This is a genomic window from Pseudomonas sp. NBRC 111140, assembly GCF_001320885.1.
Lineage (GTDB): Bacteria > Pseudomonadota > Gammaproteobacteria > Pseudomonadales > Pseudomonadaceae > Aquipseudomonas > Aquipseudomonas putida_P.
In genome coordinates this window covers 1-42,771 of record NZ_BCBQ01000054.1, presented here as the reverse complement: position 1 = coordinate 42,771, position 42,771 = coordinate 1, and the positions used below count along the sequence as shown (strand labels likewise).

Annotated in this window: 35 protein-coding genes and 3 pseudogenes; 8 read left to right on the top strand and 30 right to left on the bottom strand. The window is 61.1% G+C overall.

The genetic code is table 11. The annotated features are described in order from the left end of the window. Both APH42_RS17675 and galE read left to right on the top strand, forming a co-directional pair. Positions 1–2,017: cellulase family glycosylhydrolase (locus tag APH42_RS17675; RefSeq protein ID WP_060493890.1), on the top strand; the 2,017-nt coding region annotated here is incomplete at its 5' end. Between the two features lie 105 nt (positions 2,018–2,122). Beyond that, positions 2,123–3,097 carry a UDP-glucose 4-epimerase GalE gene (galE, locus tag APH42_RS17670; protein ID WP_012272363.1) on the top strand — a complete coding sequence of 325 codons (975 nt, stop codon included), beginning with the start codon at positions 2,123–2,125 and terminating at the stop codon, positions 3,095–3,097. A 132-nt stretch (positions 3,098–3,229) separates the two neighbouring features. On the opposite strand, the gene APH42_RS17665 is transcribed toward galE, so the two are convergent. The 9 genes from APH42_RS17665 to APH42_RS17630 form a co-directional block, all read right to left on the bottom strand. Next, entirely contained in the window at positions 3,230–4,036 is an 807-nt protein-coding gene (locus tag APH42_RS17665; protein WP_012272364.1) for a CpsD/CapB family tyrosine-protein kinase, read from the bottom strand. 11 nt (positions 4,037–4,047) lie between these two features. After that, positions 4,048–5,610: a Wzz/FepE/Etk N-terminal domain-containing protein gene (locus APH42_RS17660; protein ID WP_012272365.1), complete on the bottom strand. Its 1,563-nt coding sequence runs from the start codon at positions 5,608–5,610 to the stop codon at positions 4,048–4,050. A 19-nt stretch (positions 5,611–5,629) separates the two neighbouring features. Continuing rightward, complete coding sequence (locus APH42_RS17655; RefSeq protein WP_012272366.1) at positions 5,630–6,745, bottom strand: hypothetical protein; 1,116 nt, start codon at positions 6,743–6,745, stop codon at positions 5,630–5,632. 25 nt (positions 6,746–6,770) lie between these two features. Then, positions 6,771–7,328 carry a polysaccharide biosynthesis/export family protein gene (locus APH42_RS17650; protein ID WP_012272367.1) on the bottom strand — a complete coding sequence of 186 codons (558 nt, stop codon included), beginning with the start codon at positions 7,326–7,328 and terminating at the stop codon, positions 6,771–6,773. A 261-nt stretch (positions 7,329–7,589) separates the two neighbouring features. Further along, positions 7,590–7,766: an EPS-associated small membrane protein EppA gene (gene eppA, locus APH42_RS30175; protein WP_012272368.1), complete on the bottom strand. Its 177-nt coding sequence runs from the start codon at positions 7,764–7,766 to the stop codon at positions 7,590–7,592. 251 nt (positions 7,767–8,017) lie between these two features. Next, complete coding sequence (locus APH42_RS17645) at positions 8,018–8,560, bottom strand: helix-turn-helix domain-containing protein (RefSeq protein WP_012272369.1); 543 nt, start codon at positions 8,558–8,560, stop codon at positions 8,018–8,020. Positions 8,561–8,639: 79 nt separating this feature from the next. After that, positions 8,640–10,058, bottom strand: a complete 1,419-nt coding sequence (locus APH42_RS17640; RefSeq protein ID WP_012272370.1) for a short-chain fatty acid transporter — start codon at positions 10,056–10,058, stop codon at positions 8,640–8,642. Positions 10,059–10,210: 152 nt separating this feature from the next. Next, positions 10,211–10,867 (bottom strand): CoA transferase subunit B, encoded by a 657-nt coding sequence (locus APH42_RS17635; RefSeq protein WP_012272371.1) that lies wholly within the window; start codon positions 10,865–10,867, stop codon positions 10,211–10,213. A 34-nt stretch (positions 10,868–10,901) separates the two neighbouring features. Beyond that, positions 10,902–11,600 carry a CoA transferase subunit A gene (locus APH42_RS17630; RefSeq protein WP_004374230.1) on the bottom strand — a complete coding sequence of 233 codons (699 nt, stop codon included), beginning with the start codon at positions 11,598–11,600 and terminating at the stop codon, positions 10,902–10,904. Positions 11,601–11,740: 140 nt separating this feature from the next. Here APH42_RS17630 and APH42_RS17625 point away from each other — a divergent pair, with 140 nt between their 5' ends. Both APH42_RS17625 and APH42_RS17620 read left to right on the top strand, forming a co-directional pair. Continuing rightward, on the top strand, positions 11,741–12,646 hold the full coding sequence (locus APH42_RS17625) for a LysR family transcriptional regulator (RefSeq protein WP_060493889.1): 906 nt from the start codon (positions 11,741–11,743) through the stop codon (positions 12,644–12,646). Next, on the top strand, positions 12,634–13,455 hold the full coding sequence (locus tag APH42_RS17620; protein ID WP_012272373.1) for an aldo/keto reductase: 822 nt from the start codon (positions 12,634–12,636) through the stop codon (positions 13,453–13,455). The genes APH42_RS17625 and APH42_RS17620 overlap by 13 nt, the downstream gene beginning before the upstream one ends. 58 nt (positions 13,456–13,513) lie before the next feature. Here APH42_RS17620 and APH42_RS17615 read toward each other — a convergent pair whose 3' ends face one another. The 4 genes from APH42_RS17615 to lexA are packed head-to-tail and all read right to left on the bottom strand — an operon-like array spanning position 13,514 to position 19,253. Then, a complete protein-coding gene (locus APH42_RS17615; protein WP_060493888.1) occupies positions 13,514–16,594 on the bottom strand; it encodes an error-prone DNA polymerase in 3,081 nt (1,026 codons plus the stop codon). Continuing rightward, complete coding sequence (locus APH42_RS17610; RefSeq protein WP_060493887.1) at positions 16,591–18,009, bottom strand: DNA polymerase Y family protein; 1,419 nt, start codon at positions 18,007–18,009, stop codon at positions 16,591–16,593. Before APH42_RS17610 ends, APH42_RS17615 begins: the two co-directional genes overlap by 4 nt. A 6-nt stretch (positions 18,010–18,015) precedes the next feature. Further along, positions 18,016–18,636, bottom strand: coding sequence for a translesion DNA synthesis-associated protein ImuA (gene imuA / locus APH42_RS17605; RefSeq protein WP_012272376.1), 621 nt, complete (start codon positions 18,634–18,636; stop codon positions 18,016–18,018). Beyond that, positions 18,636–19,253, bottom strand: coding sequence for a transcriptional repressor LexA (gene lexA / locus APH42_RS17600; protein WP_012272377.1), 618 nt, complete (start codon positions 19,251–19,253; stop codon positions 18,636–18,638). The genes imuA and lexA overlap by 1 nt, the downstream gene beginning before the upstream one ends. A gap of 92 nt (positions 19,254–19,345) precedes the next feature. On the opposite strand from lexA, the gene APH42_RS17595 reads away from it, so the two are divergent. Together APH42_RS17595 and APH42_RS17590 are read left to right on the top strand one after the other, a co-directional pair. Continuing rightward, entirely contained in the window at positions 19,346–20,002 is a 657-nt protein-coding gene (locus APH42_RS17595) for an HAD family phosphatase (RefSeq protein WP_012272378.1), read from the top strand. Positions 20,003–20,017: 15 nt separating this feature from the next. Then, positions 20,018–20,929: a LysR substrate-binding domain-containing protein gene (locus APH42_RS17590; protein WP_012272379.1), complete on the top strand. Its 912-nt coding sequence runs from the start codon at positions 20,018–20,020 to the stop codon at positions 20,927–20,929. A 36-nt stretch (positions 20,930–20,965) separates the two neighbouring features. On the opposite strand, the gene APH42_RS17585 is transcribed toward APH42_RS17590, so the two are convergent. The 5 genes from APH42_RS17585 to APH42_RS17565 form a co-directional block, all read right to left on the bottom strand. After that, complete coding sequence (locus APH42_RS17585; protein ID WP_370739302.1) at positions 20,966–21,175, bottom strand: hypothetical protein; 210 nt, start codon at positions 21,173–21,175, stop codon at positions 20,966–20,968. Between the two features lie 123 nt (positions 21,176–21,298). Next, entirely contained in the window at positions 21,299–22,648 is a 1,350-nt protein-coding gene (locus tag APH42_RS17580; protein ID WP_060493885.1) for an aromatic acid/H+ symport family MFS transporter, read from the bottom strand. Positions 22,649–22,682: 34 nt separating this feature from the next. Continuing rightward, a complete protein-coding gene (locus APH42_RS17575) occupies positions 22,683–23,006 on the bottom strand; it encodes an NIPSNAP family protein (protein WP_012272382.1) in 324 nt (107 codons plus the stop codon). Continuing rightward, complete coding sequence (locus APH42_RS17570; protein WP_060493884.1) at positions 23,006–24,724, bottom strand: FAD-dependent oxidoreductase; 1,719 nt, start codon at positions 24,722–24,724, stop codon at positions 23,006–23,008. The genes APH42_RS17575 and APH42_RS17570 overlap by 1 nt, the downstream gene beginning before the upstream one ends. Next, positions 24,721–25,548, bottom strand: coding sequence for an SDR family NAD(P)-dependent oxidoreductase (locus APH42_RS17565; RefSeq protein WP_060493883.1), 828 nt, complete (start codon positions 25,546–25,548; stop codon positions 24,721–24,723). Before APH42_RS17565 ends, APH42_RS17570 begins: the two co-directional genes overlap by 4 nt. 177 nt (positions 25,549–25,725) lie before the next feature. On the opposite strand from APH42_RS17565, the gene APH42_RS17560 reads away from it, so the two are divergent. Further along, entirely contained in the window at positions 25,726–26,598 is an 873-nt protein-coding gene (locus tag APH42_RS17560) for a helix-turn-helix domain-containing protein (RefSeq protein WP_060493882.1), read from the top strand. A gap of 26 nt (positions 26,599–26,624) precedes the next feature. Here the strand turns inward: APH42_RS17560 and APH42_RS17555 are convergent, their stop codons facing one another. The 12 genes and pseudogenes from APH42_RS17555 to tre1 all read right to left on the bottom strand — a co-directional run bounded on the left by APH42_RS17555 (position 26,625) and on the right by tre1 (position 41,432). After that, positions 26,625–27,398, bottom strand: a complete 774-nt coding sequence (locus tag APH42_RS17555) for an IclR family transcriptional regulator (protein ID WP_012272386.1) — start codon at positions 27,396–27,398, stop codon at positions 26,625–26,627. Positions 27,399–27,463: 65 nt separating this feature from the next. Then, a complete protein-coding gene (locus APH42_RS17550) occupies positions 27,464–28,921 on the bottom strand; it encodes an amidase (protein ID WP_060493881.1) in 1,458 nt (485 codons plus the stop codon). Further along, a complete protein-coding gene (locus tag APH42_RS17545; protein ID WP_012272388.1) occupies positions 28,918–30,228 on the bottom strand; it encodes a citrate-proton symporter in 1,311 nt (436 codons plus the stop codon). The genes APH42_RS17550 and APH42_RS17545 overlap by 4 nt, the downstream gene beginning before the upstream one ends. A gap of 83 nt (positions 30,229–30,311) precedes the next feature. Further along, positions 30,312–31,487 (bottom strand): M20 aminoacylase family protein, encoded by a 1,176-nt coding sequence (locus tag APH42_RS17540; protein ID WP_012272389.1) that lies wholly within the window; start codon positions 31,485–31,487, stop codon positions 30,312–30,314. A 197-nt stretch (positions 31,488–31,684) separates the two neighbouring features. Continuing rightward, a pseudogene (locus tag APH42_RS17535) lies at positions 31,685–32,236 on the bottom strand (hypothetical protein); the annotation flags it as partial. Between the two features lie 705 nt (positions 32,237–32,941). Then, positions 32,942–34,061 (bottom strand): annotated as a pseudogene (locus APH42_RS17525) (type IV secretion protein Rhs); the annotation flags it as partial. 174 nt (positions 34,062–34,235) lie between these two features. Next, on the bottom strand, positions 34,236–34,955 hold the full coding sequence (locus APH42_RS17520; protein ID WP_012272390.1) for a hypothetical protein: 720 nt from the start codon (positions 34,953–34,955) through the stop codon (positions 34,236–34,238). Between the two features lie 11 nt (positions 34,956–34,966). Beyond that, a complete protein-coding gene (locus APH42_RS29280; protein ID WP_082421418.1) occupies positions 34,967–36,187 on the bottom strand; it encodes a PAAR domain-containing protein in 1,221 nt (406 codons plus the stop codon). Beyond that, positions 36,184–36,777 (bottom strand): DcrB-related protein, encoded by a 594-nt coding sequence (locus APH42_RS17515; protein ID WP_060493879.1) that lies wholly within the window; start codon positions 36,775–36,777, stop codon positions 36,184–36,186. Before APH42_RS17515 ends, APH42_RS29280 begins: the two co-directional genes overlap by 4 nt. A gap of 21 nt (positions 36,778–36,798) precedes the next feature. After that, positions 36,799–38,640 carry a type VI secretion system tip protein VgrG gene (gene tssI, locus APH42_RS17510; RefSeq protein ID WP_060493878.1) on the bottom strand — a complete coding sequence of 614 codons (1,842 nt, stop codon included), beginning with the start codon at positions 38,638–38,640 and terminating at the stop codon, positions 36,799–36,801. 192 nt (positions 38,641–38,832) lie between these two features. Beyond that, positions 38,833–39,948, bottom strand: coding sequence for an ADP-ribosylarginine hydrolase Tri1 (gene tri1 / locus APH42_RS17505; protein ID WP_060493877.1), 1,116 nt, complete (start codon positions 39,946–39,948; stop codon positions 38,833–38,835). Beyond that, positions 39,945–41,432 (bottom strand): NAD(+)--protein-arginine ADP-ribosyltransferase Tre1, encoded by a 1,488-nt coding sequence (tre1, locus tag APH42_RS17500; RefSeq protein WP_060493876.1) that lies wholly within the window; start codon positions 41,430–41,432, stop codon positions 39,945–39,947. The genes tri1 and tre1 overlap by 4 nt, the downstream gene beginning before the upstream one ends. Positions 41,433–42,339: 907 nt before the next feature. Between tre1 and APH42_RS17495 the strand changes: the two are divergent. Then, positions 42,340–42,771, top strand: a pseudogene (locus APH42_RS17495) (hypothetical protein); the annotation flags it as partial.

The following is a 42,771-nucleotide window of genomic DNA, read 5'->3' as shown; positions in this document are numbered from 1 at the left end:
ACAGCTCAAGGCCGTGCTCAACGTGACCGGCGACATCGACCTGGGCCCCACCCCCAACGAGCGCTTCGGGCTGGCCGACCCTGCCAGCTGGCCCGATGACCAACTGGATTGGCGCACCTCACCGGTGGACCTGGCATTCCTCAACGCCGCAGAAAAGCCCGCCGGCAAGCGCGGCTTCGTCAAGGCGGTCGGTGACCAGTTGATGTTCGCCGACAACACCCCGGTGCGCTTCTGGGGCACCAACTTGTCTGCCTACTCGCTGTTCAAAAGCCCGGACGAAGAAATCCGCCAACAGGCCAAGCGCCTGTCGGCCCTGGGTTTCAACCTGGTGCGCCTGCATCACCACGACTCGCCCTGGGTCAGCCCCAACGTGTTCGGCGACGGCACCCTGGTGCGCGATACCCAGCAGCTCAGCGCCGAATCGTTACGCAAACTAGACCTGTGGATCAAAGCGCTCAAGGACGAAGGCATCTACATCTGGTTGGACATGCATGTGCAGCGTGCATTTACCGCCAACGACAACATTGAAGACTTCAAGGAGTTGCCCGAGAAGGAAGGTCGCGTTGACCTGAAGGGTTACGCCTACGTGAACGACAGTATCCAGAAAGCGATGAAGCGCTTTGCCGAGCAGTACATGACCCATGTGAACGAGTACACTGGGCTGGCGTACAAGGACGACCCGGCCATCGCCGCCGTGCTGATCACCAACGAGAACGACCTCACCCAGCACTACGGCAACGCCCTGTTGCCAGACAAGGATGTACCACGCCACAGCGAACGCTACATGTCGGCCGCCAAGGCCTTCGCCAGGCAACATGACCTGCCCGCCGACCTCACCTGGCGTGCCTGGGAGCATGGCCCGTCCAAGCTGTTTCTCAATGACCTGGAGCAGCGCTTCAATGCCGACATGATCGCCCACTTGCGCGGCCTCGGTGTAAAAGTACCGATCGCGACCACCAGCACCTGGGGCGGCAACGGTTTGAGCGCGTTGCCGGCGCTTACCGCAGGGGATGTCATCGATGCCCATAGCTACGGTGCCAATGGCCAGCTGGAGAAGAACCCACTGACCAGCGACGGCATGATCGACTGGATAGGCGCCGCCCAAGTGGTCGGCAAACCACTTACTGTCACCGAGTGGAACGCTGAACCCTTCCCGCTGCCCGACCGTCACTCACTGCCGCTATACGTGGCCGGTACCGCCAGCCATCAGGGCTGGGACGCGATGATGCAATACGCCTACAGCCAACAGGGGTTCAACCCCGGCTGGCGCACCGCGGACAACTGGCACGCCTACAACGACCCGGCGATGATCGCCACGCTACCCGCCGCCGCCCTGCTCTACCGCCGTGCGGACGTCAAGCCAGCCACCACTCGCTACGTGTTCGCACCAACACCTGCCACCCTCTACGATCAGGAAATCACTCCACGCAATTCAGTGCTGTTGCGCACGGCCATGGAAAAGGGCCAGTTGCAGATCGCGCTGCCACAAACACCGGAACTGCCTTGGCTGAAGCCTGCGGCTATCCCGGCAGGCGCACAGGTACTGCAGGACCCAGGGCAATCGCTGCTGCCCGCCGATGCCACCGAGTCGGTAACCGACACTGGCGAGCTCAAACGCAACTGGCAACAAGGCCTCTACACCATCGACACGCCGTTGACCCAGGCCGCCACCGGCTGGCTGGGCGGCCGCTCGATCAGCCTGGGGGCCATTGAGGTTAATTCGAAAACACCTTATGCCAGCGTCGTGGTGCAGAGCCTGGACGGTAAACCCTTGGGCCAGTCGCGTGAGCTGCTGCTTTCTCTGGGCACCCGTGCCATGCCCAAGGCCGATGACAAGACACCCTTCAATGTCGAACCCCTTGAAGGCAGCCTGACCCTCAAAGCGCCCGCTGGCCTGAAACTGTTCGCCCGCGATGCGCAGGCACAACTGAAGCCACTGCCGGCGGCGTACAAGGATGGGCAATACACCCTTACCTTCGACGGTCACTACATGTCCAACTGGCTGTTCTTGAAATAGAGCATATGGCCATCTACGCTCAGGTCACCTGTCGCTGATCATCCCACCTGCACGTTTCAGGGAGGGTTCGCTGCGTCTGTAAACAGCAGTTTCCAGGAGGTAGGGATGAAATTTCTGGTGGTGGGTGGCGCGGGTTACATTGGCTCGCACATGGTCAAGCACCTGCTTGCTGTGGGCCACGAAGTGGTGGTGGCAGACCTGGTCTGGCCTGGCCCGGGCATCCAGTGGGCCAAGCTCGACATTGCCGACGAGGCCGCACTGGATGTGCTGTTTGGCGTCTGTCGCTTCGATGCGGTGTTCCATTTTGCCTCGTTCATTCAAGTGGGCGAGTCGGTCAGCGCGCCCGGCAAGTACTACCAGAACAACGTCGCAGCCACCCTTGCCCTGCTGCAGGCCATGGTGAATGCCGGCATCAAGCACCTGGTGTTTTCTTCGAGTGCCGCCGTTTATGGCAACCCACAGTACGTGCCGATCGATGAAGCGCACACCAAGGGGCCGATCAACCCTTATGGGCTGAGTAAATGGATGGTCGAGCAGATTCTTGAGGACTTCGACCGTGCCTATGGCTTGAAGTCGGTTTGCCTGCGCTATTTCAATGCCGCAGGCGCTGACCCCGAAGGGCAGCTGGGGGAACGTCACGACCCGGAAACCCACCTGATTCCATTGATCTTGCAGGCGGCATCTGGCCGGCGGGAGGCGGTGACCGTGTTTGGCCGCGACTACGATACGCCGGATGGCACCTGCATACGTGACTACGTGCATGTTGCAGACCTGGCCGCGGCCCATGCGCTGGCAGTGGACTATTTGCTGGCAGGTGGCGAGCGTACCGCGTTCAACCTGGGCAACGGCTTGGGCTTTTCGGTGCAGCAGGTGATCGATACGGCGCGGACGGTGACCGGGCGGCAGATCAATGCCCTCGATGCGCCGCGCCGCGCTGGCGACCCGCCACGGCTGGTGGCTGATGCGAGCAAGGCGATACAGGTACTGGGCTGGCGGCCAGAGTTTGCCTCGCTGGAGCAAATTGTGCGGCATGCCTGGCAGTGGGAGTTGCAGTATCCCTGGACTGTGCAGCAGGGCTGAGGATCTTGGGGGCGCTTTGCGCCCCATCGCGACACAAGGCCGCTCCCACAGGTGCAGCGCAAATGGTCGATTTTTGCGCTGCACCTGTGGGAGCGGCCTTGTGTCGCGATGGGCTGCAAAGCAGCCCGACAATCAGTAATAGGTCCGCGGTTGCTCGTCCGCCTTGTTCAACACCGTCCCAATCAGGTTCACCGTGGCCAGGTGATGCAGGCAATCCTCGATTTCCTTTTTGTTGTTCATCCCGTTGGCCACCACCAGCAACACACAATCGAACTTGGGTATCACGGTGATCGCATCGTCCGAGCTGAGCAGCGGTGGCAAATCGAAAATGCAAATACGCGACTCGTAGCGGTTGCGCAAATCGCTGATCAGGTTGTTCACTTTGGGCGACGACAGCATCTCGGTGGACAGCGGGACTGGCACCCGCGTTGGCAGCACCACAAAGCGCGGCAAGGTCGGGTTGACCAGGCATTCCTGCAACTCGGCCTTGTCCGTCAGGAACTCGTTCAGCGCTTGCTCCATGGGCAGGCCCAGGGTGCTGCCAACCTTGGGCCGGCGCAGGTCGAAGTCCACCAGCAACGCCGTCTTGGTGGTGTGGTGGGCAATACTCATGGCCAGGTTGATCGCCAGCACCGTCTTGCCCGCTTCAGGCGTTGGCGAGGTGATCGCCAGCGTGCGCCAGCCGTTTTCCTCCATGGCCCTGAGCACCTGCGTGCGCAGCAGGTCGATCGGCCCGTTCATGTTGGAGTTCTTGTTGTACGCCACGATGCGGTGGCGCTCCAGGTGGTCCGCACGCAGGGGCACCACCTTGGTATTCACGTAGTCGAACTGCCCCGGCACTTCTGCCAGCGCCGTACCGGGGGCGGGAGACAGTGCCTGGGGTGTGCCTGGGGTAACCTGATGAAGATTATTGCCAACAGCCGGCTTGGTCCTGTCCATCACTGCTTTCCCTATACAAACCGAGACATGACTTTGAACAACAGCACATCCAGTGGCATGTAGAACATGTGCACCAACACTACCATGATAGCCGCCAACGCCAGTGCCGCCAGGATCAGCCGGTTGCGCCAGCGCTTGCGCCTGGCCACGTCGGCCCTGGTATCGATATAGGGCACCGCAACCAAAACCCGTTTACCCAGCAGGTTTTCCAGGGCGCCAACACCGCGCACGCGCTGATTGAGCATTTCCATCAGCATCACCAGCGCACCGCCGCCAGCAGGTGCCAGCACCAGGCCAAGCGCCGCGATTTTCTTGCGGTTTGGCTTGATCGGCTTCTCAGGCAGCAGAGGGGGCTCCAGTAGCACGAAGCGTTCGGCCTTGTTTTCCTGCTCGAGGCTTTCGGTAATCTTCGCGCCCATTTCCTTGGCGCGGATTTCTTCATACTTTTTACGTGCGTTGTCGTGGTCACGCATCAAGGTCACCAACCCGCGCTCGACCTGCGGTGCTTCGAGGATCTCAGCTTCGTAGCCTTCCATCTTCTTGGTCAGCTCACGCTTCTGCTCGGACAGTGAGGCAATCCGCTCCTGGGCAGCGCTCATCTTGGCGCGCACACGGGCCACGTCGAGGCTGACCGTGGACGCTGCCGCCGTACGATCGCCACTGGCTTCGAGCGCCTGGATCTTGCGTTTGATCGCCACCACATCCGGGTGGGCGTCCTTGTAGCGGGTCAGCAGCCGGGCATACTCGGCCTTCAGGCTTGGCAGGTCCTGGGGTTGGTCGGCAGAGGCTGGCCTGGTGCCCTCAGTCGTTTTGGTCGCCAGGCCGGCATTGGCCGCGGACAGTTCCAGCTCCAGGTAGCGCAGCTCTTCCTGGGCAGCCTTGTAGTCACGGTCGACTTCGCGGAACTCCAGCTCCGAACGCGACAGCATGTTCATGCGCAGGGTCTGGTGCTCGGGCAACGCATTGGCATGAGCCTGCTTGAAATCGGCCAGCTGGTTTTCCAGGCTGGCCAGTTCGGCGCCCAGTTTGTTGGCTTCCTGGGTAAGAAACTCGGTGGTTTCGTTGGCCCGCTCGGTGCGCTGCTTGAGGTTTTCGTTGAGGAACAGCGTCACCAACTCGTCGGCGACTTCCTTGGCCACTTGCGCTTGCTTGTGCTCGAACGACACATTGAACGCCACGGTCGCTTCACCACGGCCACGGACAAAGGTGGTGAGGGTTTCGACCACGATGGCGTTGCGCATCTGGTCGATCTTGTCGCTTTCACTGAGGCGCTTGTCGGCGAACAAGTCGTACTTGCCGATGATGCGCAGCAGGTTTTCACGGGTCATCACCCGCTGGCGGATCACCTCGATGCGCTCATCGGCAAAGCTGGTGTTGTTGGTCGACACCAGCTCGGGCGAAATCTGCTGCGACTCCACCAGAATGGTGCCGGTCGATTGGTAGATCGGCGGCACCATCAAGGCGACGGCGACGGTCGCGACAAGAATGACTGCGGCACTCACCCCTAGCACCAGGGCTCTGTCCTTGATAATGGCGATGTAATCTCTGAGGGAGAGCTCGTAGTCAGACTTCATGGGGCCACCTGCCTGCGGTTCAGATGTCGGGGTACCTGTACGTCAACGTCAAACCAACGATCGTTGCGGTCGCATCCGGTACATGGTCCTGTTGCCGTTCCTTGTACATCAGTGACAGGCGCAGGTCCCAGTAAGGCGAAAACTGGCGGCTGGCCCATACGCTGTAAGTCTGCAGCGTGTTGGGCGACTGCCCTTTGCTGTCTTGCCAGGCCGCGTCGGCGCCCACCCGAGTCAGTTCGGCCACCGCGTAGCTCCATACACCACGCACCTGGTCCAGCTCGGCGAAACCGCCTTCGGCGCTGGCCACCGTGCTGCGTTCGGCGGTAAAGCTGGCATCGGCACGCGGGCCGGTGTACAGCAACGCAACCCCACCCTCCCCACGCCGGCCGCCGTCGTCACCAGACACCTGGTTGACGCCAATGTGGGCATCGGCGCTCAAACCTTCGGCAAGCTGGTACTTGACGCCGACTGCAGGGGTGTAGCTGTTGGAGGCGGTCGCGGTAAGGTCCTGCTCAGGCTCATAGCGTCGTGCGCCAAAGCGGGTGTACACATCGGCCCGCTCGCTCCAGGCGTAAGTCCAGGTAAATACGTTCGCCAGCTCCTCGTAGCCCGTCAGCGTACTGATGTCATAACGGGCACGGTTGTAAGTGGTTTCGTTGCTCAAGGTGCTGCGTTCAGTTACCGCCTGGCTCCAGTTGCCCGTCAGGGTGTAGAGCTTTTGCGTACCGTCGGTGGTGATCACCCCGGTGTCCAGCACTGTCCCCGACAGCGTCGAGCTTTCGTTGTAGCGCGCCACCAGGCCGAACCGCCCACGCTCGGTGGTGCGCTGCCAGCCCAGGCTGATATCGGGATCTTCACGGTCATCGACTATATCCGTGTCGGACGAGCGCAACACATGCATGCCCAGCCCCAACCTCAATTCGTCACGGTCGAACGTACCGATCAGGGTGTAATCAGGCGCAATGATCGTGCGCGTTATGCCCTTCTCCCCCGAGGTCAGCAACAAAGGGTTGCTGTCATATTCGACGGATGTCGGTACCGCCACCGTAGACTGCCAATTTGCCGCCAGGACCGCGTCCGTAAACGGCAAGGCCAAGATTGCCGTTGCAATGCTAGTTGTTCTAAGAAGAGGCATTAAATGTTCTTATTAAAAGGCAAGATCAAGGAACGACCAGCGTATCGCCAGCCTGAAGTTGGATGTTGGTGGACATGTCCCGCCCAGACACCAGGTCCTTATATCGCACGGGCAGGATCTTTTGGGAAGCGCCTGCGCCACGGACCACCTTGATTTCGCTTTCGTCAGCAAACTTGTCCAGGCCACCCGACATGCTCAAAGCTTGAAGCACCGCCGTAGGGCCTGCCATTTGCACCGGCCCAGGCTTGATCACTTTGCCTTGTACGTAGACCATGTTGCCGGCGATGCTCTTGACGACAACGCTGACGTTAGGGTCGGGAAGGAACTTTTCGAGTTTGGCAGCCACCTGTTTTTCGACTGCCGTCACATCCAGGCCGGCGACATTGATGCGCCCGGCCAGGGGGAAGGTGATACTGCCATCGGGAAGAACGGTGGCTTCTTGACGCAGGCTGTCTTCCTGCCACACCGAAACCATCACCACATCGCCGGGGCTGAGCAGATAGGCAGCACTGCTCTGGTCGGCGTTACCGGCGCCAGACCACACCGTCAGCAGGCAGAACGCGGCAAACATTGAACGCACCATGAGGGTCCCTCCGGCCAAATGGCCCGACAAAGAGCACTGAATGAGAACAACACACCAACTCTCGCTCCGCTTCGCGACGTACCGCTGCCGCGATGGCCTCGACCTTCCTGGAGGCCCTTGCCTTGACGCTGTAGACGTGGGCTGCAACACCCTGCAGACATGGGCCTATACAGGCTACTGGGAATATAGCAACGGTTGAAGAATTCACAAGCCAGGTCTTGCGCTTGCGGCATGCATCCCTTCACATGCCAGGCATGCGGTTCAGATCTTTCTGCGGTTGGCAACGGCTACAAAGCCGATGACGGCAAAGGCAAAGAACCAGCCGGCAGTTGAAACAGGAATGATACTGTTCTGATTTATATACGAATCTGCCGCGCGCGCAGCGCCACTCAGCATTACCAGCAAAAACATCGATTTGATAATCAGAGTCGTGCGCATACACCCCTCCAGAAAACAGGAAAAATCAAATAGTTATTAGCGCGGTGTGGCGGGAGTTGTTTCTTTGTTGACTTGAGCTTATGGGCACAATGACATTACGTCAATGATCCGACACCATAATAAAATTCAATGGGCGATGGGGGCTTTCGTCAAAATATCGACATGCAATTTATGCAAGGGCGCGCTATCAGGGCGGAGGCTGCGTTTCACGGCTGAGAACGCATAGGGGGCATGCCCTGCCCCCAGAGGTTTCACTCGTCTGCGTGGTGAACCACGACCAGCAACTGCGCCGGCGTGACACCTACCGAGCGTAGCCGGTGCGGCGTCTGGGCGTTGAAATGAAGGGCATCGCCCTGTTCCAGCAGCACCCGTTCGTTCATGAAGTCCACTTCCACCTGGCCAGCATGCACGAACAGGAACTCCTCGCCCTGGTGTTCCTTGAACGTGGGGTCACTGAATTCGGAGGGTGGCTGGATCAGGAACGGCAGCAGGCTGCGTTGGCCGACCTGGCTGGTGAGGGCCGCGTATCCCGGCCCTTGCCCATCGCCTACCAACGCCTGGCGCTGGCCATGGCGCACCAGGCTGTAGCGGCTCTGCCCAGCCTGTTCTTCGGCGAACAGCTCTTCGACATTGACGTTCAGCGCCCGTGCCAGTTTCAGCGCCGCCGCGATCGAGGGCGTGTTGAGGCCGCGCTCGACCTTGGACAGGTAGCTTTTGGTCATGCCGGTCTTTTCGGCGAGCATTTCCAGGGTCATCCCCAGTTTCTTACGCAGCAGTTTCAATCGAATAGACATGTAACGCGTGTTTCCCAGGCTGAGGCAGCCATGATACGCGTCTGAAAGCTGACGCCAAGCCTGCAGGGATGGCCTTCAATCAAGGCATCACTGGCGGTACGTACTGCAACGTCGTACCCAGTGCCCACAGCAACACCAGCACCAACGGCACATGCACCAGCAACTGCACGAACGAGAAGCCGATCAGGTCGCGCGCCTTGAGCCCCAGTACGCCCAGCAGCGGCAGCATGTAGAACGGGTTGATCAGGTTCGGCAAAGCTTCGGCAGCGTTGTAGATCTGCACCGCCCAGCCCAGGTGGTACTGCAGGTCATTCGCCACCAGCATCACGTAGGGGGCCTCGATGATCCACTTGCCACCGCCCGAGGGGATGAAGAAGCCCAGCACCGCCGAATACACCCCCATCAGCACGGCATAGGTGTCATGGGTGGCAATCTGGGTGAAGAACAACGAAATATGGTGGGCCAGGGTCTGTTCGTCGACACCCTTCACCTGGGTGAGGATGGCGGCGATCGAACCGTACAGCGGGAACTGGATCAGCACCCCCGTGGTGGTCGGCACGGCACGCGCCACCGCGTCAAGGAAACTGCGCGGGCGCCAGTGCAGCAAGGCACCGAGCATGATGAACAACAGGTTGTAGGTGTTCAGCCCGGAGATAGCGGTAATCGCCGGCTTGGTGGCGAACTCCTGGTACAGCCAGCCAGCGGCCAGGGCCACCAGCAGCAGAATCAGGATGGGGCTGTGCTCCAGCCACTCACCTGGGCGGGTACGTTGCGGTGCGGGCGGCGCCGTGAAGGTGGGGTCGACACCACAGTCTTCAGCGCTGCGTGCACTGTTCGGGCCCGGGGCGGTGGCGTAGGCGATCACCAGCGAGACCACCACCAGCGCCGCCAACATCACGCCGGACTGCCAGAGGAAAATGGTTTCGGTGAACGGGATCACCCCAGTAATCGACAGGATCGAGGGTGGCAGGCTGGCCGGGTTGGCTTGTAGCTGCGCCGCCGACGATGACAGGCCCAGCGCCCACACCGCGCCCAAGCCCAGGTAGGCAGCCGCACCGGCGGCGCGGTAGTCCATTTTCAGGTCGGTGCGCCGCGCCAGGGCGCGTACCAGCAAACCACCGAACACCAGCGACAGGCCCCAGTTGAGCAAGGAGGCCAGCATCGATATCAGCGCTACCCAGCACACGGCCGAGCGACCGTTGCCGGGGATGCGCGCCAGGCGATCGATCAGACGCGCGGCGGGCGGCGAACTGGCAACCACATAGCCACCAATGACCACGAAGGCCATCTGCATGGTGAACGGGATCAAGCTCCAGAAACCGTCGCCAAACGCTTTGGCGGTGTCGGTCGGCTTGGCCCCCATGGCCAGTGCGCCAATGCACACCAGCAGCACCGCCAAGGCGGCGAACACCCAGGAATCGGGGAACCAGCGTTCGGCCCAGTTGGAGCAGCGCAAGGCAAAGCGCGCGGAACGGCTGTCTTGAATTTCAGCGGCCACAGTTGAATTCCTTTTATTGGTTTTATGAGGTGACACGTGTTGCCAGAAAACACAAAACCCTGTGGGAACGGCCATGCCCGCGAATGCATCGGTAAATTCACCGCAGCATTCGCGGGCACGCCCGCTCCCACAGGGTAGGATCGTGTAATGCCTTAGAAGGTCATTTCCTTCACATCATCCGGCACGATCAGCTTGCCGGCGGTTTTCTCGATGATTTCCTCGACGCTCACCCCCGGCGCAGTCTCGCGCAGGATGAACGCGCCGTCTTCGATTTCCAGGTAGGCCAGGTCGGTAAGCACCTTGCGGATGCAACCGGCACCGGTCAGCGGCAAGCTGCACTGGGGCAATAGCTTGGACTCGCCATCCTTGGAGGCGTGGGTCATGGTGACGATGATGTTGTCGGCGCCAGCCACCAGGTCCATGGCGCCACCCATGCCCTTGACCAGCTTGCCCGGGATCATCCACGAGGCGATGTTGCCCTGCACGTCCACCTCGAAAGCACCCAGCACGGTCAGGTCGACGTGGCCACCACGGATCATGGCGAACGATTGTGCCGAATCGAAGATCGAGGCACCGCGGCGGGCGGTGACGGTTTGCTTGCCGGCATTGATCATGTCGGCATCGATAGTGCTTTCGGTCGGGAATTCGCCCATGCCGAGCAGGCCGTTTTCCGACTGCAGCATCACATCCATATCGGCCGGTACATAGTTGGCCACCAGGGTCGGAATGCCGATGCCCAGGTTGACGTAGTAGCCGTCCTTCAGTTCACGGGCGACGCGTTGTGCCATCTGTTCGCGGGTCAGTGCCATGGTCAGGATCTCTTTGTTGTTCTGGTGATGGCGCTCAGGCCTTGACGGTGCGCTTTTCGATACGCTTTTCGAAGGTGCCGACGATGACACGGTCCACGTAGATGCCCGGGGTGTGGATTTCGCTGGGCAGCAGCACGCCCGGCTCGACGATTTCTTCCACTTCGACCACGGTGATCTTGCCGGCGGTGGCCGCCAGCGGGTTGAAGTTTTGCGCGGTGTTGCGGTACACCACGTTACCGTAGTGGTCGGCCTTCCAGCCCTTGACGATGGCAAAGTCACCGGTGATGGATTCTTCGAGGATGTACTTGCGGCCCTTGAACTCGCGCACTTCCTTGCCGTCGGCTACCGGTGTGCCGTAGCCGGTGGCAGTGTAGAACGCCGGGATGCCGGCCCCTCCCGCGCGCATTTTTTCGGCGAGGGTGCCCTGCGGGGTCAGTTCCACTTCCAGTTCGCCGCTGAGCAGCTGGCGCTCGAACTCGGCGTTTTCGCCCACGTAGGAGGCGATCATCTTGCGGATCTGCCGGTCTTCCAGCAGCACACCCAGGCCGAAGCCGTCGACGCCGCAGTTGTTGGAGACCACCGTCAGGCCCTTGACGCCACGCCGCTTGATTTCGCTGATAAGGTTTTCCGGGATGCCGCACAGGCCAAAGCCACCGGCCAGTACCGTCATGTTGTCGGTCAGGCCTTCGAGGGCCTGTTCATAGGTTGCAACGCGCTTGTCCAGTCCGGCCATGCTGATCCGCCTTTTGTAGTTGTTGAACCGACGAGGCTGTCGGTGAGCGTGTGCAGACATCTTCACCGCAAGCGACTGATTTGTTAATTTTGTTTTCGTCATCGATTGATAACTTTTACAAAACAAACAATAGGCCCGACATGAACGTCAAGCAACTGCGCGCCTTTGTCGCCGTGGCCAAGTACCAGAGCTTCGCCCAGGCCGGTGAACACCTGCATGTTTCGCAACCGGCCTTGAGCCTGACCATCAAGGCCCTGGAAGAAAACCTTGGCGGCGCCCTGCTCAGCCGCACCACGCGCAGCGTCAGCCTGACCGCCGAAGGCGAAGTGCTACTGCCACTGGCACGGCGCCTGCTGGCCGACTGGGACGACACCGAAGAGATGCTGCGCCAGCGCTTCACCCTGCAACTGGGCCGCGTGTCGGTGGCGGCCATGCCGGCCTTCGCCGGCAATTTGCTGCCCCATTCGCTCAAGGTGTTTCGCCAACGCTACCCCAAGGTCAACGTCACCGTGCATGACGTGATCAACGAACAGGTACAGGAACTGGTTCGCCATCGCCGCGTCGAGCTGGGCATCGGCTTCGAGCCGGATAACATCGATAGCCTGGACTTTCACCCGTTGTACATGGACCGCTTCGTTGCAGTGCTGCCCGCCGACTCACCCTTGGCACTGCTGCCCCAGGTCAGCTGGGCACAGCTGATGGCCGAAGATTTCGTGGCCCTGCAACGCCCTTCGGCGGTGCGCCTGCTGATGGAGCAGAATGTGGCGGCCCAACACGGCAAGCTGGCAGTGGCCTTCGAGAGCCACCAGCTGACAACCATTGGCCGCATGGTCGCCAGCGGCCTGGGGGTCAGTGCCGTGCCGGCGCTGTGCATCAACCAGATGCAGGAGCTGGGCGCCCGTTGCGTGACCTTGGTCGAGCCTGTCGTCGAACGGCGCATTGGCGTGATTGCGCTCAGCGAGCACCAGCTTTCCACCGCAGCGCAAGCGCTGCTTGAAGTTCTGCTTTCCAATACCCGCATCCCGGAGGTGACATGCGTTATGTGAAACTGGCAGGTACGCAGGTCCCGGCCATCGGCCAGGGCACTTGGTACATGGGGGAAGACCCTGCGCGCAAGGCTGACGAAGTGGCGGCCCTGCAACAGGGTATCGAGCTGGGCCTGAACCTGATCGACACCGCCGAGATGTATGCCGAAGGGGGGGCGGAAGAAGTCGTTGGCCAGGCCATTGCCGGGCGCCGCGAGCAGGTGTTTCTGGTCAGCAAGGTCTACCCGCACAATGCCGGCCGCCGCAACATGTCGGCCGCCTGCGAACGTAGCCTCACGCGCCTGGGCACCGACTGCATCGATCTTTACCTGTTGCACTGGCGAGGCCAGCACCCGCTGGAGGAAACCGTCGAAGCCTTCGAACGCTTGCGCGAGCAAGGCAAGATCAAGCGCTGGGGCGTGTCCAACTTCGACGTCGATGACCTGCGCGAACTGCACAACCCTGACTGTGCCACCAACCAGGTGCTGTACAACCCGGCCCAACGTGGCATCGAATTCGACTTGCTGCCGTGGTGCGAAAAGCGTGCATTACCGACCATGGCCTACTGCCCGCTGGCCCAAGGCGGGCGCTTGTTGCAACACCCGGTACTGGCAGAAATCGCCGAGCGCCATGGCGCCACACCGGCCCAGGTTAGCCTGGCCTGGGTGACCCGTGATGACGGGGTGGTTGCCATCCCCAAGGCGGTGACGCCCGAGCATGTGCGGCTGAATGCGGCTGCGGGTGCGCTGACCTTGACCCGCGAAGACCTGCGAGCGATTGATCGGGCGTTCCCGGCACCCACGCGCAAGCAGCGGTTAGCGATGGTCTGAGTGGTAGCACTGCTAATTGTATGAGCGGCCTTGGGCCGCTCATACAATTAGCGTACGGTTAATGAAAATCCCGGCTACGCACATCCAGCCCTTGCAACAGCGGGCTCACATCCTCCAGCCGCCGTGCAATCAAGTGCCGCACACCATTCTCCTGCTCCAGCCGCCCACTGACCTTGAGCAGCTGAGACCCCACCAAGGCCCGCCGCTGCCGTTCGGCAATGTCCCGCCACACCACCACGTTGACCATCCCGTGCTCATCCTCCAGGGTAACGAAGGTCACTCCACTCGCGGTCTGGGGCCGTTGGCGGCCTACTACCAGCCCGGCCACGGCAATGGTGTCGCCATGCTCGACACCTTGCAGCTCACTCGAGCTACGACACCCCAGCGCCCTCAGGCGTGAGCGCAGCAGGGCCAGTGGATGCGGGCCAAGCGTAGTACCGAGGGTTTGATAATCGGCTACCAGGTCCTCGTCCACGGTAGGTGCAGGCAAAGCCACCGCCACTTCCGGCAAGGCTTGCACGTCGGCGAACAACGGCAGCTGCGGCTGCACCGCTGCCACCTGCCAGCGTGCCTGATGCCGATCGCTGGCCAAGGCCCGCAGCGCTCCGGCATCGGCCAGGCGGGCTCGGGCCCGTGAGTCGAGCCCGGCACGCAGGCACAGGTCTTCGATGTCGCGCCATGGCCGTTGCGCCCTTGCCTGCTGCAAACGCCTGGCATCGGCTTCGGCCAGGCCACGCACAAGGCGCAAGCCCATGCGAATGGCCAACGTGCCATGCTCATCAGGCTCGAGGGTACAGTCCCATTCACTGTGGCAAACGTCTACGGGCCGCACCTCGATACCCTGGCGGCGAGCCTCCTGCAGCAACTGGTCAGGGCTGTAGAAGCCCATCGGCCAGCTGTTGACCAACGCACACGTGAAGATCGCCGGCTCATGGCACTTCAACCAACTGCTGGCGTAGCACAGCAGGGCAAAACTGGCCGCATGCGATTCAGGGAAGCCATAGCTGCCAAAGCCCTTGATTTGCTCGAAGATGCGCTCGGCAAACGCCAGCTCGTAACCGTTGCGCAGCATGCCCTGTACCAGCCGCTCGCGGTGCGGTTCCAGGCCCCCATGGCGCTTCCAGGCCGCCATGCTGCGGCGCAACTGGTCAGCCTCGCCCGGCGTATAGTCGGCTGCGACCATGGCCAGTTCCATCACCTGCTCCTGGAATAGCGGTACACCCAACGTACGTTCGAAGACTGCCTTGAGTTGCGCGGACGGGTACGTCACCGGCTCCTGTTTCAGGCGCCGGCGCAGGTACGGATGAACCATGTCGCCCTGGATCGGACCGGGGCGGACGATGGCCACTTCGATGACCAGATCGTAGAACGTGGTGGGCCGCAGCCTGGGCAACATGGCCATTTGCGCGCGTGACTCGATCTGGAACACACCCATGGTCTCGGCGCGGCTGATCATGGCGTAGGTGGCTGGGTCTTCGCTGGGGATGGTCGCCAGGGTCAGCTGCCGGCCACGGTGGCGCTGCAGCAGGTCGAAGCAACGGCGCAAGGCACTGAGCATGCCCAGCGCCAGCACGTCGACCTTGAGCAAGCCGACCATGTCCAGGTCGTCCTTGTCCCACTGGATCACCGTACGCTGCGCCATGGCCGCATTCTCCACTGGCACCAACTGGTCGAGCGGTTGCTGGGAGATGACGAAGCCACCTGGGTGTTGCGACAGGTGCCGGGGGAAGCCGATCAGTTCACCAGCAAGTACCAGCACCCGCCGCAGCGAAGGGCTGCCGGCCTCAAAACCGGCCTCGGCCAGGCGCTGCTCATCGGGTATACGGTCGCTCCAGCGGCCACAGCACTTGGCCAATGCATCCACCTGGTCGGCAGGCAGCCCCAGCACCCTCGCCACATCCCGCACAGCTCCGGCGGCATGATAGGTGTTGACCACCGCCGTCAGTGCTGCACGGTGCCGGCCATAGCGGCGGAACACGTACTGGATCACTTCTTCGCGTCGGTCATGCTCGAAATCCACATCGATATCGGGCGGCTCGTTGCGTTCGCGAGACAGAAATCGCTCGAACAGCAGGTGATGCTCCATAGGGTCGAGTTCGGTGATGCCCAGCACGAAACACACTACCGAGTTGGCTGCCGAGCCACGGCCCTGGCACAGAATGCGCTGGCTGCGGGCGAAAGCGACAATGTCGTGCACGGTCAAGAAATAGCTTTCGTAACCAAGCTCTTCGATCAACGCCAGTTCCTTGGCCAGCACATCGCGCACCTTTTCACTTGGCCCGTTTGGCCAGCGCAACGGCAAGCCCTGCTCGCACAGATCACGCAACCAGCTGGCCGGGGTGTGGCCCTCGGGCACCAGTTCGCACGGGTACTGGTATTTCAATTCGCTGAGGTCGAATTGACAGCGCTGGGCAATGGTCAAGGTCTCTGCCAGCAAGTTGGCCGGGTACAGTTCCCCCAGTTGCGCTTGGCTGCGCAGGTGCCGCTCGCCGTTGGCAAACAGAAAGCGCCCGGCCTCGTTTACCTGGCAATGCTGGCGGATGGCAGTCATGCAGTCCTGCAAGGCACGGCGGCCTCGCACATGCATATGTACGTCGCCACAGGCCACGGCGCGCACGCCCACATCAGCCGCCAGTGCCTGCAGGCGCTGCAGGCGCATGGCATCGTCACAGCCCCGGTGCAGGTGCACGGCCAGCCACAGACGCTCGGCGAATACACTGCGCAGCCATTCACCGGTGGCTTTATCAACACTGTCGTCGGCCACCCACAAGGCCAGCAGGCCTTGATGGTGCTGCTGCAGGTCGTCACGAAACAACTGGTACTCACCCTTCTCTGTCCGCCGCCGGGCACGGGTGATCAGTGCGCACAGGTTCTGGTAGCCGGTCAGGTTCTCGACCAACAGCACCAGCTTGGGCCCGTCGTGCAACTGCACCTCGCTGCCGACGATGAGCCGCAGCTGATGCGCCTTGGCGGCCTGCCAGGCGCGCACGATACCGGCCAACGTGCATTCGTCAGTAATCGCCAAGGCCTGGTAGCCTTGTTCGCGCGCGCGCCGGAACAGCTCATCGGCACTCGACGCACCGCGCTGGAAGCTGAAGTTGGACAGGCAATGCAGCTCGGCATAACCCGGCGTGTTCATGCGAACCAACCCTGCAACCACAGTGGGCCGGCCTGGCTCAAGTCGCGGTAGGCCCAGCCGCGCAGGCCGTCACGGGTTTCGATATGGTAGTAATCGCGTCGCACATCGCCGCCATCCCACCAGCCGGATTCGATGCGTTCAGCGTAACCCTGCACCTGATAGCCGGCGCCATCCAGCGCCATCGGTGCCGGCAGCAGCCAGCCTGGGCGACTGCCTGGGGCAACCGGCATGTGGCCTTGAGCGCCCTGCTCTGCCAGTTGCCAGGCGCATTCGGGGCGGTGATCGGCTGCCGCGCTTAGCCCCTTGACGGCCTCATCCCCCAGGCGCGCGCGCAGCCGCTCACGCAATTGCTCCCAGGGTTGCGCCTGTTGCGCCCGAGGGTCGAACAACGCCTGATGCTGTGGCACGAACGGTGGCAAGTCTTCGGCCACCAGCCGCAGGTTGCGCACCGGTGCGGGTATGCGTAGCGGCTCCAGGCGGCCACGGGCCAATTCGAACAACATCGACGCATCGCGTTCGGCCGCCAGCAGGCCAACCTTGAGCACCGTGTCTGGCCCCTCGGCATGCTCCAGATACAGGCAAAAGCGCTGCACCCCGCAGTCGCGCCCGGCCAGAAAGGCAGCAAGGTCGTTGAGCATGCGCCGCAGTGGGAACAACAGCGCCTGGTGCGATTCGACGTCGAAGTTCAGTTCGAGACGGGTTTCAAAGCGGTCCGGTGGCCGATAGAAGTCCAGCCCCAGGTTGCGCAGGCCTAGCAGTTGGTCGAGGTGCAACTGCACCTGGGCAGAAAAGCGTCTGGCCAACGTGTCGCGCGGCAAGGCCACTACCTGGCCCAGCTGGCGCAGGCCCATGCGGGCAAAAGCTTCGGCGGCTTCTGCCGGCAAGCCGACACGTGTGATGGGCATGCTCAACAGCGCTGCACGGGTGGCCTCGGCATCGCTCACGGCCAAGCCATCGTGCCCATTGGCAAGCATGCGAGCCGCCACCGGGTTGCTAGCCAGAACGATGCGTTGGCGCAGGCCCAGTTCTGCCAACTCCTGGCGCAGGCGCGCCTCGAACAAAGGCCAGGGGCCGAACAGTTGCAGGCTGGAGCCTACTTCCAGCAACAGCGCCCGAGGGTAATGCAGGCTGACCTGGGCACTGAAGCGGTAAGCCCAGGCTGCCAGCAGTTGCTGCACCTGGTCGATGCGTTTTGGGTCGACTTCGACGCAGGTGAAGCCATCCGCCAGGGCACGCGCTGCAGTCAGGGGTTGCCCGGCTCGCAGGCCCAGTGCAGCGGCGGCCATGTTGACCGACTGCAACACACGTCGCTGAGTCGGCCCGCCAATGAGTACCAAGGGGGTATCAAGGTCGTCACGCTCACGCAGCACGGTATCCAGCGCAAGCTGGGGGAGCAGAATGCAAGCCCAGAGCATGGCGCATCAGCCCCGCCCTGGGCAGGCAATGGGCAGCGCTGGAGGCATGCCACCACGGCTTTTCAGCACGCGCCATTGTGCCGGCCGAGTGTCGACGGCAATGCGCAGTGCTGCCGGTGAAGGGTTGTGCGCCGCCTGCTGCGGCCTGCAGGCGAATGCCAACGCCTGACCGGTTTCGGCGGCCACCTGCAAGCGCCGCAGGGCGCGGTCATCGGCGCGCTCCGGCCAGCACAGCACCGCCGCACAACTGCCCGAGCGCAGGCACTGCTCGGCGGCCCACAGGGCATCGGCAGGTTCGGCGTCCACTTGTACCAGCCAGCGCAGGTCCACACCAGCTGCCTGCCAGGCCGGTGCGTAAGGAATGAAGGGCGGTGCCACCAGCACTACGCGGTTGGCATCTGCACTCAGCCGGGCCAGGGTTGGCCACAGCAAGTGCAACTCGCCACAGCCGGGGCTGGCCAGCAACAGCTCGCTCAGTGCTGCCGCCGGCCAGCCGCCTTCGGGCAAGCGTGCGTCGAGGGCCGCATGGCCGGTTGGCTGCAACCCGAGTGGCCGCGCCTCGGCCTGCCGACCGCGCCAGATACGGCGCTGGTCGAGCAGCCTGTCGAGGTCGACCACCGCGCCCATCAGTCGCGCCTCAGCAGGCCGCAGAATACGCCTTCGATGAAGAATTCCTGTTCTGGCTGCACATCGATGGGCGCATAGGCCGGGTTACGGGGCAACAGCCGGTAATTGCCACCCTGGCGTTGCAGGCGCTTGATGGTCACTTCGCCGTCCAGGCGCGCCACCACGATCTGCCCGTCACGGGCGTCGGCCTGTTGCAGGATGCCGACCAGGTCACCGTCGAAGATGCCGTCGTCGATCATCGAGTCGCCACGCACTTTAAGCAGGTAGTCAGGGGTGCGGCGGAACATGCTGGGGTCGAGCAGCAACTGTTCGTGGATATCGAGGTCCGGGCCTATGGGGGCGCCTGCCGCTACCTGGCCCAGCACCGGGATTTCGAGAATCTCCGGCCGGCGCAACGGTTCGGCCAGGCGAATGCCCCGCGCCTGGTTAGGCGTGACATCGATGTAACCGGCTTGGCACAGGGCGGTAATGTGCTTGCGGGCGACGCTGCGCGAAGCAAAACCGAAGCGCGTGGCGATATCGGCCAGGCTTGGCGGCTGGCTGTGCTCGGCAATGCGCTCGCGGATGAATTCGAAAATGGCGCGGCGCTTGGGGGTAAGATTGTCCATGGAGCACATTTGTACTCTTTTCGTGGCGCGCTGACCAGCCCCCTTTGTCGCCCACTTTGGTTATGATCCCTTGGCTTGTGTTTTTTTGATCTGGATATCCCATGCTGACCGCCCTGCTGTTCGACCTCGACGGAACCCTTACCGACACCGACACCCTGCACCTGCAGGCCTTTCGCCAACTGCTGCGTGAGCACGACGGCCGTGAGCTGAGCCAGGCGCAGTTCGATGCTCAGGTCAGTGGCCGCGCCAATGGTGAACTGTTCGCCGAGCTGTTCAACGGCGCCAGTGTCGAACAGTGCCAGGCGTTGGCCGACCGCAAGGAGGCATTGTTCCGCGACCTGTCGCCGTCACTTGAACCCATGCCAGGCCTGCTGCGCCTGTTGGAGCACGCCCAGGCCCATGCCATCGGCATGTGTGTGGTGACCAACGCACCGCGACTGAACGCCGAGCACATGCTGAACGCCATGGGCCTTGGCCAGCGCTTTGAACATGTGTTGGTGGCCGAGGAACTGGCGCGGCCCAAGCCAGACCCGCTGCCTTACCTCACCGGGCTGCAGCAGCTGGGTGCCGAGGCCAGGCAGGCGCTGGCTTTCGAGGACTCATTGCCGGGGGTGACCGCTGCCAGTGGCGCGGGGATCTTTACCGTGGGCGTGGCAACGACGCAGACCGCTGAACGTTTGCTGGCGGCGGGTGCACAGCTGGTGATAGATGACTTCAACGACCCTGCACTGTGGGCCCTGATCGAGTCCATGCAGTAAGCATCTGGGGCCCCCATGCTGATCGACGAAGAACTGACCCTTAAAAAGCTGGAAACCTTCCTCGCCTTCATGCGCACCGGCAACCTCGGCCGCGCCGCCGCCGAGCTGTCGACCAGCGCAGTCAGCGTGCACCGCGCCATCCACTCGTTGGAAAGCGCACTGCGCTGCCCGTTGTTCAAGCACGAAGGCCGCCAGCTGATCCCGCTGGAAAGCGCCTACGTGCTGGAAAAGAAAGCCCGGCAACTGATTCAGGACGCCGAGCAGATGGTGCGTCAAACCCGCGAAGCAGCCGGCTTTTACGCCGAGCGCTTCCGCTTGGGCGCACTCTACTCGCTGACCGTGAAAACCGTGCCAAAGCTGGTCATGGGCCTCAAGCTGCGCCGCAGCGAACTGAACATCGACCTGACCCTGGGCTCCAACGTCGATCTGCTGCAGCGCCTGAAGAACCACGAACTGGAGGCCATCCTCGTCTCCCTCGACGAGAGCGCCAGCGACCCGGCCTGCGAGCAACTGCCGCTGTTCTCCGACGACATTTTCCTTGCCGTACCTACTGATTCGCCCTTCGCCGGGCAGGCCGAGGTAGACCTGGCCGACCTCGCCGACTCCACTTTCATTACCCTGACCCAGGGCTTCGCCACACACCGCGATGGCGCCCGGGTGTTCCAGCAGGCCGGGTTCGAGCCGAAGGTGGCCATGCAGGTGAACGATATCTTCACCCTGCTGAGCATGGTCAGTTCAGGCGTGGGCTTCGCCCTGCTGCCTGGGCGCATCGCGGCGGTGTACGAGAACCGCGTCAGGTTGATTGCCTTGAAGCCGCAATATCGCTTGCAGCAACATATTGGCGTGGTGTTTTTGAAAGCACGGGAGCGCGAGCCAAACTTGCTAGCACTGCTGGCAGAATGCCGAATGTATAGCCGGGATAACTGAACCTGCGCCAGCAACGGCCGGTGCAGATTCATGGGCTCAAAGGTCGTAACGCTCGGTATTGAAGTTGACCAGCCAATAATTGTCGCTGCGACGCTCATCGGTGACCTGCCCGGCGTCATCAGACTCATACTCGGATGGCGACGTGCTCTGGTAGTTGCCAGACTGGTTGTACACACCGGGCGTGCGCGCAAACACAACTACCAGGTTGTGGTCTTCCTTCTCACGCAGTTGCTCGTCGGTGATCACGACCACGCTCGACTGGGTCTACTCCAGGGGCGGTTGATCTTTTCCCGGTCACTTTGCCGTATGCCTGCACGTTCCTCCCTGCAGGCGGAGCGGAGTCTGGAGTAAAGGAATGGGAAGTAAATACTACTGGTAATACGTCGCATTTGTGACAGATGAAGCCCTGCTCACATGCCACCCTTGCAGCAATACGGCCAAAGCCGCCAACCCGGCAGGGACCAGTAATGATGCAAACACTTGTGCAAAACTCCAGCCCAACGCCAGCATCTGAGCCCCGGCGAAGGCGCTGAGCACGGCGCCGATGCGCCCAATGCCGCTCATCCAGCTGGCCCCGGTCGCCCGCGCTTGCGTAGGGTAAAAGGCCGCCGCCAATGCATTCATGCCAACACTCGCGCCGTTCAGCCCAAAGCCCACAGCGCAGGCTATGGCGCACAGCCAGGCGAAATCCCCCACCACTTGGCCAATCGTGAAGATAACCGCGCCACTGAACAGAAACGTCAGCATCAACACCCGCTGCGGATTGCAACGGTCCATGGCCCAACCCACTGAAATCGCCCCCACCGGGCCGCCTATCTGGAAACAGGCCGTGACAATGGCCGCTTCCGAGACCGAAAAACCACCGCCCTCCTTCACCAGCGTCGGCAGCCAGCCGCTGAACAGATAGACCAGAAACAGCGCCAACACATAGCCCGCCCAGAGCATGCAGGTACCAAAGCGATAGCGCGGTGAGAGGATGGTGCCGATGGCTCCACCTGCAGCCGGGGCGTTGCCGGGCATGACAAAGGTGGTGTCGGCGTTGACATGCTCAGGTGCCAAGCGGCGGACAATGGCCATAACGCGCTTGCGCTCTGCACCTTTGCTGACCAGGAACGTTACCGATTCCGGCAGGCGCCAATACAGCAGCGGCAGGACCAGCAGCGGCAACACCCCACCCAGCACCAGAACACTGCGCCACCCCAGGTTGGGGATCATCCAGGCGCTGACGAACCCACCCATCGCCGCCCCCAGGGAGAACCCGCAGAACGCCAGGGTAATCAGCAGTGAGCGGCTGCGTGCTGGGGCGTATTCACTGACCAAGGTGCTGGCATTGGGCATGGCCGCCCCCAGGCCCAGGCCCGTGAGAAAGCGCAGCGCAACCAAGGTTTCCAAGTTGGGTGAAAAGGCCGAGGCCAAGGTCCAGATGCCGAACAGCAGCACGCTGTACAGCAGCACCGCCTTGCGCCCGTAGCGGTCCGCCAGGGGCCCGGCAATCAGCGCGCCAAGCGCCAGGCCGATCAGCGCGGCGCTCAAAACCGGGCCCAGGCTTTGCGCACCCAGGTGCCAATCGCTTTTCAGTTGTGGGGCAATGAAGCCGATGATGGCGACGTCCAGGCCGTCCAGCGCAATGATGAGAAAGCCGAGGAACACCACCCATTTCTGGTAGCGGCCGATGGGTTGCTGGTCGATCAGTTGGCGCACGTCGAGCGTGTTGTTCATGGGTATCACCTGTTGTTGTTTTTATGACGGTGTTTCAGCCCAGGCTGGGCAAGCGCACAGGCCTTATGATCCGTGTCTCCTGCGCTACCACAAGGTCGCGGGTGGCATGCAGATAGGCAGCAAAGTCCGGGTCGGCATCCCGCGCCGCGCTGCGCTTTTCAAAATCATCGAGGCTGTCATAGCCCCACAAGTGCACCACCTGGTTCAACGGGCCGATGCTGCTGGTGTAGAACGCCAGGGGTGCGCCGAGGTGGCGCAGCAGGATCGGCATCGCCAACTGGTCGAAGGCTTCGAGAAAGGCCGCCATGCAACGCGGGCGAATGGTGTAGATGCGGTGGTCGACTACAGGCTTGTCCATCACGCCACCTCCCGCGCTTTACCCGCAGCCGCCAGGCCCTGCTCGACACCCGCCAGATGGCGCCCGGTGATGTAGCCAAAGGTCATGATCGGCCCCAGGGTGATGCCGGCACCGGGGTAGTTGCCGCCCATGATGCTGGCTCGGTCGTTACCCACCGCGTACAGGCCGTCGATGGCCTGCCCATCGGCCGCCAATACTTCACCGACCACGCTGGTGCGTAGCCCGTCGAAGGTGCCCAGGTCGCCCATGATCACCTTCACGGCAAAGTACGGCCCTTCGCCCACCGGCGCCACGCACGGGTTGGGCTGTTGCTGCGGGTCGGCCAGGTAGCGGTTGAAGCTGGTGCTGCCGCGACCGAACTGGCGGTCTTCGCCCTGCACCGCGCCAAGGTTGTATTCGCGCACGGTCTGCTGCAGCCCTTGCGCGTCGATACCGGCCTTGCCCGCCAGCTCGGCCAGGGTCTTGCCCTTGAGCAGGTAACCATTACGCAACAAGGGCCCCAACGGCATCGGTGCAGGCTTGGCAAAGCCCAGGCCATACTTGGCCAGGGTGCGGCGGTCGCACACCAGCCACATGGCGGTTTCTGCCTGACCGGCGCAGGCTTCGATCAATGCTGCGCCCACGTCATGGTAAGAATTCGACTCGTTGGTGAAACGCTGCCCCGAACGCAGCACACCGATCACACCTGGCTTGTAGCGGTCGAGCAAATGCGGAAAGGCAATGTGCCGCCCGCCAGCCACTGGCACCTTCGATACCGGCATCCAGGCGGCGGCTGCCTGCTGGCGGATATCGACCTTGGCCCCCAACGCCTCGGCCATACGCGCACCGTCACCGGTATTGCCCGCCGGCACCGGCGAAAAGTGCTCGCCGCCACGCCGCACATGCGGGTAGGCCTGGCGCAGCCGTTGCAAATCATGGGAGAAACCGCCACAAGCCAGTACCACCCCACGCCGGGCCTGAATGCGCTGCTCGCTGTCAGCCTGCCCGACCAATGCCCCTGTCACTCGACCCTCTTCATGCAGCAGTTGCCGCGCCGGTGTACCTGTGAGAATCGGGATGCCCAGGTCCAGTGCCGAGCGTACCAGCCGCGCTGCCAGGGCATTGCCGCTGGTGACCTGGGTGCCACGTCGGTACAGGGCAAGCTCCTTCAAATGGGTTATCAGGCGCTTGGCCACATACACGAACGAAGTCAGCGAGCGGGTGACATTGAAGAAATGCTTGAGGTCGGCATTCGACGAATTGAACATCATGCCAATGAACGTGATGGTCTTCAGCGGCGGGCGCAGGCGCGCCATGTCGGGCCCCAGGCCACGAATGTCGTAAGGAGCGGCCAGTATCGAGCGGCCCACATCGACACCGCCCTCCACCTGTGGGTGGTAATCGGGGTACAGCGTGGGCACGAACTTGACCGCCGTTTCGCGCTCGAAAAACGCCACCATCTGCGGCGCGTAGCGCAAGAAGGCTTCCACCCCCGCCGCATCGAAACAGGCACCGGCTTCGTTGCGCAGGTAGGTCATGGCCGCTGCATGGCTGTCCTCGGCCCCGTGCGGGTTGCCCGGCACCCACAACACGCCACCGGAAAACGCCGTGGTGCCACCAAAGCAGTCGTCCTTTTCAATGACGATGACATCCAGGCCAAGCTTTTTCGCCGTGATGGCTGTCGCCAGGCCGCCAGCCCCCGCACCGATCACCAGTACATCGCAGCTACGCGTATTCATTGGCCAGCCCCCTCGAAGCCCGGGCGCGGGATCAATGCCATAGGCATGCACTCCAGCCCGCCATCCACGGTCAGCTCGGCGCCGTTGATATAGTCGGCGCGGCGGCTGGCCAGAAACAGCACGGCCTCGGCGATATCCAGCGGCTCACCAATGCGACGGTTGGCGGTCATGGCGCTACGCTGGCGTTCCACCTGCGGGTCGGCATAGAACGCCGCCGACAAGGGCGTGCGGATCAAGCCCGGGCACACGGCGTTGCTGCGCACACCCCGCGGCCCCCACTCCACGGCAAGCTGCCGCGACAGCATGCTCACGCCAGCCTTGGCCGCGCTGTAGGCACCGCTGTTGGGTTGCGGGTAATGGGCGGCAATCGAGGCTACATGCACGATGCGGCCCTGGCCGCGAGCCAGCATCGAGCGGCCGAAGGCCTGGGCACACAACAGGTAGCCGCTGAGGTTGACCGCCAGCACCTGGTTCCATTGCTCCAGGCTCAGCGTGTCCAGCGCGCCGGGGCGCAGCACGCTGGCATTGTTGACCAGCACATCGCAGCGCCCATGCAGTGCCTGCACCTGGGCAGCCGCTTGCTCCACGCTGGCCGAGTCGGCAATGTCACAGGCCAGGGCGCTGACTTCGCCCGTGCTGTGCTCACCCAAGGTGGCCGCCAGTTCGCGGCATTTGTCCAGGTCGCGGTCCAGCAGCACCACGTGGGCCTGCTGCTCCACCAAGGCTGCGGCCAGCGCGGCACCAATGCCGCCGGCGGCGCCGGTTACCACGCATACGGCCGAGTCCAGGCCCAGCCACTGAGAGGCAATCTTATTGTTGTTCATGCTGTTCTCCAGAGTGTCGCTTGTTCTGGACAACAGCCTATGGCCGGCAGGCCCATCGGCAGAATGGACAAAACCTGCAACCAGCCCCACATTCCCGTCATTTTTTCCTTTGTGCCCTGAAGCCTGCGTACAGCTGTGGCACAGTGATCAGGTACCGAACAGAACAATTACAACAACATGAACAAAATCCCCAATTACGCCCTGTACGGTGAAACCGCACAGCCGGTGTGGCACGAAGCCCTGCACGTGGAGCAGATTTCCCAGCGCTCTGGCGCGCACAACTGGGAAATCGCCGCACACCGTCACGAAGGCTTGCTGCAACTGCTGTACCTGCAAAGCGGTGGCGGAGAAGTGCTGTTCGACAGTGACCGGTTGCAGGTTCATGCGCCTTGCGTGGTGTATGTGCCGGCGCAAGTGGTGCATGGCTTTCATTGGGCCGGCCAGGTCGAGGGCCAGGTGATCACTGCCGCGCAACACCCGCTGGAGAGCATCGCCCAGGTGCTGGCGCCCAACCTGCTGGTGCAACTTCGCAAACCGCAGGTGGTCGCCCTGCCGCAATGGGCCGCTGATGAAGACCCGTTGCTGCCACTGTGCCGGGCCCTGCGCGAGGAATACCACAACCGCGCCCGCGAGCATGTGGCCAGCAGCATGGCGCTATTGCTGACGCTGATGATCCAGGTGCTGCGCCATGAGCCGCACTTGCCCCAGGGAGAGCAGCGCCCGGTGTCCAGGCGCAGCCAGCAGTTGACCGCTTTTCGCGAGCTGGTGGACATGCACTACCGCGCGCACAGGCCACTGGCAGACTACGCCGCCGAACTGGGCATGACCCTGGCGACGTTGGGGCGGTTATGCCAGGAGCACCTGGGCATGACCCCCATGAACGTGATCAATGCCCGCCAGGTGCTGGAGGCCAAGCGCATGCTTGGGCATTCGAGCCTGAGCGTGAAAGAGATCGCCCACGAACTGGGGTTTGCCGATGTGGGGTATTTCAGCCGGTTCTTTCGCAAGCAGGCTGGGGTGAGCCCGAGTGCTTTCCGTGAAGGCCATTGACACCTGCAGGGCCGGTGCAGGAACGATCAAACAGCCAAGGCCCGCTGCACCTCGCCGACGGTGGTCGCCAGGCTGCTCAAGTGTAAATTCAACACCCGCTCCACCGGCGCCTGGTCCAGCGGCCAGTGCAAGGCAATGCTCCCGGCCAGGCGCCCTTCGGCGTGCACCGGCAAAGCAATGGCACGGATCAGGAACGGCAGGCGCACCGGGTACTCCCAGTGCCCCTCGGTCCGCTGACCAAAGCCCTTGTGGGCTTCTTCTTCGATATCGCGCAGCAACGTGTCGTCACCCAGCCGCGCATGGGCCGCCAGGCGCTGCACTTCGTCCTCCGCCAGCTCACCCAGGCAGGCCCGCCCCATCGCCGAATGGAACAGGCTGGCATGGTGCCCGACGATCTGGCAGGTGTGCGGGTAACGCTTGCGCAACACCTGGGGAATGGCGCTTTCCATCACTTCCAGCCGCTGGCCGTCGAAGCACGACAGGTCCGCTACCAGCCCAGTGCGTTCACTCAGCTCCAGCAGCATGGGCGCGGCGCTTTCCACCAGGCGCCGCTTGAAGCGCAACTGGCGGTCACCGAACAGGCGCCGCGCGCACAGCCGGTAGCGCCGGTCGCTCAGGCCACGGTACACCCAGCCTTGCTCCTGCAGGGTGGCAAGCATGCGCGACACCGTGGCCTTGGGCAGCGCCGTCAGGTAATGCAGTTCTTCCAGGCCCAGTGCCTGGTGTTCGCCCAGCAGGTCGACAATGGCCAGCGCCCGCTCCACCGAACGCACGCCGCCGCTGTCTGCCGTGATACCCATGGGTATGACCTCCTTGTAGCGGGATGGTCAGGATAGCCAGCAAGAACCGCGCCTGCCCAGTGCTTTCATGAACCCTGCAGGCATTGTGGCGGGCAACGCTCCACCCAGCGGGTGAGCTGCTCATGGGCATACGCCAGCTGCAACACGGCATGGTCCGCCTGCGCCGGGCCTATGATCTGCAGGCCCATGGGCAGGCCGCCAGCATTGAACCCGACCGGCACGCTGATGCTCGGCAAGCCGGCCAGGGTTGGCCCGATCACCACCTCCATCCAACGGTGATAGGTGTCCATCGCCCGCCCGCCGACCGCCGTCGGCCATGGCTGGCGTGCATCGAAAGGGAACACCTGGGCCGAGGGCAACAGCAGGAAATCGTAACGTTCGAACAGCTTGGCCAAGGCGCGGTACCAATCGCTGCGGTCCAACGAGGCCTGGTACAGCGCCGCCGCACTCATCTGCAAGCCACCTTCCACCTCCCACTGGGCTTCGGGCTTGAGCAGTGCGCGCTTGGCTGGGTCGGCATAGGCCGCGCCGAGGTTGCCGTGCACCAGGAAGTGGCGATGGCTCAGCCAGCATTGCCACAAGCGTGCCAGGTCGAATGCCGGCTGGCAGGCCTCGACCTGGCAGCCCAGTTCGGTAAAGTCGGCCAGCGCCGACTCGCACAGGCTCATCACCCCGTCATCCATCGGCAGGTAACCGTTGTAGTCGCCCAGCCAGCCGACCCGCACACCTCGGAAGTCGCGCTGCAAGGCGTCGGTGAAATCGCGCCGGCCTTCGCTTAACGACAGCGGCACCCGCGCGTCGACGCCAGCCTGTATCGACAACAACCGCGCCACATCGACCACACTGCGGCCCATCGGCCCCTCGGTGGCCAGCTGCTGCACGAACAACTCCGGCGCCGGCCCATGCGGCACCCGGCCTTGTGACGGGCGCAGGCCGAACACGTTGTTGAACGCCGCCGGGTTGCGCAGCGAGCCCATCATGTCGCTGCCGTCGGCCACCGGCAGCAAGCGCATGGCCAGTGCCGCAGCCGCCCCGCCGCTGCTGCCACCGGCCACCCGCCCTGAGTCGTAGGCATTGGTAGTGGTGCCAAACAGGCTGTTGTAGGTTTGCGAGCCGAGGCCGAACTCAGGCACGTTGCTCTTGCCCACGATCAGCGCCCCGCTAGCCCGCACCCGCGCCACGCTGATCGCATCCTGCTCGGGCACCTGCTCGGCGAACAGCGGCGAACCCAGGGTGGTGCGCAGCCCGGCGGTGGCGGCCAGGTCCTTGATCGCCTGCGGCATGCCATGCATCCAGCCGCGCGAGTGGCCACGGGCACGTTCGCGGTCGCGCTCGTCGGCCTCGGCCAGCAGCACCTCGGCCGGGCGCAGCGACACCAGCGCATTGACCTGCGGGTTGAAGCGTTCGATATGCGCAAGGTAAGCCTGCATCACCTCCCGGCACGACAGCTGGCCGCCATGAATGGCCTGGGACAATGCCTCTGCATCGAGGGCAACGATGGGATCGATGGCTAGCGGCTTCACGGTTTTACTCCAAGGTTGAAAGTGGCAGGCTGGCCCGCCCGGGGTGCTTCTTTCAGGCAGTAGGTAGCCAACAGCGTCAGCAGGCAGGCGAACAGCACGTAGAACGATGGCGCCACCGGGGTGCCCAGCACTTTGCTCAGCCAGGTCACAATCAACGGGGCAAAGCCGCCGAACACCATTACCGCTACGTTATAGGCCACCGACACGCCAGTGGAACGCACCTCGACCGGGAACTGCTCGGCCAAGGCGGTAGGTGCCGGGCCAAAGAAGCCGCCAATGGCGGTGCACAGCAGCAGTTGCATGACCAGCAGCCGCTCCACGGAGGGCGCGGCGGCCACCCACACATACAGCGGGTAGACCATCACGAAGAACGCCAGGGTGAAGGCCATCAGCACCGGGCGCCGACCCAACCGGTCAGACAGCGCGCCAGACAACGGAATCACCACGGTCATCAGCCCGACCGCGAGCATCTGTACCAGCAGCACCTGGTCCAGCGGCAGCCCAAGGTTTTTGTGGGCGAAGGTCGGCATGTTCACCAACACCACGTAGAACGACACCGTCGCGCCACAGGCCAGGCCCATCGACACCAGCAGGCTACGCCGATGTTCACGCAGTACCTGCCACAGGCTGGGCGACTGCCCCTTGGCCTGGCGGCGCGCCTCGACGAACTCCTCGGGCTCTTCCATGTGTTTGCGAATCCACAGCCCCACCGGGCCGATCAGCAGGCCCAGCACGAAGGGAATACGCCAGCCCCAGCTGTCCAGCGCTTCAGGCGTGCACAGGTGAGTAACCAGGGCCACCATGGCCGCGCCGGAGAACACCGCCAGGCACTGCCCTACCAATTGCCACGAGCCATAAAGCCCCTTGCGGTGGGCCGGCGCGCTTTCCACCAGAAACGCCGTAGCGCTGGCATACTCGCCACCCGTGGCAAAGCCCTGCAGCATGCGCGCGACCACGATCAACAGCGGCGCCGCCATGCCGATGGCCAGGTAGTCGGGGGCAAAGGCGATCATCGCGATCGACACGGTCATCAGGCGGATGATCATCTGCATGGCCGCCTTGCGGCCCTTGCGATCGGAATACATGCCCAACAACACGCCACCCACCGGGCGCATGAAAAAGCCGACGCCGAAGGTGGCCAAGGCCATCAGCAGCGAAGCGTATTCATCGTCGGACGGGAAAAACTGCCGGGCAATGATGCTGGCCAAAAAGCCGTACACGATAAAGTCATACCATTCCAGGGCATTGCCGATAACGGCGGCGACCACTTGCCGGGTACGCGACACGCCGGTGCTCGAAGTCTGCATAGGGAACACTCCACACAATGATTGGGTGATCGCCCAGGCGCGGTCGCGCCCAGGTTCCAGCGGCAGTCGTCAAAAAAGGCCGATCAGGCGGGCGCGAGCCAGCGCTCTGCCAGCGCGCCCCAGTAGGCGGCGCCGGTCAGCAGAATGTCGTCGTTGAAGTCATAGGCCGGGTTGTGCACCATCGGCCGCGATACCCCATTGCCAATGAACAGGTAGGCGCCCGGGCAGCGCTGCAGCATCCAGGCGAAGTCTTCGCTGCCCATCAGCTTGCGGGTGTTGCCATCCACCGCCTCGGCACCGAGCAGCTCTACCCCTACCTGCGTGGCGAAGGCATTTTCCGCTGCATGGTTGACCAGCACCGGGTAAGCCGGGCGGTGTTCGATGCTGGCGCGGCAGCCAAAGCTTTCGGCCTGGCTGACGATGATCGCCCGCACCCGTTCCAGGGTCTGCGCCCGTACTTCGGCGTTCAGCGCGCGCAGGCTCAGGCGCAGTAGCGCCTGTTGCGGGATCACGTTGGCCGCTTCGCCAGCCTGCAACGCACCGACGGTGACCACCGCCGCCTCCTGCGCATCGATATTGCGCGCCACCACGGTTTGCAGCGCCATCACCACACTGGCCGCTGCCACCAGCGGGTCGACGGTCAGGTGCGGCATCGAGCCATGGCCGCCCACCCCGTCGAGGGTCACCGTGAGCAGGTCTTGCGAGGCCATCATCGGCCCCTCGCGAAAGCCAAGGTGCCCGGCCGGCAGCCCAGGCATGTTGTGCATGCCGAACAGTGCATCGCAGGGGAAGCGTTCCAGCAGGCCGTCGGCCAGCATTGCCTCGGCGCCACCCTGGCCCTCTTCGGCCGGCTGGAAGATCAGCGTCAGCGTGCCGTCGAACTGCCGGGTCGCCGCCAGGTAGCGCGCCGCGCCCAGCAGCATGGTGGTGTGCCCGTCATGGCCACAGGCGTGCATGCAGCCTTGATGCTGGCTGCTGTAGGCCGCGCCCGTTGCTTCGTGGATGGGCAACGCGTCCATGTCGGCGCGCAGGCCCAGGCGGCGTGGGCTGCTGCCATTGCGCAGCACGCCGACCACTCCGGTTTTGCCGATGCCGGTGTGTACTTCATAGCCCCATTCCAGGAGCAGCCGGGCGACCAGCGCCGAAGTGCGGCTTTCTTCGAACCCCAGTTCCGGGTGGGCATGGATATCGTGACGGATCGCGTGCAGGTCGCTGGCCACATCGTTCAGCCAGGCCAGAATGTGCTGATGTCGGGACATGTAGAGTCTCCTCGCGCGGGTGGTTTCCCGTTCTTGTTGTTCGCCTTGAGGTCACGACGGGTGAGGCAGGTCGTGCTTGGCTGACAGATAAGCGCGAGTGACGAGGGATAACAAACGAATGTGGTTCCACCCAGCGGAACCAGTCGCGGAGGCGGGAAGTGGTGTGAGCAATGGAGTGGTCAAATTTCCGGGGCTTAGTAGCTGAAACACCGGGGCAGGTTGTCCACCCGCACCTCTTCGCTCAGCCGGTCCGACACGTCGTAGGCAAAGCTGTAGGTGGCGTTGTTCTCGTTGACCAGTGCGGTCAGGCGGACGGCCTTGTCGTACTCGTCCTGCTAACGCTCCACCTGGGCCAGGGTGTTCCACCACAGGTGCTTGGACTTGTCGGTCGCATCGATGATGGTGTGTGGCAGGCCGTCGTCGCTGTTCAGGTACTCGGTGATCTGGCCCAGTGCATCGATTTCGGCGAGCAGGTTGCCCTTGTCGTCGTAGCGTGCCTGCCAGGTGCTGCTATCCAGATAACTGACCTTGGTCACCAGCGTGGTCAGGTGGTGATAGTCATAGGCAGTCTTGCACCCCAACGGGTCGCCGTTATGATTTATCACGGCGGTCAGCTGGCCGTGTTCGTAGTAGAGATACTGCGCGAGTGTCTCGACCGCCTCATTGTTGACCAGCCGTTTGATGTCGGTCAGGCGCCCCTGCGGGTTGTCATAATGCAGGTGCGCACGGAGGCCGCCGGTAGCGCTTAACCTTGGGTTCCACCTTGAGTAGGTGTGGTTCATGGCTCGCACTAAATATTTTCGCAAAATAACTAAAAATTACGCCCGAAAGTTCTCGTTTGACTCTGAATTCTCCAAAAATATTGACATCCACGAATCCATTACATCCCAAACATCGATTCCTTTCGTAGGAGTATCTGGCTTTTCATGCCACCAAATAAACGCCTCACCCTTAAATGCCCCCTCACCTATAGCCAAGTAATCACCAGCCCCGCTAGAAAATACGCCTAACATATCGGGAAGCGCTGGATACTCTTCGTCACACAGGTCCTTTATTTGAACGAAATCCTCCAGTCTCGATGGACCCATGGTACAACCGATGTAAAAACCAAAGCCATTATGCAGCTTTGAGTAAAACTGCTTAAAATCCGCAGGCAGGTCAGGACAGTCATCTAAACTCGAACTTTCAATACCTACTGGAGCGCCCCCCATATAGAAGCACAAATCACCACCATCGACGTAAACATACATAAGATACGGCTTATCACTTACGGCCAAAACAGTGCCTAGCACGCACTTATCAAGCCACGCGCTTACCCATGGTAACTTTTCAGAAAAATCGACCCACTCCGCCGGGATATGTTTTTTTTCATCATCTAAAAAACCAAAGCCAAGCCACTGCTTGGGAAATTTTACTTCAAGGGGCACGTCACAAGATGCGAAATACACATCATAGCCATTTAACTCAGTCACAATACGCTGCTTTAAAGACTCAGACCAATTCATTCCCACCCTCCTTAACAGTTTGCCATTGACCAGCGTCTCCGCTCGCACCAGCCGGTTTTCGCAGTCATAGCTGAAATACTGCAACTTGCTGTGCCCCGAGCGCTTCTCGATCAGGTTGCCCCACGGGTCGTAGCGGTACTCCTGATCGCGCCACTGCCTGATCCGGTTGTCCTTGACCTTGTCAAACTGCCGCGCAGAAGTCCAGGCGGTTCGCCGCCGCGTCATAACGAAACTCTTCACTGCCGATCAGTGAACCGGTATCGCGGCTGCGCAACTGGCCGTTGGCTTCGTACTCGTACTTGATCTCGCCATGCAGTTTGTCGAGCGTGCGCACCAGTTCTCCTGCTGGGTCGTACTGGTAACGCCGGTGGATCGGGTTATACGCGTGCTCCACCAGCAGCGACGTATTGATGCCGGTGTTGTGTACCTGGGAAAGCTTGTCAGCGGGTAGCGTCGAGGCAAACTGCCAGGCCTTGCGCCCCATGGTGTCATAACCAAAGCAACTGGTGAGCTTGCCCTGGGTGCGGTACACCTCGCGATGCAGGTCGTCACGCTCCATGTCGCTGATCACCTGGCCGTCCAGGTTCAACTGGTGCAGATGCCCGCTGCCGTAATACAGGTGGTTGACCTGACGGCCATCTGGCAGGGTCAGCGTGGTCAGGTTGCTGAGTGGGTCGTACGCATAGCCGAGCGTGCCGTCGGGCGTAATCTCTTGGGTCAGCCTGCCCAGCAGATCGTAGGCATATTCAAGCTTTTCCTCAGTCACCCCAAGCTGCTTGCCGACAGTGCTGGGCTTGCGCTCGATGCTCAATAAACGGTCGCCATCGTCATAGGTGAACTGCTGCTGGGTGTCGCGATTGAGCTTGCTGATCAAGCGGCCGATAGCATCGCGCTCGAACAGCGTGTGACGCTCTGGACCTTCAGCGTTTTCGCCATAGCCAATCTCATCCAGCCGCGTGAGGTGGCCGCCAACGTTGTAGCTGAAACGCCGGGTCAGGTTATCCACCCGCACCTCTTCGCTCAGCCGGTCCGACACGTCGTAGGCAAAGCTGTAGGTGGCGTTGTCTTCTTAGACCAGTGCGATCAGGCCCAAGGCATTGGCGAGTTTTCGGCTGTTGATGACAACGCTGGGTGAGACCTTGGTAATTGCCCCAGTAGAGGTCGCATCGAACTTAAAGCAAACGAGTCAACTAGAGTGGGAATACCCACCCCAGAATTCGGCCAAATCGAACATCAACACTGATCAAGCGAAAGCGAAAATTTTAACTTCATCAAGCAGACCTTTAATTGGCAATGGCTGCTCATCCTTTCTATCTCTAATCAAGACATACTCACCTTCGCCGGGAGAGATAATCTCAATGATTTCATCGGACCAATTAGTCACTTCAATAAAACCACTAGAAACTCCGTTAAGAGCGTCAATTTCCCTCAATAAATCTAGCCACTTGAGGAATGCCCCGGCCTCATCGGTACCACCACCGGTTTTGGGATTATCAAAATAAACCCGAAGTTTAGGGCAAGGCTGCCTCTGCCAATTTAATGTTGGCACGTAATGCAGACGCAACTCTTTGAACTCTTCAACAGTCTCGCGCCCGGAAAATTCGCACCTAAAGATTGGCAAGCATAAAAAAAGATCATCTCTAACCACCCCATCATTACCTTTCAGGTAACCATGGAAATTGCTAGGAACAACGATTACATGAGTGAAGCCTCTTTCAGATGAGCACAACTCAAATATTGAGGGAGATACTCGACTTACCTCTGGCGCAATAGAATTTAAAACATTGAGCGCTAGCGAATCTTTTATCTCGTCTTGAGAAACAACAATCAAATCTAGATCATCGGATGATTTTAACCAATAATTGTATGTATAATCCCGCATTTCATCCTGAAAAAAGCAAACGCCACCAACAAGATCTCTAACGGAATCGTATTCTTCAAGTAGATCATTTCGTGATATCATAGCAATATGCCTCACTCGTAGTTTGGACCAACGTCTTGCCTATATCTAACCCCGCTAGCCCCCATCTTGGCACCCTCGGAACTGTTAGCGGAGCGTAACTTCAGGCTCATATTGCCGGTATCATTATAGAAGTCATTTCTCTCAGCTCGAGTTGAATTATAGCCGACTTCATTCCAATGCTCAACAACAGGTTTGTTATGCTCTATGGTCAACCTCGGGTCGTTCCTGTATACCTTATCACCATCCGCAGTCATTACTTTTCCAGCATGTTTTCCACTTTGGATTGTATTAGCATCTAAAACTTCTTCTTTTACACCTGCTCGATAGCCACTGGGGTATTCTGTCTTCCTATTAAGCCTGGCGCCATCTGTTGACTTTATAAATCTACCATCTGGCCCACGCACAGGCCTGGACATGGGTGGAGCTTCAACATCTGGCTTAGATCTAGGAACAATTTTTACATTTCCTAAGTTTGAGCCAAAGCCTTGGACTTTAATTTCATAGCGAGCATCAAACGCCTTCCCGCCCTTGGCGCCGATCCCCCCTCCAAGCAGAGCACCACCAAACGCCATCAACTTCTGGCCGTCGGAGCCCTCTCCAAACAGCTCGCCGCCGGCCCAATGCCCTGCCATGCCACCCGCTATACCACCCACCAACCCTGCGACCACCAAAACAGGACTTGCCAGCACAAATGCACTTGCCAGTCCCACCCCCATGACTGCACGCTCCAACCAGACAGGGACCTCCGGGTCAATGGCATCCGTCGTCTCGGTGCCCCCACCTATATATACATTGGGAGAGCCCGCACTTATTTTCGCGTCGCAAACTGTTCTGTCACCTACTCGAGCCGCAGGCTGACCATTTATATATACCGAATCGCTGCCCTGAGCTAATATCTTAGGGATCCCGGGATGATCAGAGCACTCGGCATCATCCAGATGCGCCCTCGCAGCAGGTTTCCCATTTATATAAACGTTGCCCGACCCTGATCGTATTTGTCCCGTTTCACTACAGGCGAACGATAAGCTACCAATCAGTTGACCAATTCCAGCGCCAGTAGCGGCTCCCGCGCCCACCATCGCAGCGAGGGCTACCGCCCCAAGCCCGCCGGTACCAACCACGGCAATACCGATGAGCACTGCACCTGCACCAATCGCCAAACCAGCAAGTAGTCCGCCTAAGGCGCTAGAGTGCTCGATTGGATCGTCTAATCTCGCGGCAGCCGCAGTCATGCCGACTCGACCTGTTGAACATCCCCCTCTCTCGTAGGCGGAATGCGCAATTGAAGACTATCAACTAAAGTATTGAAAGCACTACGCTCATCTTCTGTCATGCCTTTGGCATTGTTACTCGTACCGGTAATCTGCATGAGCAAAGGGCGCTTGTGCTCATCGTGATGCAGAAAAATCAGCTGTACTTGATGAACCGGTTGGCCTTGTTGCCGCCAGCGAAACTCTACACGCCGCGCCTCCAACCCAGCCACCTCTACCGGGGTAACCGGCTCGATCCACTGAACATGGGACAACGTCTTTTTCAATTCACCCAGCAGTTGTTGTGCAAGCGTCTCCAAGTCTGCATCCTGCTCCGCAGGCGAACGCCCAACAACGAGCGAGAACGGGCTTGGCCCTATATCCGTCAATGTAAAAACATGAAAAGTCTTGTCTTTTAAGTTCTCTGGACGAACGAAGCTCAATTCATTTGTAAGAAAGCGCTCCGGCGGAGGAGGTTCTACATTGAGAGCGCCCTCTTCCAGACGCTCACGTTCAACGCGCTCTTCGCGCTCGCGTCGCTCAGCTAATCGGTCGTAGATATTACCGCGCATGGGACCTTTCCTTGTCGCTAATCAAGACTTGTTCAGATTAATTATCGTGCTGCCTGCAACGTCCACAGTGATACCTGACAGGGTAATCGTGCCATCCGAATTCATCTCCAGCTTGCTGTTTCCGACCTCAAGCGTAATAGACGTTGCCGCCTTAATTTTCACCGCCCCTTGATCCACGGTCACAAAGTACGACCCCTCTTCCACCGCAATGCTGGTTTCCAGCTTGATCGTCTCGGAATGCTTACCTTCGACATTGATCGTTCGATTGCCACCCACCTTGAGACTCTCATCTGCCTCAACCTCGGTATCCAGGTTGCGCTCAGCATGCATGATGATTTGCTCGGCGCCGGCCTTGTCTTCGAAGCGGAAGAAGTTGGCATTCGACCCTTTGCCTTTGGTAGAGCGCGTCAGGAACCCACTCTGGGTCTTGTTCGCCGGCAGTGCCCACGGCGGGGTGTTGCTGCTGTTGTACAGGCTGCCCATGATCAACGGGCGGTCCGGGTTGCCGTCGAGGAACACCACCACCACTTCATCGCCCACGCGCGGGATCTGGATACTGCCGAAGCCGCCACTGGCACCGGATTGGGCGACGCGTACCCAGCACGAACTGTGGTCGTTGTGCTGGCCTTTACGGTCCCAGTGAAACTGGATTTTCACCCGGCCCAGTTCGTCGGTGAATATCTCTTCGCCGGGTGGGCCAACGATGATGGCCGTCTGCGGGCCGGCGATGGTCGGCCGGGGAGTGCTCAGTTGCGGGCGGAACGGGATCTTCTTGCGCACGCAACTGAACGTGTTGAAATAGCTCGCCTGTTGGCCGCTGAGGTAGTTGTTGTGGCCTTCGCTTTCCACGCTCATCAGCAGGAACTGTCGGTCCTCTACGGCGCCTTGATCGTGGCTGTAGTGCTGCAGCAGTTCGAAGGTATAGCCGGGCTTCATGGCGCGGCAATTACTGGCGCCTTCGAACTTTTTGCCGCGCAGCTCCAGCGCTTCGATACGTAAGCGCAGCAGGGTTTCGCCTTCATCGTAGGTGCCGTGGGTGTACTGACCGGGGAAGTCGTAGATCTCGAAGTTCTCGACATCGCCCTGCTTGTTCACGCTGTTCAGCGCCACCGGCAGGCGGTTGTTGGGCTGGCGGTAATCGAAGGTCTGCGTGGCCATCCTGCCGGACTGCAGCTGGCGGTTGCCGCTCCACTGGGTGATGGAGTCGGCGGTCTCGGTAACCGAGGCGCTGTGGAAACGGATTTGCGGCTGCTCGGGGATGTCCACCAGTGTGCTGGAGTCATCGCAGATGATCATGGTGTGGCCTTCTGCGGTGTGCTCGAAGTAATAGAACATCCCCTCTTCCTCCAGCAGGCGCTGGACGAAATTGAAGTCGGTTTCGCGGTACTGGGTGATGTAGGTGTAGCGCTTCTGCGGGCGGGTCAGGCGGAACTCGTGGCGGGAGAAAGCCGGACACAGGGCGAATACTTCGGTGACCACTTCCTCGACCGTGTTGCCTTGGAAGATCCGCGTGTCGAAGCGGTTCTTCAGCATCGAAAACCAGGGGTTGAGGGTGGCGGTGTAACGGGCCATGCCGCCATCGCTGCCAATGCTGGCAAAGCGCGTAAGGTAACCGGTGATGTGGCGTGGAGCACCTTCGGCCAACTCGATCTCGATGCTCACGTGCTGGCCCATCATGGATTTAAGCGGCACGCCAGAGTCTTCGCAGATCAGCAGCAGTTCGTAGTTGAACGCCCGCGAAAGGCCCTCGACGCCCTTGAAGGTTTCCAGCAACAGTTCCTGCTCAGGGTTGGCCAGGTTGTGAAACTTGAACAGCCGGCGGTTCTGCGGCGATAGCAGCGCGGAGGCCAGTTCCATGATCATGCGAAATCTCCTTGAAAACAGGGCCAGCACGCGCTTGCGATGCTTAGCTACAACTTTGTTCATGCGGGATGCCAGGTAGGCGCACCGCGATTTCATGCGACCGACAGCAGCCGAAAAAGTGCCGCGGCGCGTTGACAGAAACGCGACAACTGTCACGCTTTTGCACGTCAGGGCAATTTCCTGAGCCTGCCGTTATCGCTTCCCGTACAACAGTGCATCCAGTTCATCCACCTGCGGTGCGCGGTCGAACAGTTCCTGTGCCAGCTTCTGGATATGCTGCGACCAGGCGACCTTCTCCACCCACTCCGGTGGCATGCCTGACACACCGTACAGCGCGCCAGCCAGCTGGCCGGCTGTGGCCGCGACGCTGTCAGCATCATCGGCAAGGTTGGCGGCCAGAAGAATCGCGTCATGGAAGTTGTTGGTGTTCCATACAGCCCACAGGGCTGCCTCCAGCGTGTCGACCACGTAACCAGAAGAGCGGATCTGATCACGACTCTTCTGTTTGTACTCGCCAGCATTGATGATCATCGGGCGCGGACGCAGCGAGCGCACCGCAGGTGCAAGGGTTTCTTCCTTGTCTGCACCGTTCAGTGCCAGATGCAGTTGTGCGGCGAGCAACTGGCAACAGTTCACCGCTTCATCGGCGTTATGGGTCACGCTGCTCTGCGTGACGCTTTCCCACCAACTCGCAGACAGTGAATGTCGACGAAAGATGGCCGTGGGCGCGAGGCGTATGATCGAGCCATTACCTGCAGTGGACGGGTCGTAGTTGCCTTGCCAACCGATGCCTTCGCGCAACCAGCCTTCAAGCGCGTTACGTGTAGCGTTGCCTATGTCGAAACAACGGCCATTGACACTGTTTTCCCCGTGTCGATACCAACGCACCAAGGCATTTGCGTAGGTGGCGTAGTCGAACTTGCCCTGGCTTACATACGTATCCGCCAAGCAAAGCGCCATGCTGGTGTCATCGGTCCACTCGCCAGCAGCAAGCCTGAACGGCCCGCCTCCGACCATGTCGTTCACGTGTTCCCGGTCGCGCGGCAGGAACTCGAGCGTGGTGCCTACCGCATCGCCAATGGCCAGGCCCAGCAACGCGCCTTTGGCGCGGTCCAGTGCCTGTTCTGGCGTCAAGGTACAGGCCCTGGACTGCAACCAGCGCGGCTTGCTCGCCGGCTCTGCTGGGGCGTCTGCCCGCACGTTGTAGTCCATCCTCTGCTGCAGCTGCCGGGAGGGCTCTGGCGACAGGTGCGCGTAGCGCTCGACGTAGTCGGACAGCAATGCGTTTGGGCTTCTTAGATCGATCATGGGATTTCTTTGAGAATAAATTGAGTGACGGAGCCATTGTCGACCCTGTCGACAACATTGAAGCGCGTGCCTGGCCCAAACAATACCTCAGCTTCCCTGTGGCCAGACAGAAAGCTGATATCTTTGCCAGTCACGCCCTGCAAGGTCATCTTCACATTACCGTTGAATGCCAGGGCCCGGTCTGCAGAAGTACTCAGGAACGCTGCATCAGTGGTTGGCAGGCCGACTTGCATCCTCGACAGGACATCCTCCGGCAACGTAGTACCACGGAAGGTATCCCCCAACGTGTAGGACGGTAGCTTTGCGAGGCCTTCGTTGGCATGCGTGACGAAGGCCTCCATCTGCGGGCTAAGCGGGGTCTGCCCGCGCAGCGCCGGGTTGATCCACTGATAGCCTTCGTTGGTGGTGTAGCCATGCAGCGCGCCGATCTGATCGTCCGTGAGCAAGGCTGAACGCTTAGGGTCGGTGAAGTCGGCGATGCGCCTGCCCGTGGATATCCAGCGGTCTGCAGTCTGACTACCCACGGCCTCTTGCAAAGACATGACTGCCGGTTTTGCTACAGGCTTCGGTGCCGAGGCTTTTTCCGGTTGACGAGCGGGCTGCAGCGGCTCAGGTTTCTTGAGGGGGGTGGGGCCCTTGATCTGCAGGTCTGGGTGAGCCAGCAGCTTGGCTTCGTTCTTGGCAAGCCAGGCACCAAACTGCTTGTTGGCAATGTCGGCCTGCAGCTTGGCACTGCGCGTGGCAATGTTCTCCATGCTGCCCATGATGCCGGCCTTCATCTGTCCGCGCAGCAGGTAGGTGACGATGGCCATCAGTAACAACAACACCAGCTGTTCCTGCCCGCGGGCCAGCTGCCGCGCGGCGCGTTCGGTTCGCTCCTGGATAACGGCCACCGACCCTCCAGTAGGGTCCAGCCCGGCAGGCTTGACGCCTTCTTCGGCATTCCAGGCCGTAGCGATACCCTCCTGAAGAGTGGCCAGGCAAACCGGCAGCCCTTTGATGAAGTATTCGGCGATCGCCGACAGGCCCAACGCAAGAAGGATCAGGTTACCGACCTCCAGACCGATGCCCGCCCCTGCCACGGCGCCGGGCGCCGCGCCGACGCCAAAGGCCAAAGCACCGATCGCACCGCCTGCAGCAGAGCCCACGGCAATACTCCCACCGAGGATCATCGACACTTCCTTCACCAGTTGCAGCAGCACCGGCAAAATCTGTTCGATACCGATCGAAGCCCATTTGCGCTTGAGGTCTTCCTGGAAGATCGGATACGACATCGCCAGTGCCTGTTGCACATTGTCGATGCGATGGCCACCCAGGTAGCCATAGGCTTGGCCGGCGCCATCACTAACGCGCCGAGAGAAACCGTGCCAGCTGTCATTGGCGCTCTGCAGCCCCTGGTGGATGCTCTGGTTCACCGCGCTGAATTTCTGATCGAGGCTGCGCTCGATGTCACTCCAGCTAGGGACGTTAGCTAAAAGGTCCATTTTCTAGATCACAGTCCGTTGAAGAATGGCGTAATTGACACACACCTTGGCGAGCCTGAAGGAAACACAACTGAGCCAACTGATAGCGTATGCCTGCTACGCGAAGTCTGCCGCGTGAGCACCGATTCGAGGGCGTCCGTAATCATGTCAATGCATCCTGCATCAAGCTGGAAATCGCCCAATGAAAACGTGCTTGACAGAGGCTGTCAAATGATGGCCTTGCGCTATAGGGCCATGGAGCTAACGTCAAAATGCCTTTACCAAATGGCGTATTACGGGTTGTTGGAGCAGTAGACGCGTCCGCGATTAAGTAAGTCGGATTGTGTCCGTTGGGTTGGAGAACGCGTATTACGTGGCCATTCAGTCCGGTCGCGGCGTGAAGATCCAACGCCCCGATTGAATGTCGCCGCACAGCCTCGACAGCTATGAACGCCTCTCGCCTCTAGTTCAACAGGTTGACGGGCGATAGCATCCCTTCACAGGTGCCTCTGGCCACGCCATATTCCGTCGCACTGCCATCATTCCACCTTGCCTTGTCATCACCCCGCCAAGCACTCGGTCGCCGCAAAAAATGGGACCTGATTCACTTTTTGAAAAATATTTTTGCCGCTAATTTTCATCGATATCCGGCCCCACTCGCCCCCCTGATTTAGGGCTTGAACCGCCGTTTTCCGCGCCCAGGACACCCCGCCAATATCACAGCGCCATTATTGCGCCGCATCACAATACGGGCAATAAATCGCCCCCCTCGCCGGAACTTCTTGTGCAGCGAGGTGCCCTACTCGGCATTGCTGGCAACACAATATTCATGTGCCAGCACTCAAATTTACCGCCGCCGAAGGCTCTATTTCAGGTCCGCGCCATTGGCGTTTCAGGACGATCAAGCAGGCACATGGACGATGCACCGATGACCCAGACATTCGATGTCGAAGCACTGATCAAGCTGCGTAGCCAGACGCGGGCGATCTCCGATGCGCTGAAGGCGCAGGCGGCGGATTACCTTGCCACCGTGGCGCCGCTGATCCGTCCACAAACCCTGTTTGGCGAATACTTGCAAGGCGCCCAGCGCAGCAGCGGGCGCGAAACGCAGGGCCATTTCCAGTCCCTGATCGAACTCTTCGATCGCATCGGCTCGGCCGCGCCGTTTCAGCTGGTCAACGAACTGGAAGTGCCGCTAAACCTGATTAGCACTACCCCCGAACTGTTCCCGCTGGAGTACGACAAGGCCCTCGCACAGAGCGGCCAGGTCATCCGCATCACCAGCCCGACACGCTGGGTGGTGGGCTTCCACACCTTCGAACTGGCGCGGTTTCGCAACGTCATCAAAGACCCCAACCGC

What these genes read in the sequence shown, in the direction of transcription:
- tre1 (WP_060493876.1), bottom strand. Translation starts at nt 41,432, where the DNA reads ATGGACCTTTTAGCTAACGTCCCTAGCTGGAGTGACATCGAGCGCAGC.
- APH42_RS17590 (WP_012272379.1), top strand. Translation starts at nt 20,018, where the DNA reads ATGCTGATCGACGAAGAACTGACCCTTAAAAAGCTGGAAACCTTCCTC.
- APH42_RS17575 (WP_012272382.1), bottom strand. Translation starts at nt 23,006, where the DNA reads ATGGACAAGCCTGTAGTCGACCACCGCATCTACACCATTCGCCCGCGT.
- APH42_RS17595 (WP_012272378.1), top strand. Translation starts at nt 19,346, where the DNA reads ATGCTGACCGCCCTGCTGTTCGACCTCGACGGAACCCTTACCGACACC.
- APH42_RS17655 (WP_012272366.1), bottom strand. Translation starts at nt 6,745, where the DNA reads ATGCCTCTTCTTAGAACAACTAGCATTGCAACGGCAATCTTGGCCTTG.
- APH42_RS17540 (WP_012272389.1), bottom strand. Translation starts at nt 31,487, where the DNA reads ATGTCCCGACATCAGCACATTCTGGCCTGGCTGAACGATGTGGCCAGC.
- APH42_RS29280 (WP_082421418.1), bottom strand. Translation starts at nt 36,187, where the DNA reads ATGACTGCGGCTGCCGCGAGATTAGACGATCCAATCGAGCACTCTAGC.
- APH42_RS17515 (WP_060493879.1), bottom strand. Translation starts at nt 36,777, where the DNA reads ATGCGCGGTAATATCTACGACCGATTAGCTGAGCGACGCGAGCGCGAA.
- APH42_RS17630 (WP_004374230.1), bottom strand. Translation starts at nt 11,600, where the DNA reads ATGGCCGGACTGGACAAGCGCGTTGCAACCTATGAACAGGCCCTCGAA.
- tri1 (WP_060493877.1), bottom strand. Translation starts at nt 39,948, where the DNA reads ATGATCGATCTAAGAAGCCCAAACGCATTGCTGTCCGACTACGTCGAG.
- eppA (WP_012272368.1), bottom strand. Translation starts at nt 7,766, where the DNA reads ATGCGCACGACTCTGATTATCAAATCGATGTTTTTGCTGGTAATGCTG.
- APH42_RS17560 (WP_060493882.1), top strand. Translation starts at nt 25,726, where the DNA reads ATGAACAAAATCCCCAATTACGCCCTGTACGGTGAAACCGCACAGCCG.
- APH42_RS17565 (WP_060493883.1), bottom strand. Translation starts at nt 25,548, where the DNA reads ATGAACAACAATAAGATTGCCTCTCAGTGGCTGGGCCTGGACTCGGCC.
- APH42_RS17645 (WP_012272369.1), bottom strand. Translation starts at nt 8,560, where the DNA reads ATGTCTATTCGATTGAAACTGCTGCGTAAGAAACTGGGGATGACCCTG.
- APH42_RS17545 (WP_012272388.1), bottom strand. Translation starts at nt 30,228, where the DNA reads ATGCAGACTTCGAGCACCGGCGTGTCGCGTACCCGGCAAGTGGTCGCC.
- APH42_RS17520 (WP_012272390.1), bottom strand. Translation starts at nt 34,955, where the DNA reads ATGATATCACGAAATGATCTACTTGAAGAATACGATTCCGTTAGAGAT.
- APH42_RS17660 (WP_012272365.1), bottom strand. Translation starts at nt 5,610, where the DNA reads ATGAAGTCTGACTACGAGCTCTCCCTCAGAGATTACATCGCCATTATC.
- APH42_RS17665 (WP_012272364.1), bottom strand. Translation starts at nt 4,036, where the DNA reads ATGGACAGGACCAAGCCGGCTGTTGGCAATAATCTTCATCAGGTTACC.
- APH42_RS17555 (WP_012272386.1), bottom strand. Translation starts at nt 27,398, where the DNA reads ATGGGTATCACGGCAGACAGCGGCGGCGTGCGTTCGGTGGAGCGGGCG.
- APH42_RS17635 (WP_012272371.1), bottom strand. Translation starts at nt 10,867, where the DNA reads ATGGCACTGACCCGCGAACAGATGGCACAACGCGTCGCCCGTGAACTG.
- APH42_RS17620 (WP_012272373.1), top strand. Translation starts at nt 12,634, where the DNA reads ATGCGTTATGTGAAACTGGCAGGTACGCAGGTCCCGGCCATCGGCCAG.
- APH42_RS17580 (WP_060493885.1), bottom strand. Translation starts at nt 22,648, where the DNA reads ATGAACAACACGCTCGACGTGCGCCAACTGATCGACCAGCAACCCATC.
- APH42_RS17610 (WP_060493887.1), bottom strand. Translation starts at nt 18,009, where the DNA reads ATGCTCTGGGCTTGCATTCTGCTCCCCCAGCTTGCGCTGGATACCGTG.
- tssI (WP_060493878.1), bottom strand. Translation starts at nt 38,640, where the DNA reads ATGATCATGGAACTGGCCTCCGCGCTGCTATCGCCGCAGAACCGCCGG.
- APH42_RS17650 (WP_012272367.1), bottom strand. Translation starts at nt 7,328, where the DNA reads ATGGTGCGTTCAATGTTTGCCGCGTTCTGCCTGCTGACGGTGTGGTCT.
- APH42_RS17570 (WP_060493884.1), bottom strand. Translation starts at nt 24,724, where the DNA reads ATGAATACGCGTAGCTGCGATGTACTGGTGATCGGTGCGGGGGCTGGC.
- APH42_RS17615 (WP_060493888.1), bottom strand. Translation starts at nt 16,594, where the DNA reads ATGAACACGCCGGGTTATGCCGAGCTGCATTGCCTGTCCAACTTCAGC.
- imuA (WP_012272376.1), bottom strand. Translation starts at nt 18,636, where the DNA reads ATGGGCGCGGTGGTCGACCTCGACAGGCTGCTCGACCAGCGCCGTATC.
- APH42_RS17625 (WP_060493889.1), top strand. Translation starts at nt 11,741, where the DNA reads ATGAACGTCAAGCAACTGCGCGCCTTTGTCGCCGTGGCCAAGTACCAG.
- galE (WP_012272363.1), top strand. Translation starts at nt 2,123, where the DNA reads ATGAAATTTCTGGTGGTGGGTGGCGCGGGTTACATTGGCTCGCACATG.
- lexA (WP_012272377.1), bottom strand. Translation starts at nt 19,253, where the DNA reads ATGTGCTCCATGGACAATCTTACCCCCAAGCGCCGCGCCATTTTCGAA.